General features: G+C 66.9%; 52 protein-coding genes (2 of these 52 running past the window's edge). 31 read left to right on the forward strand and 21 right to left on the reverse strand.

All coding sequences use genetic code 11. The annotated features are described in order from the left end of the window. A protein-coding gene (locus AB4Z10_RS05740; RefSeq protein WP_441469412.1) for an ABC transporter substrate-binding protein crosses the window boundary here: on the forward strand, positions 1-2 show a 2-nt sliver of it. Its footprint begins 1,540 nt before the window's first position; just 2 of its 1,542 coding nucleotides fall inside the window; its start codon lies off the left edge, out of view; its stop codon straddles the left edge of the window (only 2 of its three bases are visible, at positions 1-2). Between the two features lie 16 nt (positions 3-18). Here the strand turns inward: AB4Z10_RS05740 and AB4Z10_RS05745 are convergent, their stop codons facing one another. Further along, positions 19-687 (reverse strand): GntR family transcriptional regulator, encoded by a 669-nt coding sequence (locus tag AB4Z10_RS05745; RefSeq protein WP_441469413.1) that lies wholly within the window; start codon positions 685-687, stop codon positions 19-21. Between the two features lie 107 nt (positions 688-794). Between AB4Z10_RS05745 and AB4Z10_RS05750 the strand changes: the two genes are divergently transcribed. The 5 genes from AB4Z10_RS05750 to AB4Z10_RS05770 are packed head-to-tail and all read left to right on the forward strand — an operon-like array spanning position 795 to position 6,839. Continuing rightward, positions 795-1,679 carry an alpha/beta hydrolase family protein gene (locus tag AB4Z10_RS05750; protein WP_441469414.1) on the forward strand — a complete coding sequence of 295 codons (885 nt, stop codon included), beginning with the start codon at positions 795-797 and terminating at the stop codon, positions 1,677-1,679. A gap of 29 nt (positions 1,680-1,708) precedes the next feature. Beyond that, complete coding sequence (locus tag AB4Z10_RS05755) at positions 1,709-3,250, forward strand: ABC transporter substrate-binding protein (RefSeq protein WP_441469415.1); 1,542 nt, start codon at positions 1,709-1,711, stop codon at positions 3,248-3,250. A 60-nt stretch (positions 3,251-3,310) separates the two neighbouring features. After that, a complete protein-coding gene (locus AB4Z10_RS05760) occupies positions 3,311-4,255 on the forward strand; it encodes an ABC transporter permease (RefSeq protein ID WP_441469416.1) in 945 nt (314 codons plus the stop codon). Between the two features lie 50 nt (positions 4,256-4,305). Further along, positions 4,306-5,124 carry an ABC transporter permease gene (locus AB4Z10_RS05765; protein ID WP_441469516.1) on the forward strand — a complete coding sequence of 273 codons (819 nt, stop codon included), beginning with the start codon at positions 4,306-4,308 and terminating at the stop codon, positions 5,122-5,124. Continuing rightward, entirely contained in the window at positions 5,121-6,839 is a 1,719-nt protein-coding gene (locus AB4Z10_RS05770) for an ABC transporter ATP-binding protein (RefSeq protein WP_441469417.1), read from the forward strand. The genes AB4Z10_RS05765 and AB4Z10_RS05770 overlap by 4 nt, the downstream gene beginning before the upstream one ends. Positions 6,840-7,056: 217 nt before the next feature. On the opposite strand, the gene AB4Z10_RS05775 is transcribed toward AB4Z10_RS05770, so the two are convergent. The 3 genes from AB4Z10_RS05775 to AB4Z10_RS05785 are packed head-to-tail and all read right to left on the reverse strand — an operon-like array spanning position 7,057 to position 10,066. After that, on the reverse strand, positions 7,057-8,250 hold the full coding sequence (locus AB4Z10_RS05775) for an extracellular solute-binding protein (RefSeq protein WP_441469418.1): 1,194 nt from the start codon (positions 8,248-8,250) through the stop codon (positions 7,057-7,059). A gap of 32 nt (positions 8,251-8,282) precedes the next feature. After that, on the reverse strand, positions 8,283-9,317 hold the full coding sequence (locus tag AB4Z10_RS05780) for an N-acetylglucosamine-6-phosphate deacetylase (RefSeq protein ID WP_441469419.1): 1,035 nt from the start codon (positions 9,315-9,317) through the stop codon (positions 8,283-8,285). Between the two features lie 2 nt (positions 9,318-9,319). After that, entirely contained in the window at positions 9,320-10,066 is a 747-nt protein-coding gene (locus tag AB4Z10_RS05785; RefSeq protein WP_441469420.1) for a 6-phosphogluconolactonase, read from the reverse strand. A 116-nt stretch (positions 10,067-10,182) separates the two neighbouring features. Between AB4Z10_RS05785 and AB4Z10_RS05790 the strand changes: the two genes are divergently transcribed. From AB4Z10_RS05790 to AB4Z10_RS05840, 11 genes are all read left to right on the forward strand, one after another. Further along, positions 10,183-11,367, forward strand: a complete 1,185-nt coding sequence (locus tag AB4Z10_RS05790; protein ID WP_441469421.1) for an ROK family protein — start codon at positions 10,183-10,185, stop codon at positions 11,365-11,367. Between the two features lie 149 nt (positions 11,368-11,516). After that, positions 11,517-12,692, forward strand: a complete 1,176-nt coding sequence (locus tag AB4Z10_RS05795; protein ID WP_441469422.1) for an extracellular solute-binding protein — start codon at positions 11,517-11,519, stop codon at positions 12,690-12,692. A gap of 248 nt (positions 12,693-12,940) precedes the next feature. Next, complete coding sequence (locus AB4Z10_RS05800; protein WP_441469423.1) at positions 12,941-13,981, forward strand: Gfo/Idh/MocA family protein; 1,041 nt, start codon at positions 12,941-12,943, stop codon at positions 13,979-13,981. A 154-nt stretch (positions 13,982-14,135) separates the two neighbouring features. Next, entirely contained in the window at positions 14,136-15,146 is a 1,011-nt protein-coding gene (locus tag AB4Z10_RS05805; RefSeq protein WP_441469424.1) for a Gfo/Idh/MocA family protein, read from the forward strand. A gap of 167 nt (positions 15,147-15,313) precedes the next feature. Next, complete coding sequence (locus AB4Z10_RS05810; protein ID WP_441469425.1) at positions 15,314-16,840, forward strand: xylulokinase; 1,527 nt, start codon at positions 15,314-15,316, stop codon at positions 16,838-16,840. A gap of 12 nt (positions 16,841-16,852) precedes the next feature. Next, positions 16,853-17,665 carry an SDR family NAD(P)-dependent oxidoreductase gene (locus AB4Z10_RS05815; protein ID WP_441469426.1) on the forward strand — a complete coding sequence of 271 codons (813 nt, stop codon included), beginning with the start codon at positions 16,853-16,855 and terminating at the stop codon, positions 17,663-17,665. A 1-nt stretch (position 17,666) separates the two neighbouring features. After that, positions 17,667-18,623 carry an ABC transporter permease gene (locus AB4Z10_RS05820; protein WP_441469427.1) on the forward strand — a complete coding sequence of 319 codons (957 nt, stop codon included), beginning with the start codon at positions 17,667-17,669 and terminating at the stop codon, positions 18,621-18,623. A gap of 32 nt (positions 18,624-18,655) precedes the next feature. Then, positions 18,656-19,615, forward strand: coding sequence for a sugar ABC transporter substrate-binding protein (locus AB4Z10_RS05825; RefSeq protein WP_441469428.1), 960 nt, complete (start codon positions 18,656-18,658; stop codon positions 19,613-19,615). Between the two features lie 151 nt (positions 19,616-19,766). Continuing rightward, positions 19,767-20,537: an ATP-binding cassette domain-containing protein gene (locus AB4Z10_RS05830; protein WP_441469429.1), complete on the forward strand. Its 771-nt coding sequence runs from the start codon at positions 19,767-19,769 to the stop codon at positions 20,535-20,537. A gap of 155 nt (positions 20,538-20,692) precedes the next feature. Further along, entirely contained in the window at positions 20,693-21,622 is a 930-nt protein-coding gene (locus AB4Z10_RS05835) for a nucleoside hydrolase (RefSeq protein ID WP_441469430.1), read from the forward strand. Between the two features lie 11 nt (positions 21,623-21,633). Then, positions 21,634-22,155 carry a hypothetical protein gene (locus AB4Z10_RS05840; RefSeq protein WP_441469431.1) on the forward strand — a complete coding sequence of 174 codons (522 nt, stop codon included), beginning with the start codon at positions 21,634-21,636 and terminating at the stop codon, positions 22,153-22,155. A 183-nt stretch (positions 22,156-22,338) separates the two neighbouring features. On the opposite strand, the gene AB4Z10_RS05845 is transcribed toward AB4Z10_RS05840, so the two are convergent. Continuing rightward, positions 22,339-24,159 carry an ABC transporter ATP-binding protein gene (locus AB4Z10_RS05845; protein ID WP_441469432.1) on the reverse strand — a complete coding sequence of 607 codons (1,821 nt, stop codon included), beginning with the start codon at positions 24,157-24,159 and terminating at the stop codon, positions 22,339-22,341. Positions 24,160-24,279: 120 nt separating this feature from the next. Between AB4Z10_RS05845 and AB4Z10_RS05850 the strand changes: the two genes are divergently transcribed. Together AB4Z10_RS05850 and AB4Z10_RS05855 are read left to right on the forward strand one after the other, a co-directional pair. Beyond that, the gene (locus tag AB4Z10_RS05850; RefSeq protein ID WP_441469433.1) at positions 24,280-25,416 is read left to right on the forward strand and encodes a DSD1 family PLP-dependent enzyme; all 1,137 of its coding nucleotides are present in this window, start codon (positions 24,280-24,282) and stop codon (positions 25,414-25,416) included. Positions 25,417-25,477: 61 nt separating this feature from the next. Beyond that, positions 25,478-26,254 carry a hypothetical protein gene (locus AB4Z10_RS05855; RefSeq protein ID WP_441469434.1) on the forward strand — a complete coding sequence of 259 codons (777 nt, stop codon included), beginning with the start codon at positions 25,478-25,480 and terminating at the stop codon, positions 26,252-26,254. A 167-nt stretch (positions 26,255-26,421) separates the two neighbouring features. Here the strand turns inward: AB4Z10_RS05855 and obgE are convergent, their stop codons facing one another. Beyond that, entirely contained in the window at positions 26,422-27,465 is a 1,044-nt protein-coding gene (gene obgE / locus AB4Z10_RS05860) for a GTPase ObgE (protein ID WP_441469435.1), read from the reverse strand. Between the two features lie 200 nt (positions 27,466-27,665). Beyond that, positions 27,666-28,532, reverse strand: coding sequence for a LysR family transcriptional regulator (locus AB4Z10_RS05865; protein ID WP_441469436.1), 867 nt, complete (start codon positions 28,530-28,532; stop codon positions 27,666-27,668). A 166-nt stretch (positions 28,533-28,698) separates the two neighbouring features. On the opposite strand from AB4Z10_RS05865, the gene AB4Z10_RS05870 reads away from it, so the two are divergent. Further along, complete coding sequence (locus tag AB4Z10_RS05870) at positions 28,699-29,601, forward strand: DMT family transporter (RefSeq protein WP_441469437.1); 903 nt, start codon at positions 28,699-28,701, stop codon at positions 29,599-29,601. Between the two features lie 9 nt (positions 29,602-29,610). Here AB4Z10_RS05870 and AB4Z10_RS05875 read toward each other — a convergent pair whose 3' ends face one another. Then, complete coding sequence (locus tag AB4Z10_RS05875; protein WP_441469438.1) at positions 29,611-30,183, reverse strand: dihydrofolate reductase family protein; 573 nt, start codon at positions 30,181-30,183, stop codon at positions 29,611-29,613. A 100-nt stretch (positions 30,184-30,283) separates the two neighbouring features. On the opposite strand from AB4Z10_RS05875, the gene AB4Z10_RS05880 reads away from it, so the two are divergent. The 3 genes from AB4Z10_RS05880 (at position 30,284) to AB4Z10_RS05890 (ending at position 32,663) form a co-directional block, all read left to right on the forward strand. After that, positions 30,284-30,787: a winged helix-turn-helix transcriptional regulator gene (locus AB4Z10_RS05880; protein ID WP_441469439.1), complete on the forward strand. Its 504-nt coding sequence runs from the start codon at positions 30,284-30,286 to the stop codon at positions 30,785-30,787. 74 nt (positions 30,788-30,861) lie between these two features. Continuing rightward, positions 30,862-31,998, forward strand: a complete 1,137-nt coding sequence (locus AB4Z10_RS05885) for a hypothetical protein (protein ID WP_441469440.1) — start codon at positions 30,862-30,864, stop codon at positions 31,996-31,998. Further along, complete coding sequence (locus tag AB4Z10_RS05890; protein ID WP_441469441.1) at positions 31,995-32,663, forward strand: hypothetical protein; 669 nt, start codon at positions 31,995-31,997, stop codon at positions 32,661-32,663. Before AB4Z10_RS05885 ends, AB4Z10_RS05890 begins: the two co-directional genes overlap by 4 nt. Positions 32,664-32,673: 10 nt before the next feature. Here AB4Z10_RS05890 and AB4Z10_RS05895 read toward each other — a convergent pair whose 3' ends face one another. The 3 genes from AB4Z10_RS05895 to AB4Z10_RS05905 form a co-directional block, all read right to left on the reverse strand. Next, on the reverse strand, positions 32,674-35,895 hold the full coding sequence (locus AB4Z10_RS05895) for an efflux RND transporter permease subunit (protein ID WP_441469442.1): 3,222 nt from the start codon (positions 35,893-35,895) through the stop codon (positions 32,674-32,676). Positions 35,896-35,906: 11 nt separating this feature from the next. Then, a complete protein-coding gene (locus AB4Z10_RS05900; protein ID WP_441469443.1) occupies positions 35,907-37,094 on the reverse strand; it encodes an efflux RND transporter periplasmic adaptor subunit in 1,188 nt (395 codons plus the stop codon). Between the two features lie 65 nt (positions 37,095-37,159). Next, positions 37,160-37,798: a TetR/AcrR family transcriptional regulator gene (locus AB4Z10_RS05905; RefSeq protein ID WP_441469444.1), complete on the reverse strand. Its 639-nt coding sequence runs from the start codon at positions 37,796-37,798 to the stop codon at positions 37,160-37,162. 247 nt (positions 37,799-38,045) lie between these two features. Here AB4Z10_RS05905 and AB4Z10_RS05910 point away from each other — a divergent pair, with 247 nt between their 5' ends. Both AB4Z10_RS05910 and AB4Z10_RS05915 read left to right on the forward strand, forming a co-directional pair. Continuing rightward, positions 38,046-38,849: a glutamine amidotransferase gene (locus AB4Z10_RS05910; RefSeq protein WP_441469445.1), complete on the forward strand. Its 804-nt coding sequence runs from the start codon at positions 38,046-38,048 to the stop codon at positions 38,847-38,849. Continuing rightward, positions 38,846-40,087 (forward strand): NAD(P)/FAD-dependent oxidoreductase, encoded by a 1,242-nt coding sequence (locus AB4Z10_RS05915; RefSeq protein ID WP_441469446.1) that lies wholly within the window; start codon positions 38,846-38,848, stop codon positions 40,085-40,087. Before AB4Z10_RS05910 ends, AB4Z10_RS05915 begins: the two co-directional genes overlap by 4 nt. 253 nt (positions 40,088-40,340) lie before the next feature. Here AB4Z10_RS05915 and AB4Z10_RS05920 read toward each other — a convergent pair whose 3' ends face one another. From AB4Z10_RS05920 to AB4Z10_RS05945, 6 genes are all read right to left on the reverse strand, one after another. After that, positions 40,341-41,138 carry a succinate dehydrogenase iron-sulfur subunit gene (locus AB4Z10_RS05920; RefSeq protein ID WP_441469447.1) on the reverse strand — a complete coding sequence of 266 codons (798 nt, stop codon included), beginning with the start codon at positions 41,136-41,138 and terminating at the stop codon, positions 40,341-40,343. A 10-nt stretch (positions 41,139-41,148) separates the two neighbouring features. Further along, positions 41,149-42,981 (reverse strand): succinate dehydrogenase flavoprotein subunit, encoded by a 1,833-nt coding sequence (gene sdhA / locus AB4Z10_RS05925; RefSeq protein WP_441469448.1) that lies wholly within the window; start codon positions 42,979-42,981, stop codon positions 41,149-41,151. A 4-nt stretch (positions 42,982-42,985) separates the two neighbouring features. Beyond that, the gene (gene sdhD / locus AB4Z10_RS05930) at positions 42,986-43,378 is read right to left on the reverse strand and encodes a succinate dehydrogenase, hydrophobic membrane anchor protein (RefSeq protein ID WP_441469449.1); all 393 of its coding nucleotides are present in this window, start codon (positions 43,376-43,378) and stop codon (positions 42,986-42,988) included. 10 nt (positions 43,379-43,388) lie between these two features. Then, positions 43,389-43,790: a succinate dehydrogenase, cytochrome b556 subunit gene (gene sdhC, locus AB4Z10_RS05935; RefSeq protein ID WP_441469450.1), complete on the reverse strand. Its 402-nt coding sequence runs from the start codon at positions 43,788-43,790 to the stop codon at positions 43,389-43,391. Positions 43,791-43,942: 152 nt separating this feature from the next. After that, positions 43,943-45,004, reverse strand: coding sequence for a MaoC family dehydratase (locus tag AB4Z10_RS05940; RefSeq protein ID WP_441469451.1), 1,062 nt, complete (start codon positions 45,002-45,004; stop codon positions 43,943-43,945). Positions 45,005-45,180: 176 nt separating this feature from the next. Beyond that, complete coding sequence (locus AB4Z10_RS05945; protein ID WP_441469452.1) at positions 45,181-46,893, reverse strand: serine/threonine dehydratase; 1,713 nt, start codon at positions 46,891-46,893, stop codon at positions 45,181-45,183. Between the two features lie 91 nt (positions 46,894-46,984). Here AB4Z10_RS05945 and AB4Z10_RS05950 point away from each other — a divergent pair, with 91 nt between their 5' ends. After that, complete coding sequence (locus AB4Z10_RS05950; RefSeq protein WP_441469453.1) at positions 46,985-47,860, forward strand: HpcH/HpaI aldolase/citrate lyase family protein; 876 nt, start codon at positions 46,985-46,987, stop codon at positions 47,858-47,860. 61 nt (positions 47,861-47,921) lie between these two features. Here the strand turns inward: AB4Z10_RS05950 and ppa are convergent, their stop codons facing one another. Next, on the reverse strand, positions 47,922-48,461 hold the full coding sequence (ppa, locus tag AB4Z10_RS05955) for an inorganic diphosphatase (protein ID WP_441469454.1): 540 nt from the start codon (positions 48,459-48,461) through the stop codon (positions 47,922-47,924). A 196-nt stretch (positions 48,462-48,657) separates the two neighbouring features. On the opposite strand from ppa, the gene AB4Z10_RS05960 reads away from it, so the two are divergent. Next, the gene (locus tag AB4Z10_RS05960) at positions 48,658-49,335 is read left to right on the forward strand and encodes a fused DSP-PTPase phosphatase/NAD kinase-like protein (protein ID WP_441469455.1); all 678 of its coding nucleotides are present in this window, start codon (positions 48,658-48,660) and stop codon (positions 49,333-49,335) included. Positions 49,336-49,351: 16 nt separating this feature from the next. Here AB4Z10_RS05960 and AB4Z10_RS05965 read toward each other — a convergent pair whose 3' ends face one another. The 3 genes from AB4Z10_RS05965 to AB4Z10_RS05975 form a co-directional block, all read right to left on the reverse strand. Further along, entirely contained in the window at positions 49,352-50,707 is a 1,356-nt protein-coding gene (locus AB4Z10_RS05965) for a hypothetical protein (protein WP_441469456.1), read from the reverse strand. A 237-nt stretch (positions 50,708-50,944) separates the two neighbouring features. Next, complete coding sequence (gene hutX / locus AB4Z10_RS05970; protein ID WP_441469457.1) at positions 50,945-51,466, reverse strand: heme utilization cystosolic carrier protein HutX; 522 nt, start codon at positions 51,464-51,466, stop codon at positions 50,945-50,947. A gap of 10 nt (positions 51,467-51,476) precedes the next feature. Beyond that, positions 51,477-51,824, reverse strand: coding sequence for an antibiotic biosynthesis monooxygenase family protein (locus AB4Z10_RS05975; protein WP_441469458.1), 348 nt, complete (start codon positions 51,822-51,824; stop codon positions 51,477-51,479). Positions 51,825-52,182: 358 nt separating this feature from the next. On the opposite strand from AB4Z10_RS05975, the gene AB4Z10_RS05980 reads away from it, so the two are divergent. From AB4Z10_RS05980 to AB4Z10_RS05995, 4 genes are all read left to right on the forward strand, one after another. After that, positions 52,183-53,127: a heme/hemin ABC transporter substrate-binding protein gene (locus AB4Z10_RS05980; protein ID WP_441469459.1), complete on the forward strand. Its 945-nt coding sequence runs from the start codon at positions 52,183-52,185 to the stop codon at positions 53,125-53,127. Beyond that, positions 53,124-54,230 carry a FecCD family ABC transporter permease gene (locus AB4Z10_RS05985; protein WP_441469460.1) on the forward strand — a complete coding sequence of 369 codons (1,107 nt, stop codon included), beginning with the start codon at positions 53,124-53,126 and terminating at the stop codon, positions 54,228-54,230. Before AB4Z10_RS05980 ends, AB4Z10_RS05985 begins: the two co-directional genes overlap by 4 nt. Further along, positions 54,223-55,047: a heme ABC transporter ATP-binding protein gene (locus AB4Z10_RS05990; RefSeq protein ID WP_441469461.1), complete on the forward strand. Its 825-nt coding sequence runs from the start codon at positions 54,223-54,225 to the stop codon at positions 55,045-55,047. The genes AB4Z10_RS05985 and AB4Z10_RS05990 overlap by 8 nt, the downstream gene beginning before the upstream one ends. Before the next feature lie 109 nt (positions 55,048-55,156). Then, positions 55,157-55,460 carry the 5' portion of a L,D-transpeptidase gene (locus tag AB4Z10_RS05995; protein ID WP_441469462.1) on the forward strand. Its footprint extends 209 nt past the window's final position, so the window shows 304 of its 513 coding nt (coding positions 1-304); the start codon lies at positions 55,157-55,159; the stop codon falls past the right edge of the window.

Genomic DNA, 55,460 nt, shown 5'->3' on the forward strand with positions numbered 1-55,460 from the left:
AACCTCCGGGTGCGTCGGTCAGCCCGGCCCGCCGATCGCGGCCGGCTCTGGCGTGCCGCCCTTGACGACATGCGCCGCGATCACGGCGGCGAGGCGTCGGCCGTCACGGGCCTTCAGGGCCTCCATCATCGCGTAGTGCTCGCGGTCGCTGCGCAGCAGCGATTCATGCGAGCTCCAGACCGTGATCTGCGAACCGCGCGCCCGGTCTCGCAGCGCCCAGATCGTTTCCTCGAGCACGGCATTGCCGCAGAAGGAGTACAGCAGCTGATGGAAGATGCGGTTGATCTCGCTCTGCTCGGTGCGGCTGCCGGTCAGCACCGCCTTGGAGAACTGCGCCGCGAGCTCGTCCAGCCGCGCGATCGTCGCCGTGTCGATACGCGCGACGATACCCGCCGCCGCCGCCATCTCGAGGATGACCCGTGTCGCCTGGATCTCCTCATAGGTCTTCATGTCGACCTCGGCGACGCGATAGCCCCGGTTCGGGACATGCTCGATCGTCTTGCGCACGGCGAGCTCGTCGAGGGCGCTGCGCACGTCGAAACGCGTCGCCTGGAAGCGCTCCTCAAGATCGATCTGACGCAGCCACTCGCCCGGCCTGAACATGCGCAGCCTGATCGCCTGCGCGATCTCGTTCGCGAGGATGGCCCGCCGCGTGCCGGTGTTTCTGCGTTTCCGCTCGGACGTCATGAAGGGCTCTCTAGCAGGATTCGGGCGGCACGACAGAAGTCGGTTGCGAAGCCAACCATAACATGCGACACAATTGGCGCCAATAATTTCGCCAGAGGAGAGAAGCCGTGAGCGCCGTGGCAGAAAAGACCGGTAAGCCGGAAATCGAGGCAGCCGCGCGCGCCAAGGCGCTCTACGAATACGGACCGACCTCGATCTACGCCTCGAAGCACGATCCACGCTTCCCCTATTGCCTCTATGTCCCGCCGAACCTCGGCAAGACCGGCGAGGCGCCAGAGCTCATCGTCGCCATGCACGGCACCGGCCGCGGCTTCACTGGCTATCGCGACGCCTTCTCGGCCTTCGCCCGCTGGAACAACTGCATCATCCTGGCGCCGCTCTTCCCGATCGGCGTGATGGGCGACGGCTACCGCGACGGCTTCAAGTACATGCGCGAGGGCAACCTCCGCTACGACCATGTGCTGCTCGCCATCGTCGAGGAGGTTTCCGAGCGCTATGGCATCGCCTTCGAGCGCTTCGGTCTGTTCGGCTATTCCGGCGGCGGCCATTTCGCCCACCGTTTCCTGCTGCTGCAGCCGCACAAGCTCTGGGGCGTCTCGATCGGCGCGCCGGGTTCGGTGACCCTGCTCGATCCCACGCGCGACTGGTGGGTCGGGACGCGCAACTTCGCCGAGCTCTTCGGCCAGGAGCTCGACATCCCCGCGATGAAGCAGGTCGCGGTGCAGATGGTCGTCGGCGCCGCCGATCTCGAGACCTGGGAGATCACCCACAAGCCGGGCGGCCGCAACTGGATGCCGGACGCCAACCATGCCGGCGCGACGCGGCCGGAGCGGCTGGCGAGCTTGCGCGATTCCTTCGCAGAGAATGGCATCGCGGCGCGCTTCGATCTCGTGCCGAACACGCCGCATGACGGGGTCAAGGTCGTGCCGGTGGTCGAGGACTTCTTCGCCGGCGAACTCAGCAGGATTCGCGCCGCCCGCAAGGCCGGCTGAACGACCATAACGACAACAGGGGAACCATCATGAAGCGCCTCCTTGTCTCCGCCGCTGCGCTCGCCCTCTCGGCCGGCGCCCTGCAGGCCCAGACGCTGACCGCCGTGCTCAACGCCGACATCCGTTCGACCAACCCCGGCGTGAACCGGGACGGCAACACCGACGCGGTCGTTCTGCACTTCGTCGAAGGGCTCGTCGGCTATGCCGAGGACGGCTCGGTCGGCCCGCTTCTGGCCGAGAAGGTCGACATCTCCGCGGACGGCAAGACCTATACCTTCCGCCTGCGCAAGGGCGTGAAATTCCACAACGGCGCCACGATGACCTCGGCCGACGCGCTGTGGAGCTGGAACCGCTACATGGATCCGAAGACGGATTGGCGCTGCCTGTCCGATTTCGACGGGCGCAATGGCCTCAAGGTCATCTCCGCCACCGCTCCCGATGCCGACACCTTCGTCATGGAGATCAACGAGCCGAACGGGCTCTTCCTCGACTCGCTCGCCCGCGCGGACTGCGGCGGCACGGCCGTGATCCACAAGGATTCGGTTAAGGCCGACGGCAGCTGGGACAAGCCGATCGGCACAGGCCCCTTCATGCTCGGCGAATGGAAGCGCGGCCAGTCGGTCCAGCTCCTCGCCTTCGACCAGTACGTCTCGCCCAAGGGCGACAAGCGCGACGGCTACATCGGCAGCAAGCGGCCGCTGGTGAAGGAAGCGCGCTTCATGGTCATCCCCGATGCGGCGACGGTGAAGGCCGGCCTGCTCGCGGGCTCGCTCGACATGGCGCTGATGCCGGAATCGGACGTGCCCGATCTCAAGGGCGCGCCCAATGTCGCGCTCGCGATTGCCCCGAACCCGGTCAGGCACAGCCTGATTATCCAGACGCGCGATCCGCTGCTGAAGAACCAGGCCCTGCGCCAGGCCATCGCCGCCTCGATCGACTTCCCCGAGCTCGTCGGCAACGTCAGCAACGGCCTCGGCAAGCCCAATAACTCGCCGGTCTACACGACCTCGAAATACTACGGCGGGGCGGAGAAGCAGGGCTTCAAATACGACCCTGCCGCGGCCAAGGCCTTGCTGCAGAAGGCCGGCTACAAGGGCGAGAAGATCGTGATCCTCGCCAACAAGCGCTCCTCCGTGCCGAGCTTCAACACCGCCGTCATAGCGCAGGCGATGATGCAGGCGGCCGGCATCAATGCCGAGATCGAGGTGCTGGAGTGGGCGACGCAGCTCGACCGCTACAACAAGGGCAACTACCAGATGCAGGCCTTCTCCTATTCGAGCCGCTTCGATCCCGCGCTCGGATTCGAGCAGATCGCCGGCCCGAAGGACAAGCAGCCGCGCAAGATCTGGGAGGACCCGGAAGCGCTCGAGCTGATCCAGAAGTCGATGGTGGTGACCGATACAGCCGAGCGCCAGAAGATCTTCGATGAGCTGCACAAGCGCTTCATCGAGCAGGTGCCGACCATCTTCACCCATAACGACCTCGACATCATCGCCCATTCCAAGCGCGTGACAGGCGTGACGCCGTGGGCGTCGCAGCTGCGGCTCTGGGAGGTTGGCTTCGCCAAGTGAGGCGGTGCCTCCGGCCCTGGCTTTGGCCGGGACCGGCAGTGAGGCTTGGGAGGGCCTTCGATGTTTCGTTTCGCGCTGACGCGGATCGCGATGGCGTTGCCGACGCTGCTGATCGTGGCGGTGTCGGTCTTCGTCCTGATCCGCCTGATTCCCGGCGACCCCGCACAGCTGATGCTGGGTGATCTGGCAACGCCGGCAAGCCTCGCCGATCTCCGGGCCCGGCTCGGCCTCGACCAGAGCCTGCCGGTGCAGTTCGGCATCTGGATCGGCAACGTGCTGCACGGCGATTTCGGCCAGTCGATCTCGTCGCAGCAGGCGGTGCTGCCGCTGATCCTGTCGCGCTTCTGGGTCTCGGCCCAGATCGTGCTGGTCGCGGTGCTGCTGGCGAGCTGCGTCGCGGTGCCCGCCGGCGTCATCGCCGCCTGGAAGCAGGACACCCCGATCGATCTCGGCCTCGTCGCCACCGCCACGCTGCTGCTCTCGATCCCCACTTTCTGGCTCGGCCTGTTGCTGCTGCTATTCTTCGGCCTCAAGCTCGAATGGCTGCCGGTTGTCGGCTACGTCTCGATCGCCGAAAACCCCTGGGCCGGCATCCTCTATCTCGTCATGCCGATCATGACGCTGTTCCTGCACGAGATCGGCGTGATCCTGCGCATGGCGCGCGCCTCGACGCTCGAGGTGCTCCGGCTAGACTACATCACCCATGCCCGCGCCAAGGGCCTCTCGGAAAGCGCGGTGCTCTGGCGCCATGCCTTCAAGAACGCCTTCGGCCCGACCTGGACGCTGATCGGCCTGGTGCTCGGCAACCTGCTCGGCGGCATCGCGGTGGTCGAGACCGTCTTCACGATCCCCGGCCTCGGGCGCCTGCTCGTCGATGCAATCTTCGCGCGCGACTATCCCGTGATCCAGGGCTGCATGCTCTTCGTCGCCTTCACCTATGTGCTGGTGAACCTCGTCATCGACCTCTGCTATCCGGTCTTCGATCCCAGGGTGACCGCGCAATGAGCAGCAACAGCACCATGAGCGGTGGCGGCGCCGTGAAGAAGGCCAGCCGAATGAAACTCCCCGCCGCCAATGCGATCGTCGGCGGCACGCTGATCGGCATCCTGCTCGCGACGGCGTGCATCGGCGCCCTCTGGACACCCTACGATCCGCTCAAGCTCTCCTTCCGCGAGAAGCTGGCGGCGCCCTCCGCGCTGCACTGGCTCGGCACCGACGAGTTCGGCCGCGACGTGCTGTCCCGCCTGATGGCGGGCGCGGCGACCTCGGTCTGGATCAGCCTGCTGACGGTGACGCTCGCCGTCGTGATGGGCACCACGATCGGCCTGTTCTCCGGCTATATGCGCGGCTGGGTCGACCGGGTGATCATGGCCTTCAACGATGCGCTGCTCGCCTTCCCCGGCATCCTCCTGGCGCTCGGCCTGCTCGCGGTGGTCGGCGCCAACAAATACGGCATCATCGTCGCGCTCGGCATCGCCTACACGCCGTCGGTCGCCCGCGTCGTGCGCGGGACGGTGCTCTCGCTGCGCGAGCGCGAGTTCATTGCCGCCTCGCGCGTGATGGGCAACTCCGAGAGCTTCACCATGGCCCGCCACATCCTGCCGAACTGCATCGCGCCGCTGACCGTGCTGGCGACCTCGATGTTCGGCTATGTGCTGCTGGCGGAAAGCGCGCTCTCCTTCCTGGGCCTGGGCGTTCCGCCGCCGGCGCCGACCTGGGGCAACATGCTCGCAGGCTCCCGGCCCTATATCGGCCAGGCCGTCTGGCTCGGCATCTTCCCGGGCTTGTGCATCTCGCTGACCCTGCTCGGCATCAACCTGCTCGGCGACGCCGTGCGCGACACGCTCGACCCGCGGATGAGGGGTTCGCGATGACCAAAGCGCTTTCAAGCGAAGTGGGCACCGGTTCGCGTCAAGAAAACGCGGCCAACAAGAGCGCCGCCGCTCTCCTAGACGTCGCCGGCCTGACGCTCAGGATCGGCACGACCGGCCGCACGGTCGTCAACGACGTCTCCTTCCAGGTCTTCCCCGGCGAGATCGTCGGCATCGTCGGCGAATCCGGCTCCGGCAAGACGCTCGCGGCCCGCGCCGTGATGGGTTTCATCCCCCCCGCCGTCGCGCTCACCTCCGGCACGATCCGCTTCGACGGGCAGGACGTGATGGCGATGAGCGGCAAGGATCTGCGCGCCATGCGCGGCTCGCGCGTCGGCATGGTCTTCCAGGAGCCGATGACCTCGCTCAACCCGTCGATGCTGATCGGCCGCCAGCTCGACGAGGGTCTGGCGCTGCACCGCAAGCTCGACGCAGCCCAGCGCCGCGCGCTCATCCTCGACATGCTCAGGCGCGTCGGCCTGCGCGACCCGGAAGGCGCGCTCACCGCCTATCCGCACCAATTCTCCGGCGGCATGCGCCAGCGCATCATGCTGGCCTCGGTGATGCTGCTGAAGCCGGCGCTGCTCCTCGCCGACGAGCCGACCACGGCCCTCGACGCTGTCGTCCAGCGCGACGTGATGGAGCTGATGGTCGAATTGACCCAGGCCAACAACACCGCCGTGCTGCTGATCTCGCATGATCTCGGCATGGTCGCGCGCTATTGCAGCCGCATCGTTGTGATGTGCCAGGGCGACGTGGTCGAGCAAGGATCGAGCGAAGAGATCCTCGCCCGACCGCAGCACCCCTATACGCGCAAGCTGCTCTCGGCGATGCCGCACCGGCTGCCGGCGCGGCTGCTGCCGCAGGCGAAGACCCCGATCGTCTCGGTGCGCGACCTCGTCGTCGAATATCCCGGCCGGCAGGGCTTCTTCCGCAAGGAGGCAGCCAAGCGCGCGCTGCATGGCATCAGCCTCGATGTGCAGCCCGGCGAGGTCGTAGCCGTGGTCGGCGGCTCCGGCTCGGGCAAGACCACTCTCGGCCAGTCCATCGCCGGGCTCGTCAAGCCGGCCGGCGGCGAGATCCGCTTCAACGGCAAGCCCATCACGAAGAGCGAGACGGCTTACTGGGACTATCGGCTGAACTGCCAGATGGTGTTCCAGGACCCCTATTCCTCGCTCGATCCGCGCATGACGATCGGCCAGCTCGTCGGCGAGCCGCTGCGGCTGGTGCCGGACATGACTCCGGGAGACAAGAAGGCGCGCGTCGCCGAGGTTCTGGCCGAGGTCGGCCTCAAGGACGGCTTCGCCGAGCGTTACCCGCATGAGCTCTCGGGCGGCCAGCGCCAGCGCATCGCCATCGCCCGCGCGGTCGTGCGCCGGCCGAGCTTCGTCATCGCCGACGAGCCGGTCTCGGCGCTCGACGTGACCGTGCGCGCGCAGGTGCTCGAGCTCTTCGACGAGTTGCAGAAGAAGCACGGCTTCTCCTGCCTCTTCATCAGCCATGACCTCGGCGTGGTCGAGCAGGTCGCCGACCGGGTCATCGTTATGCAGGACGGCCGCATCGTCGAGGAAGGCCCCCGCGACGACATCTTCGACAATCCGCAGCACGCCTACACTCAGAAGCTTCTCGCAGCCGTCCCCGGCCTCGAAAGCACCGGCGATGGCGGCGTCAGGCTGTTCTGGCGGCGCGCCGAAAACGACGCATCGGTCGTCAGCTAGGGTTTGTCGACACTTCGCCACCTGGGCCTTTTCGCGGACTCACGCGGTCATCCCGGATCAAGCCCGGGATGACCGCGTGAGTCCGCGTAGATCAGCATGCTCCAGTTCGAGAACGAAATCGGCCCGGAATCCATCGTCGGTGGCGGCACCGTGCGATGGTTTCCGGGCCTTTTCTTCGCTCCGCATCGAAGGCGGAGCGAAGGAATAATGGCTTCGATCAGCGCTTGCGCTTGGCGCCGACCAGTTCGTCCCACTTGCGGAAGGCGACGACCATCTTGTCGGGCTTCAGCGGCAGCTCGATCGGGTTCTTGGCGATGAGGTCGGCATATTCAGGCCGGCCGAACTCCGCGATCACCTCCTGGCTGCGCTTCGGCGCCAGGGAGAGCGGCACGTCCTTCACCGCCGGGCCGGGATAGAGATAGCCCTCGTCATAGGAATAGGCCTGCATCTTCGGCGTCAGCACATGCGCCATGATGTCGAGCACGACGGCGAGGCGATCGTTCGGGATGCCCTTCGGCACGCACATGAAGAAGGCGTCCGAGACCCAGTGGAAGCCTTTCAGCGTCTGGATCTTGGCTTCCTTCGGCACGATGCCGAGCGCACGCGGATTGATGTCCCAACCCGTGGTCGAGATGATGATGTCGCGCGAGCCGTCGCCGAACTCCTTCATCGTCGCGCCCGTGCCGGCCGGGTAGTACTCGATGTGCTCGCCGAGTTCCTGCAGATAGGCCCAGGTCTTGTCCCAGCCATTGACCGGGTCCTGCGGATCCTTGTCGCCGAGGATATAGGGCAGGCCCATCATGAAGGTGCGGCCGGGGCCTGAATTGGTCGGGCGCGCATACATGAACTTGCTGGGATTGGCCTTGGCCCAGGCCAGCAGCTCCTCGGCCGTCGTCGGCACCTGCTTGACCCGGTCCGGCATGTATTCGAGCAGCGGCCCGGACGGGTAATAGTTCACCACCGTGCCGAAGCCGGCGCCCTGCACCTTGTGGAGATTGAGCGCCGCGGGCTCGTAATTCTGCTCGATATTGGGGAATTTCTCGGCGAAATCCGGGAAGATCTTGAGCCAGAGATTCTGCTCGAGGCCGGCAGCCAGGCCATCCGAGCCGGTCAGGACCAGATCGAGATCGGCGCGCCCGGCATCCTGCTGCGCCTTGATCTTGCTCGCCAGTTCCGGCGCCGGCGCTTTCACATAGGTGATGCGCGAGACGAGCTTGGGATTGGCGTTGCGGTAGTCGTCGAAGGCCTGCTGCATCAGCGCCAGCGCCCCGCCGACATCGATGATGTTGATGCCGACCGGCGCCGAAGGCAGCGGCGGCGCGGCGGCGAAGGCGCCGTTCGCGCCGATGGTCAGCGCGCCGAGGCCGCCCAGCACGGTGCGGCGATCCACGCCTTTCGAAAATTCGCTCATCGTTTTCCCCTCTTGCTTGGTTGGTAACGTCTTCAGGATGCCGCCACAGCGGCGAAATCGCGGCGCTCGTTGCCGATGCGCACGCTGCGGATGCGGAGTTCCGGCGACCACTCGATCGCGCTCTCCGGCAAGGTGATGCCAGCCTGCGCCAGCGCGTCGGCGATGCAGGCCAGCGCATGGGTCGAGGCCATGGCAATTGCCCCCTCCGGCGTCGCGATGCCCCAGGCGACGACATTCCGAACGGCGTCGTCGAGCTTGAGCGCCGAGCCCGCCAGCGAGGCGCCGCCCGGCTGGCGCACCGAACCATCGGCGGCGAGATCGACCGGCATGCCGGCGAAGCTGTAACGGCCCGGCACTGCGCCAGCAGCAACCACGGCGTCCGTGACGAGGATCGAGCGCTCCGCGCCCTTTGCCCGGATCAGGCTCTTCAGCGCCTTCGGATGGATATGGATGCCATCCGCGATGAAGCCGGCCATCAGCCGGTCTTCGGCGAGCTGGGCGAAGAGCGGGTTGACGAGCTTGTGCAGCTGCTGCGGCAGGCCGTTGCCGAGATGGGTCGAGAGCGTCGCGCCCGCCTCCGCAGCGGCGCCGGCGGTCTCGAAATCGACGGCGGAATGGCCTATGGCGACGACCTTGCCCGCTTGCGCCAGCTTGCCGGCGAGGGCGACGCCGCCTTCGACCTCCGGCGCCAGCGTCACCATCAGGATCGGCCGCGACAAGAGCTGGTCAAGATGCGCGACCAGCTCGGCCGTTGCCACCGTCATCGCCTCCGGTGGGTGGCAGCCGGAATAGCCGGCGGACGGGTTCAGGAACGGGCCTTCGAGATGGTAGCCCGGGCACATCAGCGGCCCGAGCCGGCTTCCGCTCACCGCTGCGTCGAGCGCCCGGAATCGCTCTTCCAGCTCATGCGGATGCGCAGTGATGATCGTCGGCAGGCAGGTGGTCACGCCCGTCGCCAGCATCGCCTCCAGCGCCCGGTCGAGCTCCGCCGCCGTGATCGTACCGGAGTTGAAATCCACCCCGCCGAAGCCATTGACCTGCAGATCGACGAGACCGGGCGTGCGCATCGTCAGCCCTTCCGGCTCAGCAGCGAAGCGGCCGGCGGATCGATGAACAGCACGGTGCGCTTGTGTGTCTGCAGGATCGAGGCGGGGCTGAGATTGCTGACCGGCCCTTCCAGAGCGGCCTTGGCGGCCTCGGCCTTGCGCGTGTCGGAGACGGAGAGGACGATCAGCTCGCTCTTGAGGATCTGGCGCACGCTCATCGAGATCGCCTGTTGCGGCACGGCGTCGAAGCTCGGGAACCAGCCCTCGCCGAATTGCTGCTGCCGGCAGGCCTCGTCCAGGTTCACGACGAGATAAGGCTCCTCGGTCTCGAAATCCGCCGGCGGGTCGTTGAAGGCGAGATGGCAGTTCTCGCCGATCCCGGCGAAGCAGACGGCGATGCGCTTGCCGGCGATCTGCTGGTTGAGCTGCTTTACCGCCGCTGCGGCATCGCCCTCGCCATCGACCGGAATGAAGGTCGGCGCGCTGTTCAGCGGCGCCATGAAGCGCTCGCGCAGATAGCGCCGGAAGCTCGCCGGATGGCTCTCGCTCAAGCCGACATATTCGTCGAGATGGAAGGCCGTGACCTTCGACCAGTCGATGCCCTCGGCCGCCACGAGATGCTTCAGCATCTCGAACTGGCTCGCGCCGGTCGCCACGATGATCGTCGCTTCGCCGTGACGGGCGAGTTCCTCACGGATCGCCTGCGCGCCGAGCGCCGCCGCCTGCTGGCCGAGCGTCTCCTTGTCGGAGGCAACATGCATCTCGATCATCGATTTTTGAACCTTTTACGTCAGGAAATTTCCGATATTCTGGTATCGAGCTTATGAAGCTTCGGCTGAAACGCAATGATTAATTTTGAACGCAACCGTTCTGAATAGAGTTTGCCTTGTCCCTGCTGACGATCGACGAAAGCCACCTCGCGCTTGCCCATGACCGGGACTGCGCTCGCATCTACCGGCTGGTCCTGAACGGCGAGGCTCATTCCCGCGCCGATATCGGCCGCATCCTCCAGCTGCGCTCGACCAGTGTCTCGCGGGTCGTCGGCGAACTCATAGCCCGCCGCCTGGTCATCGAGACCATCGGCGAGGCGAGCGGTCGCGGGCGGCCGCCGGCCATCCTCGTTGCCCATACGCGCCGCATCGGCGCCTCCGTCATTTATGTCTCCAGCCAGTCGCTCTCGGGCGCATTGGTCGACCTCAACGGCCATCTCGTCGCCGAGCGCCGTCGCCCCATTGCCGGCGACGCCGACAATGCCACCATCGCCATGGCGATGGCCGAACTCGCCCGGAACCTGCTCGACGCGATGCCTCCCGGCATGAGCCATGCCGGCACGGCGGTCTCGCTCTCCGGCCTGATCGACCTGAAGCAGGGGCAATGGCTGATGGCCTCGCGCTGGCCGCGCATGCGCGGGCTCGACATCGCCTCCGTGCTCGCCCCCGTCGCCGGCCCCGTCACGATCTGCCGCAATCTCGACGCCGAGCTGCGCGCCCGCGCCGCCCGCGAGCCCGAGAATTTCGCGGGCGGGACGATCCTGCTGCATTGGGGCTGGGGCGTAGGGCTGGCCTATGCGGTCGATGGCGAACCCTTCGCGCCCACCGGCTCCTTCGGCGAAATCGGCCACTGGCGGCTCGCGGCCCTGCACGACCGCCCCTGCGGCTGCGGCAACACGGCCTGCCTCGAAACCGGCGCCGCCCTCTGGTCCCTGCTCCCCGCGCTGCGCCGCCACTGGCCCGATCTCGACCAGGACGAGATCCGGCTTGCCCGGCAGCTTGCCGGGCTCGACCTTCTGTCCCTCCCGGAAATCGACATGGCGGCGCAGCTGCTCGCCCGCGCGCTCGCCAATGCCTGTCGCCTGCTGTTTCCCGCCCGCATCGCGGTGAGCGGTCCGTTCTCGGCCAATCCGCAGCTCTGGGCCCGGTTCAACACGCTGTTCCGGGCGGAAGGCACGATGGATGGCTTCTCCGTCCCAGACCTCTCCGGCGTGCCCGCCAGCCACCTCTATGAAATCCACGGCGCCGCCGCGCCACTGCTCAGCCGTGCGGCGGAGGCGCTCCTCCTCGAACAAGCCTGACCCACCCCTTCATCGCATGCTTCAGCATGGTGCCGGCCATGCCCGCGAATGCGCTGGCGCGCCACAAAGTGGTGCACTAGTATCCCAGGCAAGAGCTCCTGATGCCGACCACGGCACGACAAAAGAGAGCCAAACCCCAGGGAGAGACCATGAACCATCCGACACGCCGTACCGTCATGGCCGGAGCGGCCGGCCTCGCCGCGTTGAAAGCCGGCGGCGCGCTGGCGCAAAGCGCTCCGGTCGCGCTCAACATCATCGACGTCGCCGGCAATCTGCAGCTGACGCAGGTCGCCATCGAGAAATTCGCCAAAGACAACCCGAAGCTGATCTCGCGCCTGAACTTCTCGCGCGCGCCCTCGCCGGAGCTGCCGGCCAAGCTCAAGGCCCAACAACAGGCCAACCGCGTCGACATCGACCTCGTGTTGACCGGCCCCGGCGCCATGTCGGACGGCATCCAGCAGGGGCTCTGGGTCGATGTCTGGAAATCCCATGCCAAGGACCTGCCGAAGCCGGAAGAGGTCTATCACGAGCAGGCGCTGATGATGCAGCGCAACTTCGGCCAGAACGAGGGCGTCGCCGTCGTCTATTCCCCCTCCGGCCCGCTGTTCGAATACGCGCCCGAGCGCCTCAAGACCGTTCCGAAGACCGCCGAGGACCTGCTTGCCTACGTCAAGCAGAACCCCAAGCGCTTCACCTATGCACGGCCGGTCAATTCCGGACCCGGCTGGACCTGGCTGCAGGGCCTGCCCTACATCCTCGGCGACGCCGATCCCTCCGATCCGATGAAGGGCTGGGACAAGAGCTGGGCCTATCTCAAGGAACTCGGCACCGGCATCGACTACTATCCGGGCGGCACCGCCGCGACGATGAAGGAGCTGGGCGAAGGCACCCGCGACGTCATCGTCTCGACGCTGGGCTGGGACATCAACCCGCGCGTGCTCGGCATCGTGCCGAAGGAGGCCAAGGTCTTCGTTCTCGACAAGACCCACTGGATTCCCGACACGCAGTTCATGTGCATCCCGAGGGGTGTCGCGGCCGACAAGATGCCGGCGCTCGTCGCACTGATGGCCCATATGCTCAAGCCGGAGGCGCAGGCTGTCACCTACGACAAGGGCTATTTCTATCCCGGCCCGGCGGTGAAGGGCGTGACGCTTGCCATGGCCCCGCAGGAAAGCCGCGACATCCTCGCCGAATACGGCCGACCGGAATATGACGGGCTCATCACCAGCCTGCCGACCCGGCCGCCGCTGACGCCCGAGCGCCTCGTCGCCGCCTTCCGGCGCTGGGACCAGGAGATCGGCGTCGGCCACGGCGCGCCGCAATAAGGGTCTGTACTCGTCATGGACGCGGTTCTGACGCTGGGCATTTTGAGCGGCGGGCAGGAGCTTAGCCGCAGCAAACCGCCCGGTTTGCAAGGCTATGCGACACACCAGCCGCCCAAAAGGCCCGCGCCCCTTCGGGGTCGGGCGAAAACGCCCGACAGCCGTGTCGGTCCCTTGCCCGATGCCACAAGGCATCGGGCGGCGGGCTCCTCCTTACTCTCGGGCGTTTTGGCCCGATCAGAGCCACGTCCATGACGAGAACAGACCCTACCATGCGCTTCGCCGCCATCGGCCTCGACCACCGCCATATCTACCATATGGTCGGTGGTCTCCTCGAAGCCGGCGCGACCTGCGTCGGCTTCGATCCCGCGACGAGCGACGAGCGCGTCCTCGCCGGTTTCCGCGAGCGGTTCCCGAATCTGCCGGAAAGCACGGCCGAGCGGCTCATCGACGACCCGTCGGTCGATCTGATCGTCTGCGCCGCCATTCCGGCAGAGCGTGCCGAGCTGGCCATCCGCGCCATGCGAGCCGGCAAGGATGTGATGATCGACAAGCCCGGCGTCACCAGCTTTGACCAGCTTGCGGCCATCGAGAAGGCCGTGACTGAAACGGGCCGCATCTTCTCGATCTGCTTCTCCGAGCGCTTCATCGTCCCAGCGACGATCATAGCCGGCAAATTGATTGCCGATGGTGCGATCGGCCGAGTTGTTCAGACTCTCGGCATGGGGCCGCACCGTCTCAACCGGGCGATCCGGCCGGGCTGGTTCTTCGACAAGCGCCGCTATGGCGGCATCCTCACCGACATCGCCTCGCACCAGATCGACCAGTTCCTCCATTTTACGGGTTCGGAGGATGCGCAGATCGTGGCCTCCGGCGTCGGCCATTTCGGCGTGCCCGACCTGCCTGAGTTCGAAGATTTCGGCGAAGTCCTGCTGCGCAGCGACAGGGCCGGCGGCTACATTCGCGTCGACTGGTTCACTGCCGATGGCCTGCCGACCTGGGGCGACGGGCGGCTCACCATCCTCGGCACCGAAGGCACGATCGAACTGCGCAAATATGTCGATGTCGCCGGGCGCCCCGGCACCGACCATGTCTTCCTCGTCGACAAATCCGGCACCAGCCATATCGACGCTTCGCGAGAGCCGCTGACCTATTTCCGGGATCTGATTGCCGACATCGGCGCCCGCAGCGAAACCGCGATGGGCCAGCGCCACGCCTTCACCGTCTGCAGGCTGGCGCTGGAGGCACAGGCGAAGGCGACCTGGCTGCCTGCCCGGCAGCGGGAAGCCTGAACGATGTCATCCCGGGCGACCGAAGGGAGACCCGGGATCAATGCCGGAACATTTTTCGGCAGAGCTCAGGCATGGATCCCGGATCGGCGCGGCTTCGCCGCTTGTCAGGGATGACCCCGGTGGAATTATCGAGTGAGAATGGGAATCGCCTGACATGAGACGCAAGCTCGGTATCGCCGTGATCGGGCTCGGCCCCGCCTCCCTGCCGCATTCCAAAAGCCTGCTCGACCTTGCCGATCGTGCGAATGTGCGCTGGGCGGTGAGCCGGACGCCCGATCGGGCCAAGGCCTATGCCGACCAGTTTCCCTTCCCGACGACCACCGATCTCGACGCTGTTCTGACCGATCCTGCGGTTGAAGCAGTCATCGTGCTGACCCCGCCGAGCAGCCATCTCGATGTCTCCGCGCTTTGCCTCGAAGCCGGCAAACATGTCCTCGTCGAGAAGCCGCTCGAACTGACCAGCGAGCGCGGCCAGCGCCTGGTCGACACCGCCCGCCGGACAGGCAGGACCTTCGGCGTCGTGCTGCAGCATCGCTTCCGCCCCGCCAGCCTGCGCCTCAAGGCCGCCCTGCAATCAGGCGAGCTCGGCACCATCGAGGCCGCCTTCCTCTCCGTGCCCTGGTGGCGCCCGCAGAGCTATTACGACGAGCCGGGGCGCGGCACGCTCGCCCGCGACGGGGGCGGCGTGCTGCTGACCCAGGCGATCCACTCGCTCGACCTGTTTCGCTCGCTGGTCGGCGTCTCCAGGGTCGTCGCGGCACAGGCGCGCACCACCGCCCTCCATCGCATGGAAACTGAGGATTACGTCTCCGCGTTGCTGGAGACCGGCAACGGCGCCCCCGCGACGTTGGTGACGACAACCGCCGCCTATCCCGGCTACCCCGAACGCATCGAAATCACTGGCACCAAGGGTTTTGCCGCCCTGATCGGCGGGAGGCTGCGCCTCGCCTTCCTCGATGGCCACGAGGAAATCGTCGAGGCGGAGGGCTCGACCGGTAGCGGCGCCAACATCATGGATTTCCCGCATGACGCCCACCGCGCCGTCATCGCCGATTTCTTCGATGCGATCGAGCAAGGCCGCGACCCGGTCGTCACCGGCGAGGAGGCCCTGACGTCGCAACGCCTCGTCGACGACATCCTCAAGGCAGCGCGCGGTGCGGCCTGAGGGCGCCGTCGTTCCCGGCTTCAGCGCGATTTCGCTGCCGATGACCCAGCTATCGTCATTCCGGGCTTGACCCGGAATCCATCGTGGAGCACCGGAGCCCTTCGATGGATTCCGGATCGACGCCGCCAACGCGGCTTGTCTGGAATGACGGGTGTAGTTCTATCCTCATGCAGCAGATCAGCGTCGTCCTAGCCTGCGATCTCGGCGGCAGCAGCTTTCGCGCCGCGCTGATCGCCCCGCATGGCGCGGTGCTGGCCGAGAGCGCCGCCGCCGGCCCCGCCCTCGACGATCGCCTCGGGCATTCGGAGGTCGCCGCCGAAGGCTGGTGGGCGCTCCTGCTCGAAACCGTCGGCGATCTGGCGCGGCAGCAACCCGGCCTTTTCGCGCGGGTCGAAGCCATCGCGATCTGCGGCGTGACGCGGACGCAGATCTTCCTGGGCAACGACGGCAGCGAGCTTCGCCCGGCCCTGACCTGGAAGGATGCGCGCTCCGACGCGGTCGCGGCCGGGCTTCGTGAGAGGCTAGGGGGCCATCCGGAAGCCGGGCGCATCAACGCCTTCCATCCGCTCGCGCGCCTCGCCTGGCTCGCGGAAGCAGAGCCGGAGAATTTTCGCGCTCTCGCCCGCGTGCTCGAACCGAAGGACTATCTGAATTTCCGCCTGACCGGCAGTCAGGCCAGCGACCCGGTCTCGATGGCGCGGCTCATCGCCTGCGCGGAGACGCATGATGGGGTCTCGGCGCTCGCCGCCATCGGCCTGTCGCCGGCCGTGATCCCGCCGATCCTCGAACCCTGCGACGCCGTCGAGCCCGTTCGGACCGACCTGCCCGCGCCATTCGATCGGCTTGCCGGAATTCCGGTCTTCTGCGGTTGCAACGACACCTGGGCGGCCGTGGCCGGACTGGGCGCTCTGCGCGCGGGCTATGCCTACAACATTTCCGGCACGACCGAGGTGCTCGGCGTGCTCGGTCCGAAACAGGCCGAGGCCGAGGGCCTCATCACCGTCGACTGGCGCGGCCTCTGGCATCTCGGCGGTCCCAGCCAGAACGGCGCCGACACAGCCGCCTGGCTGGTCGAGCTGCTCGGCGGTTCGGATGGCGTCGGCGGCACCATCGAGCGCCTGCTCGCCGGCCAGCGTCATCCCCAGCCCGTGATCTTCCTGCCCTATCTGCAGGGCGAGCGCGTGCCCTACTGGAATCCGAACCTGCGCGGCGCCTTTGTCGGGCTCGGCCGCCGGCACGGCCCCACCGACCTCGCCTATGCCGTGCTGGAAGGCGTCGCCTGCCTCAATCGCCTGGTCCTGGAGCGTGCGGAAGCGGCGCTCGGCAGCTGCGTCGAAGAGATCCGCTTCGGCGGCGGCGCGGCGGCCAATCCCGCCTGGGCGCAGATCAAGGCCGATCTCTGCGGCCGCCACATCGTGGTCGGCCGCGCAAGGGAGCCCGGTCTGCTCGGCGCCGCGATCATCGCCTGGACGGGGCTCGGGCGCTTCGCTTCGCTGGAAGCGGCGCAGGATGCGCTGGTCGAGGTAGCCCACCGTTATGAACCGGATCCCGCCCGGCGCCCTGCCTATGACGCGCTCTACGCCCTCTATCGCCGCAGCGAGGAAGCGCTGGCGCCGATCTCGGCTGACCTAACGGCGCTGGCGCAGACCTCGGCTGCGTTGCCCGGTCTCGCCAACCCCGAAACGACCCCGTAAGAACGCTTCCCCATGCCCACACCACCGACCATGAACAACCCGAAGGAAAGAGGCCCCGTCACGCTCCTGACCGGAGCATCGGGAGGCATTGTCGGCGCGCTTGCGGTGATGCTCGCCCGCGCTGGTCACAGGCTGGTCCTCTCGGGCCTCGACCAACCCGGCCTCGACGCGGTGGCGGCGGAGGTCGCGGCAGGCGGCGGAGAAGCGGTGACGCTCGCCGGCGATGTCCGCGAACGCGATCTCGCCCAGGCTCTCGTCGATCTGGCCGCTTCACGCTTCGGCCGGCTCGACCATCTCGTCACCGGCGCCGGGGCCTCCCGGCCCGTGGCCATGGTCGAGATGGAGGACGAGGAGTGGGACAAGCTGGTCGACGTCAATCTCTCGGCCGTCTTCCGCATCTCCAAGGCTGCTGCGCGCCGGATGATCGCCCAGGGCGATGGTGGCGCGATCGTCCATATTTCCTCCATCGCCTACAGCAATGGCGGCGCCAATCTTGCCTATGGCTCGGCGAAGGGCGGTGTCGCGACCCTGACCTACGGCATGGCCCAGCAGCTTGGGCGGCACGGCATCCGCGTCAATGCCGTTGCGCCCGGCATCATCGATACGCCAATGGTGAGGAACGGATTCGCGCAGCAGTTCAATGCGCTCGTCGAGGGCGCGGCAGTACGCACGCCGCTGGGGAGATTGGGACGACCCGAGGATGTCGCCAACGTGATCGCATTCCTGCTTTCGGACGGCGCCGCCTTCGTCACCGGCGCCCTGATCCCGATCACCGGCGGCATCGAGATACTCCAGCCGATCTCCGCCATCGCCAGGGGAGCCTGAGTTGGGCCGCATCGACCTGCGCGAATTGATCGGGCACTACGGCACGGCGATCGCCGGCCTCGCGCTGATCCTGTTCTTCCTGATCTTCGCGCCGAACTTCGCCAGCGCCACCAACATCGTCAACGTGCTGAAGGATACGAGCTTCCTCGCGATTCTGGCGCTCGGCTTCGCCCTCGCCTTCACCGTGGCGGAACTCGACCTCTCCGTCGCCGAGATGGCGAGCTTGGCCGCTGTCGTCTGCGGCTGGTTGGTGCAGCTCCAGTATCCGCCCGCTGTCGCAGTGGCGGCAGCGCTCGGCGTCGGCGTCGTGCTCGGCTCGCTCAACGGCTACGGCGTCACGGTATTACGCATCCCCTCGCTGATCATGACGCTCGGCACCGCCGCCATCGCCAAGGGCCTCGCCTTCATGATCACCCAGGGCGTCGCTTTCGTCGGCCGCTGGCCGGTCGGCTTCACCGGGCTTGCTCGCGGCTACAACTTCGGCATCCCCAATCTCGTGCTCTGGATGGCCGGCGCCACGCTCTTCGCCTGGGGCCTGGTCAAATGGACACGGACCGGCGCCCATATGGTCGCGACCGGAGAGGCGGACGAGGCGGCCCGGCTCGCCGGCATCGCCACGGCGCGGATGAAGCGCATCGGCCTGCTGCTGGCCGGGGTCTTCGCCAGCATCATGGCCGTGCTGCTGGCCGCCAACCTGTCCTCGGCCGCGCCGAACATGGCGGGCGATTATCTGCTCTATGCCATCGCCGCCGTGCTGCTCGGCATGACCATGTTCGATCCCGGCAAACCCAATGTGCCCGGCACGGTCTTTGCGGCGCTGGTGCTCAAGGTGCTCGGCAACGGCTTGGTGCTGCTCGGCGCGCCCTACTACATTCAGGACATCGTGCTCGGCGCGATCATCATCGGCTCGGTCGCCTTCTCGGCGAGCGCGATGAAGAAGGCGGCGTTCAAGGTCTAGGCGACACAGAACAACAACAGGGGAGAGTTCACATGTTCGGCAAGAATGGGTTCGGCTTGAGGAAGATGCTGGTGGCCGCCGCCGCGCTCGTCGCGCTCGGCCAGTCGGCTGATGCCTTCGAGGTCGGCATCATCGGCTTCCAGTTCTCGTCGGAGACGCATGCGCGGGTCGCCAATGCCGCCGCCGCCGCCGCCAAGGCCAAGGGCTGGAACGTCACGCTGCTGAACTCCGAAGGCGCGCTGCCGAAGCATGCCGAGCAGTTCGACGCGCTGATCGCCAAGAAGGTCGACGCGATCATCATCGCCATGGGCAAGCCGGTCGAGGCCGACGCCCAGTTCAAGGCGGCCAAGGACGCCAAGATCCCGGTGATCACCGTGCAGTCCGGTGCGAGCCCGCATGCGCTCTTCGACATTCAGACCAACGAGTACAAGGTCGGCGCCGACGCCGCGCTCTACCTGCTCGGTCAGCTCGGCTACCAGGGCAACATCGTCTCGGCCCGGTTCGATCTCAACGTCGCCTCGCGCATCCGCGGCCGGCTGCTCGATGCCGTGCTCGCCGAGAACCAGGCGGTGAAGGAACTCGGCAAGTTCTCGATGGCCCGCACCCAGAGCTGGCGCGACGACGTCCGCGCCGGCATGCAGGCGCTGATGCTGCAGAACCAGGGCAAGATCAACGGCATCTGGGCCTCGTTCGACGGCCAGGCCTACATCATCGACGACCTGCTGCAGGCCCAGGGCGTGAAGAAGGGCCAGATCCCGCTGATCTCGGTCGATGGCGGCAAGGAGAGCTACGAGCGCATCGCCGATCCGGCCTCGACGTTCGTCGCCACCGTCGCGATCCCCTTCGAGGAGATGGGCAAGCAGGCGGTCGATGCGATCCAGGCGATCGTCGTCGACAAGAAGCCGAAGGAGAGCATCACCTCCGGCCCATATCTCTTCACCGAGGCCGTGCTGGTCGACAAGAACAACGTCCAGCAGTTCCTGAAGAAGTGAGGGCGCGCGCCCTTTCCGCGTCATGGTCGGGTTTGTCCCGACCGTCCACGTCTTCTTCGGCTCATTAGGATGTTCAAGACGTGGATGCTCGCCACAAGGGCGAGCATGACGCCGGCGCCAGCCATTCGGACTCGTGACAAGCGTTGAAGCCATGACCGGGACGACCAATACCCCCCTCCTCTCGCTGCGCGGCATCGGCAAGGCCTATGGTCCGGTCGTCGCCGTGCGCGATGTCGACCTCGACATCTTCCCGGGCGAGGTCGTGGCCCTCTGCGGCGACAACGGCGCCGGCAAGTCGAGCCTGATCAAGGTGATCTCGGGCGCCGAGGAGGCGACGAGCGGAACCATCAGCCTGCGCGGCAAGCCGGTCACGTTCGCTTCGCCGCATGACGCGCTGGAGAACGGCGTCGCGACGATCTATCAGGACCTCGCGCTCGCCCCGCGCCTCTCCATCGCCCAGAATGTCTTCATGGGTTCGGAGCTGACCAAGCCGGTGCTGCTGCCCTTCCTGCGCATCCTCGACAAGAAGCGGATGATCGCGGAATCGCAGCGCTATCTCTCGCAGCTCTCCGCCGCCGTCACCGACATGACGCGCCCGGTCGAGCGGCTCTCCGGCGGCCAGCGCCAGGCGGTCGCGATCTCCCGCGCCCTGCGCTGGAATGCCGAGATCATCATCATGGACGAGCCGACAGCCGCACTCGGCGTCAAGGAGAGCGCGCTCGTCCTCGACCTCATCCGCAAGCTCAAGGCCGATAGGCGCACCGTCATCCTGATCAGCCACAACATGCGCGACGTGGTGGCCTTGGCCGACCGTATCGTCATCATGGGCGCCGGCCGCAAATACGTCGACCGCCCCCTCGGCGACCTCAGCGCCGACGACATCGCCCATCTGATCATGGCCGGCAATGCCAAGGCCGCCTGAGATGGCCCTCCTCCTGCCCGCAGCCCTCATCCTGAGGAGCGGGCGCAGCCCGCGTCTCGAAGGATGCTTCAGGAGGTACGGGAAACATCTGGAACATCCTTCGAGACGCCGCCTCGCGGCTCCTCAGGATGAGGGTTGAATTGGCGGAGACGGAAATGCGCGAGCCGATCATCATCGACACCGATCCCGGCCAGGACGACGCCGTAGCCCTTCTGCTCGCCTTCGCCGGCGCCGACCGCCTCGACCTCAAGGCGATCACCGCGGTCGCGGGCAATGTCCCGGTCGCGCAAACCACGGCAAATGCGCTGCGCATCCGCGATCTCGCCCGCCGCAGCGACATTCCCGTCCATCGCGGTGCCGAAGGCCCGCTTGTCATCCCGCTCGAAACCGCCGAATTCGTCTGCGGCCCTGACGGGCTGGCAGGCGCGGGCCTTCCCGCCGCTGCGAGCGAAGCTGCGCCCGGTCACGCGGTCCAGGCGATCATCGATATCTGCCGGGCTGCGCCAGAGGCTGGCATCACGCTCTGTCCGCTGGGACCGCTGACCAATCTCGCACTCGCCTTCCGGCTCGCACCCGACATCCTGCCGAAGATCAGGCGCATCGTGCTGATGGGCGGCGCCATCGGCCTCGGCAACATCACCCCGGCCGCCGAATTCAATGCCTATGTCGATCCGCACGCCGCGGCGGTGGTCTTCGGCTGCGGCCGGCCGATCGTGATGTTCGGTCTCGGTGTCACGCTGCAGGCCATCGCCAGCCACGCGCAGATCGCCCGCATCGGCACGCTCGGCAACGCAGCCGGCAACGCCGTCCATGGCATGCTGACCCGCCCGCGCCCCGGCGGGCTCGGCAGCGACGGGCACCCGATGCACGACCCCTGCGTGGTCGCCTATCTGCTCTGGCCCGAGCTCTTTGAAGGCCGCGACTGCTTCGTCACGGTCGAGACCGGTGACGGCCCCTTGCGCGGGCGTACCACCATCGACTGGAACGGCCGCCTGAAGCGCGAGCCCAATGCTCACGTCGTCTCGGCCGTGAACGCCCATGAGCTGTTCGAACGGATGATCGAGCGGCTCGCCACCCTGCCCTGAAGGATCGCCCCATGCCGCATTTCGTCCAAGCGCTGCAGCAGGAGGCGACTGACGCCATCGCGCGGATGCAGGAGGCGGCGCTGCGCGCCCGCTTCGCCCATGCCCGCGCCGAACTGATGCGCCACATGCTGACCACCGCCCGCAAGGTGAAGGACAGGCCGAAGGCCGAGGCCGTCGAAACCGTCGTGCGCGAATGGATGGATGCCTGGAACCTCGGGCGCTCCGACTGGCCCCATATCGCCCGCGAGATGGAGGCCTTCACCGAGGCCTTCCACGACTATGCCAATGCACCGAGCGATACACATGACGCACGACTGCGCGAGGCCTGCGCGGCGCTCGACGCGGTCCTTGAGAAGGAAGGCACCTCGATCTCCGATCAGATGGCCTTCCGCTCGCAATGCGCGCATCGCTGGTGGGAGCTGGTGAGCCCGATCCCCGACGACCTGCCTGGCCGCAAGCCGCGGCCATCGATCCCGCCGCTTGAATCCGGCAAACCATTCTGGGAAGCCGGCTGCGCGGCATTCTGCCGCTAGAGTGTGCCGATCCCGCGCGGAACCGGGGGTGATCCCCGCCGGAGCGAAGCGGAGAGCCGGGATCGAGGCTGCACGCGACCGGAAATGCTGCCGCATGGATCCCGGGTCAGGCCCGGGATGACGCCGTGTTTCCGTATAAGCCCGGCACGCTCCAGGGAGAGGATAACTGGTTCGAGAAAGCGGTCAGCTTTCGAGGAACTGCATCCGGTACAGCCGCGCATAAGCGCCCTCGCGCGCCAGCAGCTCGTCATGGCTGCCGGTTTCGACGATTTTACCTTCGTCCATCACGACGATCAGGTCGGCCTCGCGGATCGTCGAGAGCCGGTGCGCGATGACGAGGGTGGTGCGACCCTTCGTCAGCTTCGCCAGCGCCTGCTGCACGAGGCGCTCGGACTCCGTGTCGAGTGCGCTGGTGGCCTCATCGAGCAGCAGGATCGGCGCGTCCTTCAACATGGCGCGGGCGATGGCAATGCGCTGGCGCTCGCCCCCCGAGAGCTTGTGGCCGCGCTCGCCCACCGGGGCATCGTAGCCGCCCGGCATCGCCATGATGAAGTCGTGCGCCGCCGCGGCCTTGGCGGCCGCGATGATCTCGTCCTGCGTTGCCCGGGGGCGGCCGAACGCAATGTTGGCACGCACCGTATCGTCGAACAAAACCACGTCCTGGCTGACGACGCCGATCTGATGGCGCAGGCTTTCGAGCGTCACGCCGCGCAGATCCTGCCCGTCGATCTCGATCCGCCCCCCGACCGGGTCGTAGAGGCGCGGTACCAGCGCGAGCAGGGTCGACTTGCCCGAACCGGAACGGCCGACCAGCGCAGTGGTGGTTCCGCCGCGCGCGACGAGATCGATGCCCTCCAGCGCCCGCTGGTCCTCACGATAGCGGAAGCGCAGATGGCGGAAGGCGACTTCGCCCGTCGTGATCGCCAACGGCCTGGCATCCGGCCGGTCGAGGATCATCGGCTTCTCGTCCATCAGCGCGTAATAGCGCTTCAGCGAAGCGCCGGCCTCCTGGACAATGGCATTGAGATTGCCGAGCGAGCGCATCGGCTGGGCAGCCAGCAGCAGCGCGGAGACATAGCCGGTGAAATCGCCCACGGTGGAGGCGCCCGAGGTGATGCGCACGCCGATGGCAGCCAGCACGCCGGCAACCGCGATGCCGCCGCCGACCTCGAGCAGCGGGTCGAGCCGGCCGCGGGCGTTGGCCGCCTTGACCTTCAGCGTCCGGATCGTCTCGAAGGCGCTGGTCGCGCGCTGCTTCAGGTAGGGCTCGAGGGAATCCGTCTTGGCGACGCGGGCGCCCTGCAGGCTTTCGGTGACCAGGCTCGCCATGATGCCCGTCTGCTCCTGCTGCGAACTCGCCATGCGCCGGAGCTTCTTGCCGATCCGGCCGATCGGATGGGCGATGACCGGCGCGATCAGCACCACCACCAGCGTCATCTGCCAGTCGATCCAGAACAGCGCGCCAACGAGCGCGATCGCCGTCACCACGTCGCGGATCGCGATGTTGACGATGCGCGTCAGCGCCTCCTTCACGAAGGTGAAGTCGGTGGTGAAGCGCTGGGTGAGCGAAGCGGGGTTTTCCTTCTGGAGCTGTGCCAGATCGGCATCGATCAGGTGCCCGTAGAGCGCCGACTGCATCTCCGCCTCGATCCGGCTGACGACCTTGTTGGTCATCACGGTCTGGGCGAGCAGCGAGAAACCCTTGATCGCGGTGACGATGACCACGACCGTCGCGACCGCGTTGACGACCCCGATCTCATAGCCGATCGACTTCGAGACCAGCCGCTCCATGCGGCGCACGAAGCCGGTCGATTCGGCCGTCAGCGGATCGGCGAAGGCATCGAAGGCCGCCTTGATCAGCAGCGGATAGAAGCTCGTCGTCGCGGCGATGACCACGACGAGACCGAGAATCATCAGCATCTGCGGCAGGTAGGATTTGATTTGCTCACGCCAGACGCGGGCGAAGAGCGCGAGGGTATCGTCGGTGACGCGGCCGATCTTCATGGGCCGCGCCTATCACGGCAGGGCGGCAAGCGCCACTGGCGCATGGCCGCATCCAGAAGGCAGGCCTTGCTCAGGACACGAAGCTGTCCTCCCATAGCCATAACCGACTCAGGAGACTCCATGTCGCAATCGCCGCCGGCGCAGCCCGGTCAAAGCCTCGCCGAGATCGAGACTCCTGCTCTGTTGCTCGATCTCGACGCCTTCGAACGCAACCTCGTCGCCATGGCGGCCTTTACCCAGGCCCACGGCGTCAGGCTGCGGCCCCATGCCAAGACCCACAAGAGTCCGGAGATCGCCCTGCGCCAGATCGCCAACGGGGCCGTGGGCCAGTGCTGCCAGAAGGTCGCGGAGGCTGAAATCCTGGTCGCGGGCGGTGTCGGCGACGTATTGGTGACCAACGAGATCGCCAGCCCCGCCAAGCTCGACCGGCTGGCGCGGCTCGCCCGCAGTGCCCGCATCGGCCTCTGCGTCGACCATCCCGACGGCGTGCGCGACGCTGCCGAGGCTGCCGCGCGCAACGATGTCGTCCTCGACGTCCTCGTCGAGATCGATGTCGGCGGGCGGCGCTGCGGCGTGGCGCCCGGAGAGGGCGCGGTCAGGCTGGCGGAAGCCATCGCCCGCTCCAACACGCTGCGCTTTGCCGGCCTGCAGGCCTATCACGGCTCTGCCCAGCACATGCGATCGATCGACGAGCGGCGCGAGGCGATCGAACGCGCAGGCCTCGCAGCGCGCAACACCGCGGAGCGCCTCGCCCATGCCGGGCTGACTTGCGAGATCATCAGCGGTGCCGGCACCGGCACCTACGAACTTGAGACGCAATCCGGCATCTGGAACGAAATCCAGGCCGGCTCCTACATCTTCATGGACGCCGATTACGCCCGCAACCGCCAGGCCGACGGCACACCGTTCCGCAGCTTCGAGCATGCGCTCTTCGTCCTCGCCGGGGTGATGAGCAAGCCGGTTCCGGATCGCGCCATCGTTGATGCCGGCCACAAGGCGGTCGCCATCGATTCCGGCATGCCGGTTCCGTTCCGACGCGATGGGGCGATCTATACCAAGCCCTCGGACGAGCACGGCATCCTGACGGGAGAGCCGATCGCGCTGCCGCATCGCGGCGACCGCCTGCTGCTGGTGCCCGGCCATTGCGACCCGACGGTCAATCTGCACGACTGGTATGTCTGCGTGCGCGGTCTGCACGGGCCAGACGCGCATGTGGAAGCCGTCTGGCCAGTCGCGGCGCGCGGCGCACTGACCTGACGGCCCGAAAGGAGGAAACCGGCTTTCGGAAGCAGTCGATGCCAAGCGGCAGCGCATAGCCATGCTGGCGGAACTGGCCCTGCGGTTGGCGACCCCGGCCTCGCGCATGACCCGCCGGCTCGGCCTTGTCGACGAAAGCGTCGCGCTCTGGTCGCGCGGCCTGCGCCAGCGCCGGGCCTGGGCCGCGCATCACGCCCGCTGCCGGGACATCGTCGCGCAGGCCGTCACCGAGCTGCCGGAGCGACGGACTGCCGTCATTCTGGGCTCAGGGCTGCTGCGCGACGTCCCGCTCGGCCTGCTCGCCGCCAATTTCGAGCGCGTGCTGCTGGTCGATGCCGTACACCTCCCGCAGGTCCGGCTCCGCATGCGCCTGCGCCGCAACGTCGCATTGCTCACCCGCGACCTCACGGGAGTCATGGGTTGGCTCGCCGGCGAGAGCGGCGGCCGGAGCGATCCGCTCGCCGACTTCATCGCCGATCCGGCGGTCGATCTGGTCGTATCCGCCAACCTGCTCTCGCAGCTCGCCTGGCCGATCGAGGACTGGCTCGCGGACAATCCGGCTGAAGCTGCGAAGCTGCCGACTGATCTCGCGGCACGCTGCGTCGCCTGGCATCTCGACGATCTCCGCCGTTTCCACGGTCGCGTGATCCTGCTCAGCGATGTCGGGATGATCGAGCGCGACCGCGGAGGCACGATCAGCGACCGGCTCGACCTGATGCGCGGCGTCGAGTTGCCCCCGCCGGACGAGGGCTGGGACTGGCCGGTCGCGCCCTTCGGCGAAGCGGCACGCAACCGCGAGAGCATTCACCGCGTCGGCGCTTGGCGCGACTTCCGCTAGCGCAGCGCCGTCATTAGGCGTTCCGAGGACGGACTCATGAATACGTGGTCATCCGAGGCTTGCCCCGCGATCCTTCCGCGAGCGCCGGAGCCTTGTGATGGATCCGGATCGACGCCGCTGACGCGGTTTGTCCGGGAGGGCGCGGCGGCTCCGTGAGAATTCCGGCCTCAGGGGCGCCAGCCGGTCTCCGTCGCCGGAGCGTTCTCGCGCTCCTCTTCACGCCGGGCTTCCTCGACCACGGCGAAGAGCGCTCTGAGCGCCGCATCGACGCCCTCGCCCGAGGCGGAGGAGAGGATGATCGGCATGCGCTTCGCCGCCCGCTTCAGCCGCGCCACCTGTTCCTTCAGGACTTCCGGCGTCAGCGCATCGACCTTGGAGAGCGCGACGATCTCCGGCTTGTCGGCCAGCCCCTCGCCATAGGCCTCCAGCTCCTCCCGCACCGTCTTGTAGGCCTTGCCGGCATGCTCGCTGGTGCCCTCGACCAGATGCAGCAACACGCGGCAGCGCTCGATATGGCCGAGGAAGCGGTCGCCGAGGCCGTGGCCTTCATGCGCGCCCTCGATCAGCCCGGGAATATCGGCCAGCACCATCTCGCGCCCGTCGACGCGCACGACGCCGAGGCCGGGATGCAACGTGGTGAAGGGATAATCCGCGATCTTGGGCTTCGCCGCCGTGACGGTGGCGAGGAAGGTCGACTTGCCGGCATTGGGCAGGCCGACGAGCCCGGCATCGGCGATCAGCTTCAGCCGGAGCCAGACCCAACGCTCCTCGCCCGGCAGGCCGGGGTTGGCATGGCGTGGCGCCTGGTTGGTCGCGGTCTTGAAGTAGGCGTTGCCGAAGCCGCCATTGCCGCCCTTGCACAGCACGAAGCGCTGACCGGGCTCGGTCAGGTCGGCGACCTTGGTCTCGCCGTCCTCGTCGAGGATCTCCGTGCCCGGCGGCACCTTCAGCACGATCGCCGGCGAATTGGCGCCGTGGCGATCCTTGCCCATGCCATGCTCGCCGGTGCGGGCCTTGAAGTGCTGCTGGAAGCGGAAATCGATCAGCGTGTTCAGCCCCTGCACGCATTCGACGACGATGTCGCCGCCGCGCCCGCCGTCGCCGCCGTTAGGCCCGCCGAACTCGATGAACTTTTCGCGGCGGAAGGAGACGCAGCCCGCGCCGCCGTCACCCGCCTTCACATAGATCTTGGCCTGGTCGAGGAATTTCATGGGACTCGGGATCTTGTCAGAACAAATACGGGCGTCATCCCGGACAAGCGGCGAAGCCGCGCCGATCCGGGATCCATCATCGAACGAAACGCTCTGGCATGGATACCGGGTCTCCGCATCGCTGCGCCCGGGATGACGCCTGAGGGAAATTGGTTGCCTTGGCTTTAGGCCGATGTGCTGCGATGGGCAATGGCACCTTCCTAAGCCGCGTGCCTCAAAAGGCTCATTTCCTCGCGAAGGGCGTCGGCGAAGCGCCGCGCGGCGAGATCGGGACGTGGCGCCATGATCAGCCCGACGGTGAGCTCGAAAAGCGGCGGCAGGCCTTCTGCCGGGCCGATCCGGCGCAGTGAAGGCGGCACCGCGCTCTCGGTGATCGCCGCCACGCAGAAGCCTGCCTCCACCGCCGACAGCACGCCGGAGGTGTGCGAGCAGGAGAAGACCAGTCGATGCGCCTTGCCGGCCGTGTTGAGCGCAGCGAGGATGCGCGGCCGCGCCCGGCAGCCTTCCGCGAAGAGCGCGAGCGGCAGCATCTCCTGCAGCTCCGGCCGATGCCCGCGCGCCGCCACCCAGACCAGCGGTTCACGGCGCAGCACCTCGCCCATCGGCTTGTTGGGATCCTGCGTGACCACGGCCAGGTCGAACTCGCCGGCCAGCAGCGCCGGCTCGATGCGCTTCGACAGGTCGCAGCGCACTTCGAGCTCCACCTTCGGATGTTCGGCGGCGAAGCGCGCGATCAGCGGCCGCAGATAAGCGTCCATGTAGTCATCGGGAATGCCGATGCGCAGCCGGCCGGATGGCGTGTCGCCGGCCAGATCGGCGAGCGCCTCACGCTCGACCGCGAGCAGGCGCCGCGCATGGGCGATCAGCCGCTCGCCGGCATCGGTCGGCGTGACGCCGCGGCGCGAGCGCTCGAGCAGCTTGTGGCCGAGCTGGCTCTCCAGATCCTGGATGCGGACCGAAATCGCCGATTGCGTCCGGCCGAGCCGCGCGCTCGCAGCAGTGAAGCCCCCGGTCTCCGCCACCGCCACCAGCATGCCGAGCGCGGCAAGGTCGAAATGAACGGTCATGACGTGCCTCCTTGGAACGCGCAGCATCGATCGATTTTAAGAATGGTTAAATCAGAATAATCCGTTTTTCCGATGCAAGGAAGCGTCCTATATCGGCGCCTGAACGAGGCTGAGCCCGCCGTGCCATCGCGACCGGAGCTGGCCTCACCATCCGTCAGAAAACACCATGTCCGCTCCTGCGATTCCCGTCCGGCCCGCATCGCCCGCCCTCGCGATGTTCATTGCGCTGCTCGCCGGCGCGACCTTCATCGGCTTCTCCGGCATCTTCGTGCGCCTCGCCGATGTCGGCCCCGCCGCCGCCGGCTTCTGGCGCATGCTCTTCGCTTTGCCCGTCCTCGCCGCCTGGACGGCGCTGGAGCAGCGCAAGCCGGCAGGTGGCAAGGTTCGCAGCGGCGCCTTCGGTGCGGTCGCGCTGGCCGGGCTGACCTTCGGCATCGACGTCACGCTCTATAATGCCGCGCTCGGCCACACCACGATCGCCAACGCCTCGCTGCTCGGCAATCTCGCGCCGGTCGGCGTCGTGCTCGGCGGCTGGCTGCTGCTCGGCGACCGCCCCTCGCGGCGCATTCTCGGCGCGCTGATGCTGGCGATCGCCGGCGCGCTCCTGCTCGTCCTGCCGAAATTCACCGGCGGGGCGCAGGTCTCGGGCAATCTGCTCGGAGACAGCCTCGCGGTCGGGGCCGCGATGTCCTATGCCGCCTATATCCTGGCAGTGCGCCGCGCCCGTGACCGGGCCGATGCCGGCTATGTCAGCCTCATCTCCAGCATGGTCTGCGCCGTGTTCTGCCTCGTAGCCGCGCTGGCATTCGGCGAGCAGATCATCCCGGGGAGCCTGCAGGGCTGGCTCGCCGTCGCCGCGCTCGGCCTCGTCTCCCACGCGCTCGGCCAGGGGCTGATCACGCTCTCGCTCGGCAGCTACGGCGCCAGCGCCGCTTCGCTCGTCATGGTCTGGCCGGCGCTGGTCAGCGTCCTCGCCGCCTGGGCGCTCTTCGGCGAGCAGCCGACCCCGGTGCAGGCCTTCGGCGGCGTCGCCATTCTCGCCGCCGTGCTGATGGTCCGGCGTGGCTGAACCACAGGGCTACACCCCAGCCGGCCCGGCCTTCACAGCGTAATGCAGGATCACGGTCCCGTTCTCCAGCGGGCGGGCCGCGAGCAGAGCGAATCTACGCTTCTCCGTGCCCGTCTTGAACAAGGGCGTGCCCTGCCCGATCGTGACCGGCGCGACTGCCAGCATGATCTCGTCGACCAGCCCCGCCGCCAGCAGGGCCTCGGTCAGCTCCGCGCTGCCGAAGACATAGATGTCCTTCTCCGACGCGGCCTTGCGGCTGATGATCTCGCCGGCGATGTCCGCCGTGACGGTGGTGTTGTTCCAGTCCGAGCCAGTGAGACTGCGCGAGGCGACGAGTTTCGGCAGGGCGTTCATGAAGGCCTTGGTCTCGCCCTCCTCCTCCTGGGTCGTCGTCCAATAGGCCTTCATCCCCTCATAGGTGACGCGGCCGAAGACGAGCAGGCCGGCCTTGCGTCCGAACTCGCTGCTGAGCGCGCTCAGCTCATCGCCCCAGGCGTCGTTGTGAAAGCTGAGGTCCCACTTCTCCTTGCCTTCGAAGAATCCGTCCAGCGTCATCAGATTCCAGACGATCACCTTGGCCATCTCACTCTCCTGCCATGTACGCGCCAAACCAGTTCTGAATTGCAATCGGTTGATGGTTAGCCAAACCGATTTTATATCGCAAGCAGTCTTGGAGGCGAGCATGCGCGAGACCGGCCGTTCGGGCTGTCCGATCAATCTGACGCTGGAAATCCTGGGCGATCGCTGGAGCCTGATCGTCCTGCGCGACGTGATGTTCGGCAATCGCCGGCATTTCCGCGAGCTCATGGCGAAATCCGACGAGGGCATCGCCTCCAACATCCTCGCCGACAGGCTGAAGCGCCTGGTCCAGAACGGATTGCTGTCCCGACGCGATGACGCCAGCCACAAGCAGAAGGCGATCTACAGCCTGACAGAGATGGGCATCGCCCTCGTCCCCGTCTTCGCCGCGATGGGCGACTGGGGCCGCCGTTTCCTGCCGGTCACGGAAGAACTCTCGATCCGCGCCGAGATCCTGGCCGACGGAGGGGCACTGCTCTGGGAGCGCTTCATGGAAGAGCTCCGCTTCCTCCACCTCGGCGCCCCCCGGCCGGAGCAATCCGTGCTGGACGAGCTGACGCAGGCTTATCGGGACGCGCTGGCGCGGCGACAAGCCGTGCCGGGCTGAGACCGTCAAGCGACGGCAAACTTATCCCCGGCGGCCAAAGCTGCCGGACACTGGGGCTCCTCCAGGAGCCCGCCATGCCAATCCGACATCAGCCCTCTTATCCGAGCCGCGAGCTTCGCGCGCTCCGCCTGCGCCTGCTGTGCTTGCGCCATGAACTCGGCCTGATCCGCCACGAGCACCGGTACCGCAAGTACAATCCGAACCAGGCGCGCGTCCCTGCCGGCGGCCCCGGAGGCGGGCAATGGACCAGCGGTGGAGGGGGTGGCGGCGGCTCCGATGGCGGAAACCCGGATTCTCCCGAGGGCGCATCGCTCGGCGAAGACAGCGGCTGGTCCTCGCTCGGCGAGAGCTGGAATGAAGACGGCTCCGTCTTCGAGCAAACCGTCACGGACGGCGCGGGCACCACGATCCAGTCGGAATATGCTGCCTCGCGCACCGCCGGCTTCGACGAACGCCAGACCGTCACTTTGCCCGGCGGCGACAAGATCAGCTTCGAGACGACGGACCGCACACAGACGATCCGCGACGGCGGCCCCGATGGCGATCTCGTCGCCCGCACGGTCTGGACGCAGTCCGGACCCGAACCCGATGCGACGGTGCAGCCGGCCTATTCGAAGCGCGACGCCATCCAAACCATCATCAGCGGCGGCGCGGCCCTCTTCAACTGGCAGTCGCCGTACAACAGCGGCGACGGCCAACAGACTATCATGGGCTTCAACGCCCGCGACTATCGGCCGGGAGAAAGCACCAGCGGCAAAGTCGAGCTCAGCTATTGTGGCCGCGTCAGCAATGAACAGGCCGAACTAGCTTGCCGGCGTTTGCCGGATGTCCAGGAAATGGCTGACCGAGCGGCGAATGCCGCCGGCTCTCCCGAGCTATACCCCTCGCGCGCAATTTATGGCAGTGTAGTCCATGGCCATTTTAGCAGATATATGAAAGATCGCTACGATCCTTACTTTAAGGCAGAGCAGTCATTTATCAAAGAGAACGAAGAAGGGGCAGTGGAAAGCGCAGTTCGTTACGGTTATCCGGGCTCGATCCGCGTGGATGCTTATGAATATCGCCAAGACGGCACCCTCTGTGTCTATGATCTGAAAACTGGCAACGCCGGATTGTCTGACCGGCGGGCCGAAATTCTTGCCAACGCAGCCAAGATGGGTTTCGGCCCCGTTAGACGCATTCTCGTCATAGAGGTGAGGCCCAGCGGATGACGACGAAGAAGCAGATCAGGAAGCTTCTGGATACGGTGGCAGCGCGCCATGACGATCTCATCGTCAGAGGCCCCTTCCTGGTCTTGGCACCTCTGAGACATGTCCTTCGCTCAATCTCTATCGACCGAAGCTCGGATGCCAATCACCCGAGCTTCTATTGGCACATCGGCCACGCCTTCAATCCTTTCGGATCGCTCCAAGGGCTGTGCTGCGACATTTTCTGGCTACCCAAGGGTGGCCCACGCTTCTGGTCCGACGCCGGCTTCACCGAGGCTTTCGTCGAGACCGTCGAGCAGCGCATCCTGCCGATGCTGCGCCGCGTGCAGACGATCGATGACATGTTCCATGTCGAAGGCGAACCGCGCTCCTATCAATACGACAACTGGCTGAATAACTACGAACCTTACCAGCTCCACATGCATGCTGCGTTTGGACGTCTCGATCAGGCCGCCACCGTCGCTGAGAAGATCAAGAATTGGCATCTTGCGAAGAATTGGCGGCAGCCGGAATTCATATATGCAAATCAGCTCGGCGCTCTTGTTGCGGCTGGAGATCGCAAGGCGGTCATAGCGTTGCTGCATGAGTGGGAGGAAGACTTCGTGCGAAGGAAGGACCTCCTCTCCATCTACGAACGCACGCCCTTCCCGCTCGAACTCCAGCCGTAATCCTGACGCCTCACTCCGCCGCCAGCCGCGGCGCGGACGGCTTCGACATCGCTTCCGCGGTCGCGATCGCAGGCGCGGCATGTTCCTCGATCGGCTCCCACTGGCTTTCGTCCTCGGCCTTGCCGAAGAAGCGGCCGAAGAGCCAGCCCGTCGCCCGCGAGAGATCGTCCATCACCATGTAGAAGGACGGCACGAAGATGAGCGACAGTACCGTCGACACGATCAGCCCGCCGATCACCGCGATCGCCATCGGGGCGCGGAACTCGCCGCCATCGCCGACGCCATAGGCCGAGGGCAGCATGCCCGCCGCCATGGCGATGGTCGTCATCAGGATCGGCCGCGCCCGCTTGCGCCCGGCCTCGATCACCGCCGTCATCCGGTCCTTGCCGCGCCCGACCTCCTCGACCGCGAAATCGACCAGCATGATCGCGTTCTTGGTGACGATGCCCATCAGCATCAGCAGGCCGATATAGACCGGCATCGAGACGGCGTTGTTCGTGGCGAGCAGCGCGATCACCACGCCGCCGAAGGAGAGCGGCAGCGAGAGCAGGATCGTGATCGGCTGGAAGACCGAACCGAACAGCAGGATCAGCACCGCCAGGACCAGCATCAGGCCCGTCGTCATCGCGGTCACGAAGCCCTGGACGACCTCGCCCTGGATCTCGGCGTCGCCGGTTGCCGCGACCCAGACTCCATCAGGCAGGCCGACTTCCTCGACGATGTCGTGGAATTTGTCCTGCGCCGTGCCGAGCTCGAAGCCGCGCTTGAGATCGGCGCCGATCTGGGCCCGGCGGACGCGGTCGTAGCGGTCGATCGAACTCGGCCCCTCGCCGAAGCCGATATCGGCCACGGCCGTGAGCGGGATCGAGACGCCGCTCGTATTGGTCACGCGCAGCGCCGCGATGTTGCGCATATCGGTGCGCGCGGCTTCGTCGAGCTGGACGCGGATCGGCACCAGCCGGTCGCCGGCATTGAACTTGGCAAGGTTGGCGCCGACATCGCCGATGGTGGCGACACGCACGGCCTCCGAGATCGCTTCGGGCGTGACCCCGAGATTGGCGGCCTCCTCCAGCTTCGGCGTGACGCGCAGCTCGGGGCGGCTGAGCGAACCTGCCGTCGCGACGTTGAGATAGCCGTCGACCTGGCGCATCCGCGCCTCGATCTTCGCAACGGCGGCATCGAGCGCCTCACCGTTCTTCGACAGGATCGAGAAGGCCATCTCGCGCTCGCCGCGCTCGTTGACATACCAGGCGCGAACATCCGGCACACTGGCGAGCTTCTCGGCGATGGTGACCTTGAGCTCCTTCTGCTTGATGTCGCGCTCGGCCTTCGGCTTGAGCAGGATGAAGACCGCGGCGCGGCGCACCTCGCGCTGGCCGGTCGGCGACGCCCCGCCCAGCACGAAGACGTCGCGCACCTCGGGAATCGTCTTCAGCGCGTCGACGAGCTTGTCGGTGGTGACCCGCGTGTCGTCCAGCGTCGACCCCGGCGGCAGCTCGACCGAGGCGACGACACGGGAGGTGTCCTCGTCCGGAATGAAGCCCGTCGGCAGCATCTGCGTCGCCTGGATCGAGCCGACCAGGAACATGAAGCCGACCAGCAGCGTCGCATAGGCCGTGTTGAACGGCATGGTCCGCCAGCGCCCGGTGCCGTCGAAGCGCGGGAAGAACGGGATGCGCCGCTTCTTCAGCGTGCCCTTCAGCAGGCCGACATAGGCGCCCATGATCCGCCCGTCCTTCGGATCGGCATGATCGACCGGCTTCATCAGATAGGCCGCCATCATCGGCGTGATCAGCCGCGCGACGAGCAGCGAGAACAGCACGGCGACCGCGACCGTCAGCCCGAACTGGCGGAAATACTGGCCGGCGACGCCACCCATGAAAGAGACCGGTGCGAAGATCGCGACGATGGTCAGCGTGATCGCGATGACCGCGAGGCCGATCTCGTCGGCAGCTTCCATCGCGGCGCGATAGGGCGATTTGCCCATCTTCATGTGCCGGACGATGTTCTCGATCTCGACGATGGCGTCGTCGACCAGGATGCCGGTCACCAGCGTGATGCCCAGCAGGCTGACGAGATTGAGCGAGAAGCCCATCAGCTCCATCGCCCAGAAAGTGGGTATGGCAGAGAGCGGCAATGCAACCGCCGTGATCAGCGTCGCGCGCCAGTTACGCAGGAACAGGAAGACGACGATGACGGCGAGCGCAGCGCCCTCCAGCAGCGTTTCCATCGCCGCCTTGTAGTTGCCGTAGGTATAGGCGACGGCGTCGTCGATCGGCGTGATCTTGATGTCGGGGAAGCGCTTGTTCAGCTCGGCGACGCGCTGCGCCACGACATCCTTGACCGAGAGCTCGCTCGACCCCTTGGAACGAAACACGGCGAAGGTCACGACCGGGCTCTTGTTCAGCCTGCCAAAGGCGCGCGGCTCGGAATTGGAATCCTCGACGCGGCCGAGCTCCTTCAGGCGCACCTCGCGCCCGCCGGTCAGCATGATCTTGGTCTCGGCCAGATCGGCGACGCTGCGGGCGCTCGCCAGCGTGCGGATCGCCTGCTCCTGCCCGCCGACCTCGCCGCGACCACCAGCCAGATCGACATTGGTGGCACGGATCTGGCGGTTGACCTCGCCGGCAGTGATGCCGAGCGCCAGCAGCCGGTCAGGGTCGAGCGAAATGCGGATCTCGCGATCGACGCCGCCATAGCGCTCGACGCGGCCGACGCCCTTCAGCCCCTGCAACTCGCGCGCGACGATATCGTCGACATGCCAGGAGAGCTGCTCCAGCGTCATGCCGGCCGAGGCCGCGCCATAGGTCAGGATCGACTGCCCCTCGACATCGATGCGCTGGATGATCGGCTCGTCGATCGTCCGCGGCAGGTCGGCCCTGATCTCGGCAATGGCGTCCTTGACGTCGTTGACGGCGCGGTCGGTGTTGGTTTCGAGCCGGAACTCGATGATGGTCGAGGACTGCCCGTCGGTCAGCGTCGACATGACATGCTTCACGCCGGTGATGTTGGCGACGGAATCCTCGACACGCTTGCTGACCTGGCTCTCGAGCTCGGCCGGCGCCGCTCCGGACTGGGTCACGGTGACGGAGACGAGCGGTACGTCGATGTTCGGAAAGCGCGTGACCGGCAGCTTCGAGAAGGCGAGCAGCCCGAGCACGCAGAGCACGACGAAGAGCAGGATCGCCGGAACCGGCTGTCGGATCGACCAGGCGGAGAAATTCACGTTCATGGCCGCATCCGTCAGTTGGTCGCGACGGGCGTCACGAGGTCGCCGTCGCGCACGAAGGTGCCTGCGCGCGCCACCGCGGTCTCGCCTTCCGAAAGGCCGGTGGCGATCTCGGCGCGACCGCCGCCGGCGAGGCCGAGCGTGACCGGCTTGGTCGTGACCCGGCCATCCCTGACGGTCTGCACCGTCGCGCCCGAGCGGCTATAGGTGATAGCCGAAAGGGGCAGGGTCACGGCGCGCTTGCGGCCGGTCTCGATGGTGCCGCGCGCAAAGGCGCCGATCGCGACCGCCGGATTACCGTCGAGCGCGACGCGGACACGGCCCAGGCGCGAGGCCTTGTCCACCTCCGGCGAGATCAGCCGAATCGTGCCGGCGAGCGCGTTCTTGGCTCCGGCGGGCAGGACCGAAACCGACTGCCCGACCTTAAGGCCCGGCAGCTCGACCTCGGCGACCTGCGCTTCCAGTTCGATCGCGCCGTCGGCGATGATGCGGAACAGCGGCTCGGTGGTCGGCAGCATGCTCGCCGTCGCGCCGAGCTTGGCGTTCCGGCGGCTGACGATGCCGGCAGCCGGCGCCTTGATCTCGGTGCGGGCGAGCTTGACATCGATATCCTTGCCCTGCGCCTGGGCGAGCGCGAGGTCGGCCGTCGCGATCGCCAGCAGCTGCCGGGCCGCATTGGCGCGCGCCTGGCCGGAGCGCGCGGCGGCGGCACGCTGGTCGAACGTCTCCATGCTGGCATTGCCGCTCTCGCGCAGCGCCTTGGTGCGGTCGAAGGCGTTGTTGGCCTGGACCAGATTGGCGTCGGTCTCCGCGATCTGAGCATTGGCTTGCGCGACAGCAGCCTCGGCACGGGCGATCTGCGCGTCGTTCTGGACCTTCTGCACCTCGAGCGTCGTCCGGCTCAGCCGCGCGAGCACCTGGCCTCGCGCGACCCTGTCGCCTTCCTCCGCCAGAAGCTGGACGATCGACAGCCCGTCGACCTCGGGGGCGACCAGAACCTCGTCGCGTGCGACCATCGAACCGGAAACGACGACGCTCTGGACGATCTCGGTCAGCTCGGCCTTGGTCACGGTGACCGACGGCCCGGCGGCCGGCGCCGTGTGCGCCGGAGTCTGCGCGACGACCGGCAGCGGCGCCACCAGCAGTGCCGCGGCAAGCGCCAGAGGGGCTGCCACGCGCGGGACGGGCATGCGAACGGTCATCGGAAGCGATCCTGTTGCGGCCTTGAGGCCGGAGAAAAAGTGAGAGGGCCCGGCAGAAGCAGATGTCATGGCTGCGTCCCCGTTTCAGGCAGGAGCATGGTCCGCGCGAGCTGGCGCATGCTCGCGAAGAGCGTGTCCGCGGCGGCGGCATCGTCGAAATTCGGGTCCATCGCCCGCCGACAGAAATAGCCGTCGGCCATCATCGAGATCGCCAGAAGGAAGCGGTGCTCGTCCAGCTGAGGCGGCAATTCGCCATTGCGCTTGGCCTCGCCGATCGCAGCCGCCAGCCCCTCGATCACGGTGCCATCGATATCGGCGCACATGCGCGCCATCTCGGGATTGCGCGCGGCCTCGGCCCAGATCTGCACGGCGATCACGGCTTTCTCCCGCGGCTGGCGGACCAGATGCTTGCGGCCGAGCTCTTCGAGCTGGTCGAGCAGCGAGCCGTTATCGGGACAAAGGCTGCCGAAATCCTCCGCGATCAGGCTGCGGTCCCGCTCGGACATGCCGGCGATGATCGCGTCCTTGGAGCTGAAGTAGCGGTAGAGATTGCCTGGGCTCATGGCCGCCTCGGCCGCGACATCCTGCATCGTCGCCGCATGGAAGCCGGCGCGCGCGAAGACGCGCTCGGCCGCATCGAGGATGCGGATATGGCGCTCCGACAGGGCGGAAGCGGACTGCGACGCGGAAACCAGCGGTGGCATCAGAACTCGATACAATGAGAATGAACGTTCATTCTCATCCCAGATCAGCAGGCCGACGTCAAGCGGGACACCTCCGTCGCCTGCCTGATCCGGCATGATCGAAGAAGCTTGCCGGATCATTGCAGCGCTTCCGGCTCACAAATTGCTTGCTTCGTCCCGACTGGAACCTCATGCTGAAGGGCGATCTGTCATGGCTTTGCGCGCTTTCCCCTCGCCTTCCGGTGCGCGAGCGATTTTGAAGCCCGTGATGAACGACCACGCCTTCGCCCTCCGCGCCGCCCGCAGAACGCGCTCCCCCCTCGCCACCCGGCCGAGCCGCCCCGCACCCAAGCCGGTGCTCGTCGTGCTGCATCAGGAGCATTCGACCTCCGGCCGCGTCGGCCGGCTGCTGCAGGCACGCGGGCACGCGCTCGACATCCGCAAGCCGCGCTTCGGCGACCCGCTGCCGCAGACCATGCGTGGCCATGCGGGCGCCGTGATCTTCGGCGGCCCGATGGGCGCCAACGATCCCGAAGACTTCATCAAGGCCGAGATCGACTGGATCGGCACCTGCCTGAACGAGAATGCCCCCTTCCTCGGCATCTGCCTCGGCGCGCAAATGCTGGCGAAGCAGATGGGCGCGCGCGTCTATACTCATGGGCAGGGGCGGGCCGAGGTCGGCTATTATCCGCTTGCCGTGACCGAGGCCGGCGCCGCACATGCCGACGCCGCGCAATTCGTCTGGCCGGGCACGGTCTATCAATGGCACCGCGACGGCTTCGATTGCCCGACCGGTGCCGAATGTCTCGCCACGGGCGGGGATTTCCCCGTGCAGGCCATTCGCGCGGGTTCGAAGGCCTATGGCATCCAGTTCCATCCCGAGGTGACGCCGGCGATGATGTATCGCTGGTCGGTGCGCGGCCATGAGCGCACGCTGATGCCCGGAGCCCAGCTCGGCCATACGCACCTGCCGGGCTGGTTTCAGCATGACCCGGCGGTCAGGCTCTGGCTCGACGCATTTCTCGATCACTGGCTGGAGGAGCCGGCCGCAGCCGGCCTGCAACGCACTTGACCCGCACAGCTCTTGTTCTCGGCGCCGGCATGGTCGGCGTCTCCTGCGCGCTTGCCCTGCAGAAGCGCGGCATCGCCGTTACGCTCATCGACCGTAAGGAGCCGGGGCGCGAGACCTCCTATGGCAATGCTGGGGTGCTCGCGAGTTCCTCGATCCTGCCGCTCAACAACCCCTCGCTCTATGCGAAGATCACGGATTATCTCGGCAATCGCCACCCCGCGCTCAATCTGAGCTGGCGCCGCGCCCTCGCCCGGCCAGGCTGGCTGCTGCGCTTCCTCTGGGAGGCCCGCCCCTCCCAGGCAGCCGCCCGCATCGCCGCGCTCGCATCGCTCACGGCCAGCACGGTCGAGCGTCATCGTGCCCTGATGACTGAGGCCGGCGTCGCCCATCGCCTGCGCGAGACCGGTACGCTCAAGCTCTGGCGCACCGACGCTGGCCACGCAGCGGCCCAGGCCGAGCATGATTTCCTGAAGCGCCACGGCATCAAGTCGCAGATCCTCGACCGGCAGGGCCTCTCCGCCGTCGAGCCGAGCCTGAACCCGATCTTCCCGGTCGCTCTGCTGATCCCCTGCGTCGGCTCGGTCGATTCCCCCGGCGCCGTCACCGCGGCCTACGCCTCCCTCTTCGCCGGCCGTGGCGGGCGCATCGTGCAGGCCGCGGTCACCGGTCTCGCCCGCCAAGGCGCCGGCTGGCGCGCGAACACGGCGCAGGGCAGCTTCGATGCCGACATCGCGGTGGTCGCGCTCGGCCCCTGGAGCGGCGATCTGCTGAAGCCGCTGGGACTCGACCCCTGGCTCGATGTCGAGCGCGGCTATCACCGCCATCTCAAGCCGGGTGCCGGCACCCGGCTGTCGCGGCCGGTCTACGATGTCGACGGCGCCTACTACCTGGCGCCGATGGAGCAGGGCTTTCGCGTCACCAGCGGCGTCGATCTCTCGTTCCGCGATGCCCCGGACGACCACCGTCAGATCGACAGCGCGACAGTCGCGGCGCGCGAGGCCTTTCCGCTCGGCGAGATCGTCGGCGAGACCTGGCGCGGGGCGCGGCCGACCTTGCCGGATTCCTTACCGATGATCGGCCCCGCGCCGCGCAGTCCCGGTCTCTGGCTCGCCTTCGGCAACCAGCATATCGGCTTCTCGACCGGCCCGATCACCGGCGAGATCATCGCCGCCATGGTCTGCGGCGAGCCGCCCCCGGCCGATCCGAAGCCGTTCAGGCCAGAGCGCTATGTTCGCTGATCGTCATTGCGAGCGCAGCGAAGCAATCCAGAAAGGCTCACTCGACGGCTGCTGGATTGCTTCGCTGCGCTCGCAATGACGGGAATGTCGGTTCCAACATCACAATGACGCCGTGGCGAGCCGAGCGCGAATGCGCGGGCGTGAGTCGGCTGGCGTGACGGCCAAGAACCGGAGCGGAGCGGACTTCTGTCCGTGAGCACCGGAAACGCAGGCCGTCGCATCAGACGGCCGCGCCAGTAGTATTCGCGCCGGATCAGACCTGGCGCGCGACCATCATCTTCTTCACTTCCGCGATCGCCTTGGCGGGGTTGAGCCCCTTCGGGCAGGCATTCGCGCAGTTCATGATGGTGTGGCAGCGATAAAGCCGGAAGGGGTCTTCCAGATTGTCGAGCCGCTCGCCGGTCGCCTCGTCGCGCGAGTCGATCAGCCAGCGATAGGCCTGCAGCAGCGCGGCCGGGCCGAGATAGCGGTCGCCGTTCCACCAATAGCTCGGGCAGGAGGTCGAGCAGCAGGCGCAGAGGATGCACTCGTAGAGACCGTCGAGCTTCTCGCGGTCGTCCTTGGCCTGGCGCCACTCCTTCTCGGGGGCCGGCGTCGTCGTCTTCAGCCAGGGTTCGATCGAGGCATGCTGGGCATAGAAGCGGGTGAGGTCCGGGACGAGGTCCTTGACCACCGGCATATGCGGCAGCGGATAGATCGCGACCTTGCCCACGTTCTTGCCGGTGCCGCCGCACTCGTCGATGCCGGTGGTGCAGGCCAGCCCGTTCTTGCCGTCCATGTTCATGGCGCAGGAGCCGCAGATGCCCTCGCGGCAGGAGCGCCGGAAGGTCAGCGTCGGATCGACCTTGTTCTTGATCCAGATCAGCGCGTCCAGGACCATCGGCCCGCAATCGTCGCGGTCGACATAATAGGTGTCGGTGCGCGGATTGGCGGTGTCGTCCGGGTTCCAGCGATAGATCTTGAACTCTGTGACGTTCTTGGCGCCGGCCGGCTTCGGCCAGGCCTTGCCCTCGGTCAGGCGGGAGTTCTTCGGGAGATTGAATTCGGCCATCGGATCGTCCTCAGTACACCCGCGCCTTGGGCTTGATGTACTCGATGTCGTTGGACATCGTGTACGTGTGCACCGGCCGGTCGTCGAGGGTGACCGTGCGCTTCTCGTCGTCGATCCAGGACAGGGTGTGCTTCATCCAGTCCTTGTCGTCACGGTTCGGATAGTCCTCGCGCGCATGGGCGCCGCGGCTTTCCGGACGGTTCAGCGCCGAGTCCATGGTGACGACCGCCTGGGTGATCAGGTTGTCGAATTCCAGCGTCTCGATCAGGTCGGAGTTCCAGATCAGCGAGCGATCCTTGGTGCCGACATCGGTGATGCCGCCCCAGACCTCGTGGATAAGCTTGTGGCCCTCTTCCAGCGTCTCGCCGGTGCGGTAGACGGCGCAGTTGTCCTGCATCGTCCGCTGCATCCGGTCGCGCAGCACCGCGGTCGGCGTGGCGCCCGAGGCGTTGCGGTACTTGTCGAGGCGGGTGAGCGCGAGGTCGGAGGAGCCCTTCGGCAGCTCCGGCTGCTTCTCGCCGGCCGTGACCGTCTCGGCGCAGCGCAGTCCCGCCGCGCGGCCGAAGACGACGAGGTCGATCAGCGAGTTGGAGCCGAGGCGGTTGGCGCCATGCACCGAGACGCAGGCCGCCTCGCCCAGCGCCATCAGGCCGGGAACGACCGTATCCGGATCGCCGCCGACCTTGGTCAGCACCTCGCCGTGATAGTTCGTCGGGATGCCGCCCATGTTGTAGTGGACGGTCGGCAGCACCGGGATCGGCTCGCGGGTGACGTCGACGCCGGCGAAGATCTTGGCGCTCTCCGAGATGCCCGGCAGGCGCTCGTGCAGGATCTTCGGATCGAGATGGTCGAGGTGCAGGTAGATGTGATCCTTGTTCTTGCCGACGCCGCGGCCAGCCCGGATCTCCATCGTCATCGAGCGCGAGACGACGTCGCGCGAGGCGAGGTCCTTGGCCGAGGGGGCATAGCGCTCCATGAAGCGCTCGCCCTCCGAGTTGGTGAGATAGCCGCCCTCGCCGCGCGCGCCCTCGGTGATCAGGCAGCCGGAACCGTAGATGCCGGTCGGATGGAACTGCACGAACTCCATGTCCTGCAGCGGCAGGCCGGCGCGCAGCACCATGCCGCCGCCGTCGCCGGTGCAGGTATGGGCCGAGGTCGCCGAGAAATAGGCGCGGCCATAACCGCCGGTCGCCAGGATGGTCTGCTGCGAGCGGAAGCGGTGCAGCGTACCGTCATCGAGCTTGAGCGCGATCACGCCCCGGCAATGGCCGTCTTCGTCCATGATCAGGTCGATGGCGAAGTACTCGATGAAGAACTCGGTGTTGTAGCGCAGCGCCTGGCCATAGAGCGTGTGCAGCATGGCGTGGCCGGTGCGGTCAGCGGCGGCGCAGGTGCGCTGGGCCGGCGGGCCCTCGCCGAACTCGGTGGTCATGCCGCCGAAGGGGCGCTGGTAGATGCGGCCGTCTTCGGTGCGCGAGAAGGGCACACCCCAGTGCTCGAGCTCGTAGACGGCGGCCGGCGCGTTGCGCACGAGATATTCGATGGCGTCCTGGTCGCCGAGCCAGTCCGACCCCTTGACGGTGTCGTACATGTGCCACTGCCAGGTGTCCTTGCCCATGTTGCCGAGCGAGGCGGCGACGCCGCCCTGCGCGGCGACGGTGTGCGAGCGGGTCGGGAACACCTTGGTGATGCAGGCCGTGCGCAGGCCGGCCTGCGAGCAGCCGACGGTGGCGCGCAGACCCGCGCCACCGGCGCCGACGACGACGACGTCGAAGGTGTGGTCAGTGATCGGATAGGCGGTGCCGGTATAGGCCGGGACCGGGCGGGACTTGGTGATCGCCATCGGATCAGCCTCCAAAAGACAGCTTCAGCACCGCGTAGACGCTGGCCGCGCCGACAACGATGGCGAAGAAGGTGTTGGCCATCACGGCGAGGATCTTGGGACCCTCGCTGGTGACGTAATCCTCGATAATGACCTGCATGCCGATCCGCATGTGGATGCAGGCCGACAGGATGAAGAGCAGCATCAGGATCGCGACGCAGGGGTTAGACAAAAGCGCGACCGCGGCCGGATAGGGCCGGCCGACCAGCGCGATGACGATACCCACGAAGATTACCGTGAGGATGAGGTTCGAGACCGCAGTAACGCGCTGCAGCCAGAAATGGCCGGTGCCGGACTTGGCGGAACCCAGGCCGCGGACGCGGCCGAGCGGGGTGCGCATCGAGGAATTGGACTGCATGGCGAACTCCTCAGCGCAGGGCCAGCGCGACGATCCAGATCAGGACCGTCAGGCTGACGGAGCCGATCAGCGTGAACTTGGCGAGGTTCATGCGCGTCTGCAGCTCATAGCCCTTGCCCATGTCCCAGACGAAATGCCTGAGACCGCCGAGCATGTGGTGGATCAGCGAGAAGCTGTAGAGGAACAGCACGAGGCGGCCGAGCAAGGAGCCGGCGATGGCCTGCGCCGCGTCGAAGGCGGTCGGGCCGGAAGCGGCGGCAACCAGCCAGGCGGCGATCAGCACCGTGCCGAGATAGAGCCCCGTGCCGGTGACACGATGGGCGACGGACATCGCCATCGTCCAGGACCAGCGATAGATCTGAAGGTGCGGCGAAAGCGGGCGAGCAGCGGGCTTGACCTCGGCCAATATCATTCTCCGATCAAGCGGCCCGCTGAAAGACGGCGGACCCATTTGGGATCATTCTAGAGTGACTGGTTCTCTAACGAAACCGTTCCGGCGCTGCAATGCGGCACGCGCAGAACGAAGTTACAGATTATGAAAATCGTCATTTCGTTACAAAAGGCTTAGCGCGGCATCAGCGCCCAGTAGTCGAAATCGAGAATCACGCTTGGATCATACTGGTCGCCCAGCTTCAACGGGTGGTCGGCGCAGGGCCGGTTCTTGGTCGCGACGAGCCTGAGACGAAGCGCGCCGACATCGCTGCGGCCCGGCAGCTCCGCGCTCGCCAGCACCTCGCTCCAGGCATAGACGGTGTCGCCGGCGAAGAGCGGCGCGACATGCCGCCCGCCATTGATCGCGGCGATGTGGAAAGCGTTGCCGAGCCCGTTGAAGGAGAGAGCCCGGGCCAGGCTGATGACATGGCCGCCATAGATCAGCCGCTTGCCGAACCGGCTGCCTTGGGCCGCATGGGCATCGAAATGCACCCTGGCCGTGTTCTGGTAGAGGCGCGTCGCGAGCTGGTGCTCCGCCTCCTCGACGGTCATGCCGTCGACATGGTCGATCCGTTCGCCGGCCGCGTAGTCGCTCCAGCGGAAGGACGAGCCCGCGAGCGCATCATCATAGGCTGCGAGATCAAGGGGCGGGCAACCCTCGCCGAGCGCTTCCGGCTGGACGGCCTTGGCCAGCTCCGGCACCTGCTCGGCATGGGCCGGCGTGCCCGGCGTGCGCTTGCGCACCAGCACCCAGCGCGCATAGCTCAGCACGATCTCGCCATGCTGGTTGCGGCCGATGGAGCGGACATAGACGATGCCGGCATCGCCCGCAGACGTCTGCTTCAGCCCGATCACCTCCGACGTGGTGGAGAGCGTGTCGCCCGCGAAGACCGGCTTGAGAAAGCGCCCGTCGGCATAGCCGAGATTGGCGACGGCATTGAGCGAAACATCCGGCACGGTCTTGCCGAAGACGATGTGGAAGACCAGCAGATCGTCGACGGGCGCGGCCGGATAGCCGACGGCGCGGGCGAAAGCCTCGGAGGACTGCACTGCGAAGCGCGGACCATAGAGGGCCGTATAGAGCGCAACATCGCCCGCCGTCACCGTGCGCGGCGTCGCATGGACGATGGTGTCCCCGAGGTGGAAATCCTCGAAGAAGCGGCCGGAACTGGTCTTGGGCGCAGAGCCTGACATGCGTCACCTCCTGATCGCGTGCGATTTTGCGCTGCAACGAAGGCGATCGTCCAGCCCCGACGAAAGCACGAGCAGCATGCGCGGGCTTGACGCGAGCGTTTCGTGAAGGAGGCGCGCCCTGCTCCTCAGGAGGTTATCGGGTCACCGCTGCGCGGCGCCCGAGAATGACGCCCCGATCAACCCACGATCGCCGCGAGCTTCGTCAGATCGATATTCGCGCCGCAGACCAGCACGCCGAGCCGCTCGCCCTTCGCGGGCTGGTAGGCGCCGCAGAGCAGCGCTCCCAATGCCGCCGCTCCACCCGGCTCGACCGCCAGGCGGAAATCGCGCCAGAGCACTGCCTGCGCCTCGGTGATCGCCGCATCCGGCACCAGCGCGATATGATCGACGCTGTCCTTCGTCAAGTCGTAGACGAGCTGACCGACATTGCGGGCACCGAGCGAATCGGCGGCGACCGACGCGACCTTCACCTCGACCGGTCCCTTGGCATCGAGGGCGGCCTGCAGGGCGCGCGACCCCTCCGGTTCGACGCCGACGACCTTGACCTTGCTGCCGGCGAACCAGCTCGCGATGCCGGAAATCAGCCCGCCGCCGCCGACCGCGACGAGCACGGTGTCGAGGTCGGGCTCCTGCAGATCCCATTCGCGGCCAAGCGTGCCCTGCCCGGTGATCGTCTCCTTCGCGGCGAAGGGGTGGATCTTCAGCGCGCCGGTCTCGGCGACGAAGCGGTCGCAGGCTGCCTGCGCATCGTCATACTGGGCACCGCCGACCACGACATCGGCGCCAAACCGGCGAATCGCCTCGATCTTGGCCGCGGGCGAAATCTCGGGGACGAAGATCGTCGCCTTCACACCGCGCTTCATCGCCGCATAGGCGACGGCCGCGCCGTGGTTGCCGCCGGAGGCGGCCGAGACGCCCGCCGCCGGCACCGGCAGCGACAGCAGGTTGTTGAAGGCGCCGCGCGTCTTGAACGAGCCGGCATGCTGCAGGCATTCCAGCTTGAGCGAGACATCCGCCTCGGAGCCGAAAGCGCCCGTGCCCAGCCGCATCACCGGGGTAACCCGGGCATGGCCGGCGATGCGCGCCGCCGCTTCCTCGATCATCGGACGGGTGACGGGACGTGCGCTCATGACGATATCCTGTTGAGGCTCGGAGACCGGACGATAGGTCCAGATCGCAATCGGAAGCCCGTGGCTATCGCGTCCCGGCGGATTGGGGAAGGGCTTCCCGTGCCCGGCGGCAATGTGCCGGGCAACCACCAGCGCCGCCAGTGCGTCAAGAAGGTCGTCGCCGGCCGCGCCCCGCGGCGGCCTCGCCGAGACGGCTTCCCGCGCGATCCCCGCCGCCCGTAGCAGGTCGCGTCGTTCGGCCATGCCGGACGGATTGACGACACCCTTGATCTTCTTCGGATGCGTGAGCGGATCGCCTTTCATCGTCCGGAAGGCCAGTTCGGGATGAACCTCGAAAACGCGCTCGCACATCGACGGCTCGGCCCGCAGCAGGACGTCGATCTCCCGGATCTTCGGGAAGAGATGGAAGCCCTGCTTCGACACCTTCCGCGGCGGCTCGGAATGGGCGAGGGCCAGCGCGCAGGCCTGTTCATAATCGCGGGCCTCGACAGCGCAACGCGCGGGGATCGCGAACACGGAGGATTGCCTGTCGCCCAGCAGGGCACGCACCGCTTGCTCCGGCCCGCGTCCGGAACCCTTCACCCGATCCGGCAAGCCGATCGGCATGTCGACCGCGACGATCGCGGGCACGATCTCACCCGCGAACAGATCGGCGAAGTGCGGCACCACCTGGACGAGCGGCGCGGCCCGTCCATCGGCAGAAGCCATGGCGACGATCCAGCCCGCCTTGCAGCCGTCGACCCCGGCCAACCATGCCATGCCCCTCTCCTTCGCCTTTCGCAGAGCTGGTATTGCGCCTGCGTTGCTCTACTGTGCAGTGCAGCACAAGCCGGCCGAGTCAGGAGAGAAGATGACGACGATCCGCCCCCGCCGCAGCGCCCTTTATATGCCGGGCTCGAATGCACGCGCGCTGGAAAAAGCCCGCGAGATCGCAGCCGATGTGCTGATTCTCGATCTTGAGGATGCAGTCGCCCCCGACGCCAAGGCTACCGCGCGCGAGCAGGTCTGCGCCGCGGTGAAGGCCGGCGGCTACGGCCGGCGCGAGTTGGTTATCCGCGTCAATGGTGTCGGAACGCCCTGGTTCGCCGATGATCTGGCTGCCGCCACGGAGGCGCTGCCGCAGGCGATCCTGGTCCCGAAGGTCTCGGCGCCGGAGACCCTGCAGGAGATCGGCGGACAGCTGACCGGCTTGTGGGCCGACCCCGCTATCGCCGTCTGGGCGATGATCGAGACCCCGCTCGCCATCCTCGACGTCGAGCGCATCGCGCGCGCCGCCCGCGACCCCGCGACGCGCCTGTCCTGCTTCGTCATGGGCACCAACGATCTCGCCAAGGAGACACGGGCCCGCTTCGTGCCCGGCCGCGCGCCGATGCTGCCCTGGCTGACGCAGGCCATTCTGGCGGCCCGCGCCCATGGCATCGACATCCTGGACGGGGTCTACAACGACATCAAGGACGAGGCCGGCTTCCGCGCCGAATGCGAGCAGGGGCGCGATCTCGGCTTCGACGGCAGGACACTGATCCATCCCTCGCAGGTCGGCATCGCCAACGCGGTTTTCGCCCCCGACGAGGCCGAGCTGGCACGAGCAAACGCCATCATCGCCGCCTTCGACCTGCCGGAGAACACCGGCAAGGGCGCGATCCAGCTCGACGGCCGCATGGTCGAATTGCTGCACGCCGACATGGCGCGCCGGACGGTCGCGCTGGCGGCAGCGATCGCAGCCTGAAAAGAAAACGGGGCCGCGCATGGCGCAGCCCCGTGAACATCTGGATCGCGGGGCGCCGGGATCAGCCCTTCTTGGCGGCCTTGGCGCGCTCCATGGCCTCGATGATCAGCTTCTTGGCCTCGGCGGCGTCCCCCCAGCCCTTGAGCTTCACCCACTTGCCGGGCTCGAGATCCTTGTAGTGCTCGAAGAAGTGCTGGATCTGGTCGAGCGTGATCTGCGGCAGATCGGTGTAGTTGTGCACGTTCTCGTAGCGCTTGGTCAGCTTCGGCACGGGCACGGCGATGATCTTCTCGTCGCCGCCGCCCTCGTCCTCCATCAGCATCACGCCGATCGGCCGAACCGCGATGTAGGAACCCGGCACCAGCGGGCGCGTATTCGCGACGAGGACGTCGCAGGGGTCCCCGTCCTCCGAGAGCGTATGCGGGATGAAGCCGTAATTCCCCGGATAGCGCATCGGCGTGTAGAGGAAGCGGTCGACGAAGAGCGTGCCGGCGTCCTTGTCCATCTCATACTTGATCGGCTCGCCTCCGATCGCCACTTCGATCAGGACGTTGACTTCGTCGGGCGGATTCTTGCCGATGGAGATGGCGTCGATGCGCATGGGGAACCTGTCGTTACAAAATTTCGCCGGGCCTTATGCAAGTTCGGAGCAAAAAGTCCAACCCCTTCCTTGGTTTTCGGTTGCCCAATGATTTGCGCTGCCGGAGTCACGCTGGTATCGGGCGCTGCATGAAATCGACCAAGGCTTTTCCGTGCTGACCCGGCTACGCCCCGATGAAGAGCGTTACGCCCGTCGCATGGCACGCATCGCACGCTGGGACCGGCCGATCGAGAGCCGCGGCCAGCGCCTGCGCGCCTGGGCCAACATGCTGCTCGTCGACCACGGCATCTTCCGCCTGGCCTATCTCAACACGCATCGGGTGACGCCGCGGCTCTGGCGCTCGGCCCAGCCGGCACCGCATCAGATCGCCGGCTTTGCCCGCCGGGGCATCAAGACGATCGTCAATCTGCGCGGCGGGCGCGAGCACGGCTCCTGGCCCTTGCAGAAGGAAGCCTGCGAGCGTCACGGCATTGCCCTGATCGATTTCGTCCTGCGCTCGCGCGGCGCGCCGGACCGCGAGACGATCCTCAATGCGAAGGACTTCTTCGCGAGCCTGCAGGAACCCGTGCTGGTGCATTGCAAGTCGGGCGCGGACCGGGCCGGCTTCTTCTCCGCCCTCTATCTCCTGATCCACGAAAAGCGCCCGCTCGCGGAAGCCATGCGGCAGCTCTCGCTGCGCTACGGCCATTTCCGCTTTGCCAAGACCGGAATTCTGGATGCCTTCTTCGAGGCCTATCGCCGCGAGGGCGAGGCCAAGGGGATCGCATTCCTCGATTGGGTCGAGACCATCTACGATCCGGAGCGGCTCGAGCGCGAATTCAAACCGGGCGTGGTTTCGTCGCTGATCGCCGACAGGCTGATCCGTCGGGAGTGACCGAGCCGTCGTCGGCTCAGCGCGCCGGGCTGCCGACGACCGGCGCGGTCTCTGCGTCCCCGAGGTGCAGCCAGATGAAGCCCGTATGGACCAGCGCGCGCAGGATCGAGATCAGGCCGATCGCCTGCAGGAGCTCCGGCGACAACGCTCTGAACCAGTTCATCGCCGCGATGATCGCGACCAGGGCCAGTGCATTGATCAGCACTTGCCAGGCTGGCTGGCGCGATAGCGTCGCCATGTCCTGGAGTGGCGTCAGCACCGCAATGCCGGCGTAGAACGGCGCGAGAAGGGCCAGAACCGGGCCGAGATTGTCCCAATGGGTTCCCTCGAACAGCGGCTCGACCAAAGTCGCGACCACGGCGATCGCGCCGAACAGCATCGCCGCAGCAGCGATCAGGCCCAGCGCCATCACCCGTGCCACGAAACGTCGGCGCGGCCCCGCATAGGCGCGCAACCGGTTGAGCGCGATGGGCGCCGACACCGTACCGAACATCTGCGTCGGCATGTCGAGCAAGCGCATCGATAGTGCGACTTGCGCAGCGAGCGCCGTATTGGCGGCGTAGGGCAGCGCCAACACGGGTGCGATCGCGAAGCCATAGGCCAGCAGCGCGCTCGGCAGCCATGTCAGCGGGACGCTTCGCCAATGATAGGCTGCGACAAGCAGGCTCTGCCACGACCACAGATGCGGCTCGACGAACGGCAAGATCGCGCGCCAGCGCCGTCGCAGCAGATAGAGAGCAGCAAGGACATGGCCCAGCGCATCGGCCATGAAGAGGGCGAGCGCTTTCGGCCCGAAGATGCCGATCAGGATCAACATGACCGCGGGTTGCGCGACGGCCTGGACGACGTTGCTGTTGCCGATCGCGCGGAAGTCTCCCTCGGCGGTCGCCTCGGTCCAGAGCAGCCTCAGCACCGCGCGCGCCGACAGCGAAACGAGGAACAGCAGGGCGATCGCCGGGGCGACCCAGCCGGACAGCACCAGCCCGACCAGCAAGATCGCGGCGACACCGCAGAACGCCAGGCCGACGGCCGCGGCAAGCCGGAAGGCACGCCCGAGACGCGCGCGATCAGCACTCTGGAAGAAGACGGCTTCCAGCCGCAGCAATGCCGCGATCGAAACGAAATTGACCAACGCCGAGAACACGGCGAAGGCGGCAAAGACGAAAGGCGGGCAGAGGATGGCGGCGACCAGCAGCCCCCATACCGAGATCAGCCGCGCTTGAATGAAGCGCAGGCCGAGCAGAATCGAAGAGCTCAGGCTGGAGCGCAGCAGCGGCGCGCGTGCCGCCACAAAGCGCCGGCCCGCCGACAGGCGCCCGGTGGCTTGGCGTGGCGGCAGCTGCACCCGTTCCAGGACGACTTGAGCGGTCATATCGACATCCACGCTCGGATGATCGGATGGGCCGTCTCGTGCCGGTCCCACGCCATTCTTCACGGAAGAACGATCGGCGGACTGATTCACGGGTGACGCGCCTTCTGCCGAGGAGGCTGCGCCTGTATGGTTAACGATCGATTAAACTTGGTCACGGGCCGATAGCTGGAGAGGGGGCGATGATCCCCGCCCCCGGGTCACGGCGCATGAACCGCACCATGTCGCCTTTTTTGCGGCTCAGACGAATTTGGTCTTCAGCGCCTCGAACCGCGCCAGCTGATCCGGCAGGAGCTGACGCGCTGCATCGCGCCGCACGAAGATCTTGAACATCACCTCGCCGACGCCGTTGAAGAACTGGACCGAGCAGGCCCGCCGGCCCTGCGCCGTGGAGCGGTCCACCAGATAGATCGCGCGGCAGTTCTCGGCCTTGATATGGCCGCCAATGGGGCTGTCGCCATGGATGTTGTAGTAGCCATGGGCGAAGCTGCCGACCGGCAGCGCGCCTTCGCATTCCAGCACGATGTCGGGGGTGTGCATCAGGAAGAGCACAGTGCCCCAGGTCGCGAGGTCCTTCCAGACATCCTCGAAGCGCCCAGGCGCTACGAAGAGGCGCTGCTCGCCAGGCAGGAGCTCGAGCACCGCGCGCGTCGAGACATTCGCCTCACGCGCCACGGCCTCGATGAGGCCGTCGGGCTTGGCAGCGAGCAGCGCGCGCGCATGCTCGATCGGATCGCGGGTCGCGACGTCGGCAGTCGTCATAGCCGCCGCCTTACTCGGCCGCCTGGCGGGGAAGGTGCGGGTTGGTCTCGCTCAGCACTGTCTCGAAGCCCTCGAACTCGGGATGACCGAGATAGATCGGCTTCGGACGCGGCTGGCCGGCACTGCGATGCGACTCGCGGAACTGGTCCGACTTCGTCCAGGTGATGAAGTCGTCCTTCGAGGCCCAGGTCGTGTGCGAGGAGTAGAGCGTGTGATCCTCCTTCTCCGGCCCCTTGAGCAGGTGGAAGGCGATGAAGCCGGGCATCTCGTCGAGCCGGCTCTTGCGTGAGGACCAGACGGTCTCGAAGGCGACCTCCTCGCCCTTGACGACCTTGAAGCGATTCATGGCGATGAACATCGACGCATCCTGCATGTGAAGCCGCGAGACGGCTGAAATGGAACGGTGCCGCTGCGCGGCCGGTCATCGCCGTTCCCGGATACACGCCTGGCGAAGCGTCTACCGTGGAGAATGCGCGCCGGGAGCGGCCGCGCGACGACGCGCCGCGACCGAAGCCGGCGGCGCACAGGCGCTGCCCTTGACCCCTTGTAGTAAAGATGAATATCACCGTCAACAATACATCTGGTCAATTCTTGTTTTGAGGAATTAAAAACAAGAATTTACTTTGTATTGAACCATTCTAAACGAGCCGATCTTTTAAATCGGTCTGAATTGCAATGGCCGCAGCCCATCGCTCGCGTCCGAACGGAGTTGCAACATGTCTGGCTCACGCGACCGAGCGATGCATTCCGGTCCCGCGCAACCGAACCGGCGGGAACTGGCGGCCTCGGCCTTGTCATTGCTCGGCCTGGCCGCGCTCGGCTCCTTTGGCCCCGCCCTGGCCCAGGCACCCGAACGCATCGTCGTCGCCGGTGGCGTCATCACCGAGGTGATCTATGCGCTCGGCTTGCAGGATCAGATCGTCGGCGTCGATTCCACCAGCCAGTTCCCGGCCGAGGCGCTGAAGGACAAGGCGAATGTCGGTTACGTCCGCGCGCTGTCGGCCGAGGGCGTCCTCTCGCTGAAGCCCTCGCTGATCATGTTGATCGACGGCGCTGGCCCGCCTGACGCCGTTTCGCTGCTGAACGAATCCGGCGTGAAGATCGCCCGCATCAACGACGGGCTGACCCCGGAAGGCGTCACCACGAAGATCGCCGCAATAGGGGCTGCGATCGGCGCTGCGGCTCCCGCCGAGCGCCTTGCGGCGCAGACCAAGGCCCGGTTCGACGAGTTGGCAACACTGCGCTCCGGCATGACGAAGAAGAAAAGGGTCCTCTTCCTGCTTTCGCTACAGAATGGCCGCGCCCTCGTCGGCGGCCGCAACAGCTCGGCCGATGCGATCATCTCACTGGCGGGCGGCATCAACGTCGCCGATGCGATCGAAGGCTACAAGCCGATGACGGACGAGGCGATCGCCGCAGCCGCGCCCGAGATGGTGCTGATGATGCGCAACAGCAGCGCCCACAACACCACCCCCGACGAACTCTTCGCCATGCCGTCATTCTCCCAGACGCCCGCGGCCAAGGACAAGCGGCTTGTCCATATGGACGGGCTCTATCTGCTCGGCTTCGGCCCGCGCACGCCGATGGCGGCACGCGATCTGATGGCCGCGATTTATCCGGAGGCGGCGATCCCGCCGCTGAAGACGGCCGCCGCCCCGTGACGCTTGCGGCACCCGCCCCCGCTATCGCTTCCAACGCGCTGACGACGCTGATCGCCGGCAGGCGCCGCATCGGCCTGCTGGCCGTCGTCGGCCTCTCCCTGGTCTGCCTGCTGATCGCCATCGTCGCGATCGGCCAGGGCGCCATCTCGATTCCTCCCGGGCGCGTCGCCGAAATCCTGATGGCAAAGCTGACGGGCGACGCCACGCTGCTGGATGGTCGCGATGCGCTCGTCGTACTCAACATCCGCCTGCCGCGCGTACTGCTCGGCCTGCTCGTCGGCGCCGGCCTCGCCATCTCCGGCGCCCTGATGCAGGGCCTGTTCCGCAACCCGCTGGCCGACCCCGGCCTCGTCGGCGTTTCCAGCGGCGCCGCCCTGGCCGCGGCCGCCACCATCGTGCTGGGGGACAGTTTCCTGGCGGGCACTGTGATGAAACTGCCCTTCGCCGCCCTGCCCGTTGGCGCCTTCTGCGGCGGCCTCGTTTCCACGCTGGCGCTCTATGTCATCGCCACGCGCGGCGGCCGGACCTCGGTCGCCACCATGCTGCTGGCCGGCGTCGCGCTCGGTGCGATGGCGAGCGCGCTGACCGGCCTGCTCGCCTTCATGTCGGACGACCGGCAGTTGCGCGACCTGACCTTCTGGTCGCTCGGCAGCCTCGGCGGTGCGAGCTGGACCAAGCTCTCAGTGGTCGCGCCAATCATCCTGCCGCTGCTGCTGACCATGCCGCTGCTGGCGCGCGGATTGAACGGGCTGATGCTCGGCGAGGCCGAGGCCTATCACCTCGGCATCCCCGTCCAGCGCATCAAGGCGCTGGCGATCCTGCTGGTCGCGCTCGCCGTCGGCGCCAGCGTCGCCTCGGCCGGAATGATCGGCTTCGTCGGCATCGTCGTGCCGCATCTGATCCGGCTTTGCGTCGGGCCGGATCACCGGCTGCTGCTGCCGCTTTCGGCACTCGGCGGCGCGATGCTGCTGGTCGGCGCCGACATCGTCGCGCGGCTGATCGTTGTCCCGGCGGAGCTGCCGATCGGCATCGTCACCGCCACGATCGGCGCGCCCTTCTTCCTCTGGCTGCTGCTGCGACGCACGAGCGCTCTCGATGTCTGAAGCGACACCCATCCTCTCCGCCCATGGCGCGAGCTTCGCCGCCAGCGGTCGCCGGCTCGTCGCCGACGCCAACCTGCAGCTCGCCGGGGGCACGACCACGATCCTGATCGGGCCGAACGGCGCGGGAAAATCGACCCTGCTCAAGCTCCTGACCGGCGAGACGAAGCCCGCCAGCGGGGAAATCCGCATGTCCGGCGAGCCGCTGGCGGCGGTGCCACACTGGCGCCTCGCCTGCCAGCGCGCCGTCATGGCCCAGCATGCCCGCCTCGCCTTCCCTTTCAGCGTCTACGAGGTCGCGAGCCTTGGCGTCGACGGCATAGGCCGGGCGCTGACGCGCCAGCGCCGCGAGGCGATCGTCGCAGACAGTCTCGCAGCCGCCGGGGTGATCGACCTTGCCGGCCGGCGCTATCAGACGCTCTCGGGCGGCGAGCAGCAGCGCGTGCAGTTCGCCCGCGTCCTCTGCCAGCTCGAGGCCGGCCGCAGCGTCGCCGAGCGGCAGGTGCTCTTCCTCGACGAGCCGATCGCCAGCCTCGATCTCTGCCATCAGCTGGCCCTGCTCGACATGGCGCGCAGCATCGCGGCCCGCGGCGTCGCAGTGCTGATCGTCCTGCACGACCTCAACCTCGCCGTGACCTATGCCGACCATCTGGTGGTGATGGACCAGGGGCAGATCATCGCGCAGGGGCCGCCGGCGAAGACGTTGGACGACGCCTTGCTACGCCAGGTGTTCAAGGTAGACCTGACCCTGAGCCGGGCGCCCGCCCCGGGCTTGCCGTTCCTGCTGCCGCAGCAGCATCGCTCGCGTCCTGCGGCCTGAATCGCGATTCACCCGCCCTTCATCCTGAATCCGGCTTCACCATATCGCTCAACCCATGCTTCATGACTGAGGACTAAACCCCGTCCACGTCCGAACGGGAGTTTCGACCATGGCCAGATACGCTGCCGCCATCGGCCTCGCCGCAGCCTTGCTGCTGCCGGGCCTGACCAGCGCCGAAGCACGCGACGTCATCGGGCTGCGCGATGATCGCTTTGAGCCCGGCACCATCATCATCCGCACCGGCGAGCGGAAGCTCTATTTCGTCGTCTCTCCCGGCGAGGCTATTCGCTACACCATCGCGGTCGGCAAGGCCGGCAAGCAATGGCGCGGCGTCAAATATGTCGAGGAGATGCAGGTCGACCCGGCCTGGGCTCCGCCGTCCGAGGTCAAGCGCGACAATCCTCGCCTGCCCG

The organism is Allobosea sp. RAF48, from assembly GCF_052114025.1.
Taxonomy (GTDB): domain Bacteria; phylum Pseudomonadota; class Alphaproteobacteria; order Rhizobiales; family Beijerinckiaceae; genus Allobosea.

Excerpts from the sequence above, each read along its gene's own strand:
- AB4Z10_RS05840 (WP_441469431.1), top strand. The coding sequence starts at position 21,634 with ATGCCGCATTTCGTCCAAGCGCTGCAGCAGGAGGCGACTGACGCCATC.
- AB4Z10_RS05770 (WP_441469417.1), top strand. The coding sequence starts at position 5,121 with ATGACCAAAGCGCTTTCAAGCGAAGTGGGCACCGGTTCGCGTCAAGAA.
- AB4Z10_RS05870 (WP_441469437.1), top strand. The coding sequence starts at position 28,699 with ATGTCCGCTCCTGCGATTCCCGTCCGGCCCGCATCGCCCGCCCTCGCG.
- AB4Z10_RS05920 (WP_441469447.1), bottom strand. The coding sequence starts at position 41,138 with ATGGCCGAATTCAATCTCCCGAAGAACTCCCGCCTGACCGAGGGCAAG.
- AB4Z10_RS05875 (WP_441469438.1), bottom strand. The coding sequence starts at position 30,183 with ATGGCCAAGGTGATCGTCTGGAATCTGATGACGCTGGACGGATTCTTC.
- AB4Z10_RS05835 (WP_441469430.1), top strand. The coding sequence starts at position 20,693 with ATGCGCGAGCCGATCATCATCGACACCGATCCCGGCCAGGACGACGCC.
- sdhD (WP_441469449.1), bottom strand. The coding sequence starts at position 43,378 with ATGCAGTCCAATTCCTCGATGCGCACCCCGCTCGGCCGCGTCCGCGGC.
- AB4Z10_RS05975 (WP_441469458.1), bottom strand. The coding sequence starts at position 51,824 with ATGTTCATCGCCATGAATCGCTTCAAGGTCGTCAAGGGCGAGGAGGTC.
- AB4Z10_RS05830 (WP_441469429.1), top strand. The coding sequence starts at position 19,767 with ATGACCGGGACGACCAATACCCCCCTCCTCTCGCTGCGCGGCATCGGC.
- AB4Z10_RS05865 (WP_441469436.1), bottom strand. The coding sequence starts at position 28,532 with ATGACCGTTCATTTCGACCTTGCCGCGCTCGGCATGCTGGTGGCGGTG.
- ppa (WP_441469454.1), bottom strand. The coding sequence starts at position 48,461 with ATGCGCATCGACGCCATCTCCATCGGCAAGAATCCGCCCGACGAAGTC.
- AB4Z10_RS05980 (WP_441469459.1), top strand. The coding sequence starts at position 52,183 with ATGTCTGGCTCACGCGACCGAGCGATGCATTCCGGTCCCGCGCAACCG.
- sdhA (WP_441469448.1), bottom strand. The coding sequence starts at position 42,981 with ATGGCGATCACCAAGTCCCGCCCGGTCCCGGCCTATACCGGCACCGCC.
- AB4Z10_RS05885 (WP_441469440.1), top strand. The coding sequence starts at position 30,862 with ATGCCAATCCGACATCAGCCCTCTTATCCGAGCCGCGAGCTTCGCGCG.
- AB4Z10_RS05805 (WP_441469424.1), top strand. The coding sequence starts at position 14,136 with ATGAGACGCAAGCTCGGTATCGCCGTGATCGGGCTCGGCCCCGCCTCC.
- AB4Z10_RS05990 (WP_441469461.1), top strand. The coding sequence starts at position 54,223 with ATGTCTGAAGCGACACCCATCCTCTCCGCCCATGGCGCGAGCTTCGCC.
- sdhC (WP_441469450.1), bottom strand. The coding sequence starts at position 43,790 with ATGATATTGGCCGAGGTCAAGCCCGCTGCTCGCCCGCTTTCGCCGCAC.
- AB4Z10_RS05910 (WP_441469445.1), top strand. The coding sequence starts at position 38,046 with ATGAACGACCACGCCTTCGCCCTCCGCGCCGCCCGCAGAACGCGCTCC.
- AB4Z10_RS05760 (WP_441469416.1), top strand. The coding sequence starts at position 3,311 with ATGTTTCGTTTCGCGCTGACGCGGATCGCGATGGCGTTGCCGACGCTG.
- obgE (WP_441469435.1), bottom strand. The coding sequence starts at position 27,465 with ATGAAATTCCTCGACCAGGCCAAGATCTATGTGAAGGCGGGTGACGGC.
- AB4Z10_RS05950 (WP_441469453.1), top strand. The coding sequence starts at position 46,985 with ATGACGACGATCCGCCCCCGCCGCAGCGCCCTTTATATGCCGGGCTCG.
- AB4Z10_RS05765 (WP_441469516.1), top strand. The coding sequence starts at position 4,306 with ATGAAACTCCCCGCCGCCAATGCGATCGTCGGCGGCACGCTGATCGGC.
- AB4Z10_RS05945 (WP_441469452.1), bottom strand. The coding sequence starts at position 46,893 with ATGGCATGGTTGGCCGGGGTCGACGGCTGCAAGGCGGGCTGGATCGTC.
- AB4Z10_RS05965 (WP_441469456.1), bottom strand. The coding sequence starts at position 50,707 with ATGACCGCTCAAGTCGTCCTGGAACGGGTGCAGCTGCCGCCACGCCAA.
- AB4Z10_RS05890 (WP_441469441.1), top strand. The coding sequence starts at position 31,995 with ATGACGACGAAGAAGCAGATCAGGAAGCTTCTGGATACGGTGGCAGCG.
- AB4Z10_RS05895 (WP_441469442.1), bottom strand. The coding sequence starts at position 35,895 with ATGAACGTGAATTTCTCCGCCTGGTCGATCCGACAGCCGGTTCCGGCG.
- AB4Z10_RS05940 (WP_441469451.1), bottom strand. The coding sequence starts at position 45,004 with ATGTCAGGCTCTGCGCCCAAGACCAGTTCCGGCCGCTTCTTCGAGGAT.
- AB4Z10_RS05825 (WP_441469428.1), top strand. The coding sequence starts at position 18,656 with ATGTTCGGCAAGAATGGGTTCGGCTTGAGGAAGATGCTGGTGGCCGCC.
- AB4Z10_RS05800 (WP_441469423.1), top strand. The coding sequence starts at position 12,941 with ATGACGAGAACAGACCCTACCATGCGCTTCGCCGCCATCGGCCTCGAC.
- AB4Z10_RS05855 (WP_441469434.1), top strand. The coding sequence starts at position 25,478 with ATGCTGGCGGAACTGGCCCTGCGGTTGGCGACCCCGGCCTCGCGCATG.
- AB4Z10_RS05845 (WP_441469432.1), bottom strand. The coding sequence starts at position 24,159 with ATGAAGATCGGCCGCGTCACCGACGATACCCTCGCGCTCTTCGCCCGC.
- hutX (WP_441469457.1), bottom strand. The coding sequence starts at position 51,466 with ATGACGACTGCCGACGTCGCGACCCGCGATCCGATCGAGCATGCGCGC.
- AB4Z10_RS05755 (WP_441469415.1), top strand. The coding sequence starts at position 1,709 with ATGAAGCGCCTCCTTGTCTCCGCCGCTGCGCTCGCCCTCTCGGCCGGC.
- AB4Z10_RS05900 (WP_441469443.1), bottom strand. The coding sequence starts at position 37,094 with ATGACCGTTCGCATGCCCGTCCCGCGCGTGGCAGCCCCTCTGGCGCTT.
- AB4Z10_RS05775 (WP_441469418.1), bottom strand. The coding sequence starts at position 8,250 with ATGAGCGAATTTTCGAAAGGCGTGGATCGCCGCACCGTGCTGGGCGGC.
- AB4Z10_RS05905 (WP_441469444.1), bottom strand. The coding sequence starts at position 37,798 with ATGCCACCGCTGGTTTCCGCGTCGCAGTCCGCTTCCGCCCTGTCGGAG.
- AB4Z10_RS05785 (WP_441469420.1), bottom strand. The coding sequence starts at position 10,066 with ATGATCGAGATGCATGTTGCCTCCGACAAGGAGACGCTCGGCCAGCAG.
- AB4Z10_RS05745 (WP_441469413.1), bottom strand. The coding sequence starts at position 687 with ATGACGTCCGAGCGGAAACGCAGAAACACCGGCACGCGGCGGGCCATC.
- AB4Z10_RS05850 (WP_441469433.1), top strand. The coding sequence starts at position 24,280 with ATGTCGCAATCGCCGCCGGCGCAGCCCGGTCAAAGCCTCGCCGAGATC.
- AB4Z10_RS05810 (WP_441469425.1), top strand. The coding sequence starts at position 15,314 with ATGCAGCAGATCAGCGTCGTCCTAGCCTGCGATCTCGGCGGCAGCAGC.
- AB4Z10_RS05795 (WP_441469422.1), top strand. The coding sequence starts at position 11,517 with ATGAACCATCCGACACGCCGTACCGTCATGGCCGGAGCGGCCGGCCTC.
- AB4Z10_RS05880 (WP_441469439.1), top strand. The coding sequence starts at position 30,284 with ATGCGCGAGACCGGCCGTTCGGGCTGTCCGATCAATCTGACGCTGGAA.
- AB4Z10_RS05960 (WP_441469455.1), top strand. The coding sequence starts at position 48,658 with ATGGCACGCATCGCACGCTGGGACCGGCCGATCGAGAGCCGCGGCCAG.
- AB4Z10_RS05815 (WP_441469426.1), top strand. The coding sequence starts at position 16,853 with ATGCCCACACCACCGACCATGAACAACCCGAAGGAAAGAGGCCCCGTC.
- AB4Z10_RS05780 (WP_441469419.1), bottom strand. The coding sequence starts at position 9,317 with ATGCGCACGCCCGGTCTCGTCGATCTGCAGGTCAATGGCTTCGGCGGG.